This window comes from uncultured Mailhella sp. (genome assembly GCF_944324995.1).
Lineage (GTDB): Bacteria > Desulfobacterota > Desulfovibrionia > Desulfovibrionales > Desulfovibrionaceae > Mailhella.
This window is the reverse complement of sequence record NZ_CALUYL010000024.1, coordinates 1-56787: the sequence shown is the minus strand read 5'-3', so window position 1 is coordinate 56787 and position 56787 is coordinate 1. Positions and strand designations below refer to the sequence as shown.

28 protein-coding genes, 1 pseudogene and 1 CRISPR repeat array are annotated in these 56787 nt (G+C 60.4%); of the genes and pseudogenes, 7 read left to right on the top strand and 22 right to left on the bottom strand.

Annotated elements, in window-relative coordinates; genetic code table 11:
* Positions 1-345: 345 nt before the first annotated feature.
* The 7 genes from Q0K02_RS09970 to Q0K02_RS09940 form a co-directional block, all read right to left on the bottom strand.
* Complete coding sequence (locus tag Q0K02_RS09970) at positions 346-996, bottom strand: biotin attachment protein (RefSeq protein WP_294488215.1); 651 nt, start codon at positions 994-996, stop codon at positions 346-348.
* Between the two features lie 9 nt (positions 997-1005).
* On the bottom strand, positions 1006-3246 hold the full coding sequence (locus tag Q0K02_RS09965; RefSeq protein ID WP_294488220.1) for an acetyl-CoA carboxylase carboxyl transferase subunit alpha/beta: 2241 nt from the start codon (positions 3244-3246) through the stop codon (positions 1006-1008).
* A 36-nt stretch (positions 3247-3282) separates the two neighbouring features.
* On the bottom strand, positions 3283-4704 hold the full coding sequence (locus tag Q0K02_RS09960; protein WP_294488212.1) for a biotin carboxylase N-terminal domain-containing protein: 1422 nt from the start codon (positions 4702-4704) through the stop codon (positions 3283-3285).
* Positions 4705-5492: 788 nt separating this feature from the next.
* Positions 5493-5855, bottom strand: coding sequence for a hypothetical protein (locus tag Q0K02_RS09955; protein ID WP_294488209.1), 363 nt, complete (start codon positions 5853-5855; stop codon positions 5493-5495).
* A gap of 920 nt (positions 5856-6775) precedes the next feature.
* Positions 6776-7201 (bottom strand): hypothetical protein, encoded by a 426-nt coding sequence (locus tag Q0K02_RS09950; protein WP_294488206.1) that lies wholly within the window; start codon positions 7199-7201, stop codon positions 6776-6778.
* Positions 7198-7926 (bottom strand): hypothetical protein, encoded by a 729-nt coding sequence (locus tag Q0K02_RS09945; protein ID WP_294488203.1) that lies wholly within the window; start codon positions 7924-7926, stop codon positions 7198-7200. The genes Q0K02_RS09950 and Q0K02_RS09945 overlap by 4 nt, the downstream gene beginning before the upstream one ends.
* Positions 7927-8295: 369 nt before the next feature.
* The gene (locus tag Q0K02_RS09940) at positions 8296-8754 is read right to left on the bottom strand and encodes a hypothetical protein (RefSeq protein ID WP_294488200.1); all 459 of its coding nucleotides are present in this window, start codon (positions 8752-8754) and stop codon (positions 8296-8298) included.
* 1021 nt (positions 8755-9775) lie between these two features.
* Between Q0K02_RS09940 and Q0K02_RS09935 the strand changes: the two genes are divergently transcribed.
* Positions 9776-10891, top strand: a complete 1116-nt coding sequence (locus Q0K02_RS09935) for a radical SAM protein (protein ID WP_294488198.1) — start codon at positions 9776-9778, stop codon at positions 10889-10891.
* A gap of 333 nt (positions 10892-11224) precedes the next feature.
* On the opposite strand, the gene Q0K02_RS09930 is transcribed toward Q0K02_RS09935, so the two are convergent.
* The 3 genes from Q0K02_RS09930 to hsdR all read right to left on the bottom strand — a co-directional run bounded on the left by Q0K02_RS09930 (position 11225) and on the right by hsdR (position 16719).
* On the bottom strand, positions 11225-12589 hold the full coding sequence (locus tag Q0K02_RS09930) for a restriction endonuclease subunit S (RefSeq protein WP_294488195.1): 1365 nt from the start codon (positions 12587-12589) through the stop codon (positions 11225-11227).
* Positions 12586-14049 (bottom strand): class I SAM-dependent DNA methyltransferase, encoded by a 1464-nt coding sequence (locus tag Q0K02_RS09925; protein WP_294488192.1) that lies wholly within the window; start codon positions 14047-14049, stop codon positions 12586-12588. The genes Q0K02_RS09930 and Q0K02_RS09925 overlap by 4 nt, the downstream gene beginning before the upstream one ends.
* A 291-nt stretch (positions 14050-14340) precedes the next feature.
* On the bottom strand, positions 14341-16719 hold the full coding sequence (hsdR, locus tag Q0K02_RS09920; protein WP_294488190.1) for an EcoAI/FtnUII family type I restriction enzme subunit R: 2379 nt from the start codon (positions 16717-16719) through the stop codon (positions 14341-14343).
* 1174 nt (positions 16720-17893) lie between these two features.
* Between hsdR and typA the strand changes: the two genes are divergently transcribed.
* A complete protein-coding gene (gene typA / locus Q0K02_RS09915) occupies positions 17894-19729 on the top strand; it encodes a translational GTPase TypA (RefSeq protein WP_294488186.1) in 1836 nt (611 codons plus the stop codon).
* Positions 19730-20664: 935 nt separating this feature from the next.
* Here typA and mrdA read toward each other — a convergent pair.
* From mrdA to Q0K02_RS09890, 5 genes are all read right to left on the bottom strand, one after another.
* The gene (gene mrdA / locus Q0K02_RS09910; RefSeq protein WP_294488183.1) at positions 20665-22479 is read right to left on the bottom strand and encodes a penicillin-binding protein 2; all 1815 of its coding nucleotides are present in this window, start codon (positions 22477-22479) and stop codon (positions 20665-20667) included.
* A complete protein-coding gene (locus Q0K02_RS09905; protein ID WP_294488181.1) occupies positions 22454-22930 on the bottom strand; it encodes a hypothetical protein in 477 nt (158 codons plus the stop codon). Before Q0K02_RS09905 ends, mrdA begins: the two co-directional genes overlap by 26 nt.
* On the bottom strand, positions 22927-23850 hold the full coding sequence (mreC, locus tag Q0K02_RS09900) for a rod shape-determining protein MreC (protein ID WP_294488178.1): 924 nt from the start codon (positions 23848-23850) through the stop codon (positions 22927-22929). The genes Q0K02_RS09905 and mreC overlap by 4 nt, the downstream gene beginning before the upstream one ends.
* A 64-nt stretch (positions 23851-23914) precedes the next feature.
* A complete protein-coding gene (locus Q0K02_RS09895) occupies positions 23915-24955 on the bottom strand; it encodes a rod shape-determining protein (protein ID WP_294446731.1) in 1041 nt (346 codons plus the stop codon).
* Between the two features lie 740 nt (positions 24956-25695).
* Positions 25696-26640: a TIGR01212 family radical SAM protein gene (locus tag Q0K02_RS09890; RefSeq protein ID WP_294488176.1), complete on the bottom strand. Its 945-nt coding sequence runs from the start codon at positions 26638-26640 to the stop codon at positions 25696-25698.
* Between the two features lie 1135 nt (positions 26641-27775).
* Between Q0K02_RS09890 and Q0K02_RS09885 the strand changes: the two genes are divergently transcribed.
* Together Q0K02_RS09885 and Q0K02_RS09880 are read left to right on the top strand one after the other, a co-directional pair.
* The gene (locus Q0K02_RS09885) at positions 27776-30037 is read left to right on the top strand and encodes a molybdopterin-dependent oxidoreductase (RefSeq protein ID WP_294488173.1); all 2262 of its coding nucleotides are present in this window, start codon (positions 27776-27778) and stop codon (positions 30035-30037) included.
* On the top strand, positions 30034-30543 hold the full coding sequence (locus Q0K02_RS09880; RefSeq protein ID WP_294488172.1) for a 4Fe-4S dicluster domain-containing protein: 510 nt from the start codon (positions 30034-30036) through the stop codon (positions 30541-30543). Before Q0K02_RS09885 ends, Q0K02_RS09880 begins: the two co-directional genes overlap by 4 nt.
* Before the next feature lie 810 nt (positions 30544-31353).
* Here Q0K02_RS09880 and Q0K02_RS09875 read toward each other — a convergent pair.
* Positions 31354-32511 (bottom strand): HD domain-containing protein, encoded by a 1158-nt coding sequence (locus Q0K02_RS09875; protein ID WP_294488170.1) that lies wholly within the window; start codon positions 32509-32511, stop codon positions 31354-31356.
* A 116-nt stretch (positions 32512-32627) separates the two neighbouring features.
* Between Q0K02_RS09875 and Q0K02_RS09870 the strand changes: the two genes are divergently transcribed.
* From Q0K02_RS09870 to Q0K02_RS09860, 3 genes are all read left to right on the top strand, one after another.
* Positions 32628-34040 carry a hypothetical protein gene (locus Q0K02_RS09870; protein ID WP_294488167.1) on the top strand — a complete coding sequence of 471 codons (1413 nt, stop codon included), beginning with the start codon at positions 32628-32630 and terminating at the stop codon, positions 34038-34040.
* 53 nt (positions 34041-34093) lie between these two features.
* Positions 34094-37816: a pyruvate carboxylase gene (locus Q0K02_RS09865; protein WP_294488165.1), complete on the top strand. Its 3723-nt coding sequence runs from the start codon at positions 34094-34096 to the stop codon at positions 37814-37816.
* Between the two features lie 764 nt (positions 37817-38580).
* Positions 38581-39786 carry a PD-(D/E)XK nuclease family protein gene (locus Q0K02_RS09860; RefSeq protein ID WP_294488162.1) on the top strand — a complete coding sequence of 402 codons (1206 nt, stop codon included), beginning with the start codon at positions 38581-38583 and terminating at the stop codon, positions 39784-39786.
* A gap of 882 nt (positions 39787-40668) precedes the next feature.
* Here the strand turns inward: Q0K02_RS09860 and Q0K02_RS09855 are convergent.
* The 6 genes and pseudogenes from Q0K02_RS09855 to Q0K02_RS09830 form a co-directional block, all read right to left on the bottom strand.
* Positions 40669-41607, bottom strand: a complete 939-nt coding sequence (locus Q0K02_RS09855; RefSeq protein WP_294488159.1) for a bifunctional methionine sulfoxide reductase B/A protein — start codon at positions 41605-41607, stop codon at positions 40669-40671.
* 1661 nt (positions 41608-43268) lie between these two features.
* A CRISPR array of direct repeats spans positions 43269-43537; the repeat unit is 35 nt; unit sequence GTCATAATCCCTTTGAAGATCAGGTCTCTTAGAAC.
* Positions 43538-46084: 2547 nt separating this feature from the next.
* Entirely contained in the window at positions 46085-48616 is a 2532-nt protein-coding gene (locus Q0K02_RS09850; RefSeq protein WP_294488156.1) for a chemotaxis protein CheB, read from the bottom strand.
* 28 nt (positions 48617-48644) lie between these two features.
* Positions 48645-53237, bottom strand: a complete 4593-nt coding sequence (locus Q0K02_RS09845) for an EAL domain-containing protein (RefSeq protein WP_294488153.1) — start codon at positions 53235-53237, stop codon at positions 48645-48647.
* A gap of 1485 nt (positions 53238-54722) precedes the next feature.
* Positions 54723-55412, bottom strand: coding sequence for a hypothetical protein (locus tag Q0K02_RS09840; protein WP_294488151.1), 690 nt, complete (start codon positions 55410-55412; stop codon positions 54723-54725).
* 2 nt (positions 55413-55414) lie between these two features.
* On the bottom strand, positions 55415-55909 hold the full coding sequence (locus Q0K02_RS09835; protein ID WP_294488148.1) for a lipoprotein: 495 nt from the start codon (positions 55907-55909) through the stop codon (positions 55415-55417).
* 429 nt (positions 55910-56338) lie between these two features.
* Positions 56339-56787, bottom strand: a pseudogene (locus Q0K02_RS09830) (hypothetical protein); the annotation flags it as partial.

Genomic DNA, 56787 nt, shown 5'->3' with positions numbered 1-56787 from the left:
CTTGCACGACGGCGGCTGCGTTTAACGCCGGAAGTGAATTCCGGCTACTTGCCTGCCGTCGGCGCGACCGCCTGAAGACAGGTCGCGGGCCCCAGAGCTCTGAAAGACAGCCTTCCGGCTGCACTCCCCCCTTCGCCCTCTGCTCCTCGCATAATTTTCCCGTTCACCCTGTCCTGCCGAACCGGCGAAGCCGGGAGGCAGAAACAGGGGGGCGCGGGGGGAATTATTTCCCCCGCATGCCTTTTCTGCCTTTCCTGCCTTTTCTGCCTTCCCTTTCTTTCCCTAAAAAAACGCCCGGCTGCGGGTGCGGTCGGGCGTTGGTTCATACGTTTTTCGGGTGGGGGGCTATTCGCCTTCGTTCCATTCGCTCTGGACGCGGGCCACCACGTCTTCCACGGCGGTCTGCTGTTCCGGCGGGCAGACCACGATAAGGGGGCTGCCGGCGTCCACGTTTCCGGTCTGGTCGAAGTACACGTCGTAGATGATGCCCGAAGGGCCGCTGTAGCACAGGGGCACTTCACGCTTCATGCGCGACACGATGAACAGTTCCATGCCGTCGTGGATGGACACCGTACGGCAGCCGAGAATCTTCACCTTTTTGTCCACGTCGGGCACGAAGTAGTACTTGGCGCGTTCCGGGGCGCAGAAGGCGTACAGGCTTTCCTTGAGCAGCTTGCTCACCACTTCCTGCCGCGTGAGATAGTGACGGATCACGCCGAGGGGGGTTCCGGCCTCCACGAAGGAGCCGTCGAGATCGCGATAGAGCTTCTGCAGCACGCCGCGTTCGGTGGCGAGCACCTTGCGCGGATTCTTCTCGCGCGTGATGGTGGCGATATGCGTGCCGGGAATTTCCTTCCAGGTTCCGGTAAAGCCGCTCACGCGGTCGCCTTCCTTGACGTCGGCGAACTGGATCACGCCCGTGTGCGGGGCGCAGACCTCCCGTTCCGTGTAGGGCGCGGCCTTGAGTTCTTCCATAACTTCGGCAATGTCTCTCATGCTTTCACCCTAGCGATAGTAAAGGTTGCGGCCGCCCATGGTTTCGAGGGCCTGGCGCAGATTGGCGCGCACGTCGCGGCGATCCCACACGCCCTGGATGTGCCCGCGGGAAAGCGCCTTGTAGCAGTTGTGATGATCCGGCGGAATGTCGAGACCGGTGGTGTTCTTGATGACGCCCGGGCCCGCGAAGCCGATGTCCGAAGAGCGGATGGCGAACTGGTAGAACGCGCAGCCGAGGAAGCTGGCCACCGGGCCGCCGTAGGACTTGGTATCGTAGAGCACGAGGTACAGGCCGCCGGACTCGATGTAGCGACGCACGGCCACGGTGCAGCGCGGCATCTGAATGACGCCGTGCGTGCCTTCCTGAATGCGTATGCCCGCGGTGCCGTGGCAGTACACGATGAACGGATAACGCTTGCGGCGCGCGCGATCGGCGGCAGCCACGAACTTGGAGCCTTCGGCCACGCCCACGGATCCGCCGCGGAACGAGCCCACCAGAATGGCCACCACCACCTGCACGCCGTCGAGACGGGCTTCAAAGGTGATGCAGCCGCTCTTGAGACCGGTCTTTTTCTTGGCCGCGGCGATCTTTTCGTCGAATCCGGGGAAGTTCAGCGGGTTGCCGGCTTCCACCTCGGTATTGAATTCATAGAGCGAATTTTCGTCGAAGCAGTTGTTCATCACCCACTGGTATTCCATGGGGAAGTGATGTCCGCACGACGAGCACACGCCCGCAAATTCGTTGTAGAGATCGGGAGCCCACATGTCCATGCAGCCGCGCTGCGCCGAATACGGACACGACACCGCACGGTCTTCCTTGGCCTTGGGGCTGACCCAGGCCCATCCGGAATGGTTGTCTTCCTCCCATTCGGAAAGCGTAGTCAGCTCTTCGGTATTGCCCGCGGGTTCCTCCACCTTGCCGTGACGCAGCTTGTTCCACGGCTTCATGGCGCGCAGCTTGAGCATTTCCCATTCCGAACCTATTTCCTCAAGCAGGTTCGAGAAGGTGCGGCGGTTGCGATGATAGAAATCATAAATGAGGCGGTTGTAGATTTCCCACCACTGTTCGGACCAGGCGTCGCCGAGGCGTCCCATGACGGAGCGCCGGTTCTGACACTCGCGGTGCGAGGCCTTGATGAACTTGTTCTGACGCATTTCCACGAGACGCTGACGCGCCTTGCGGGAAAGATCCCAGCGCACGGAGAATTCGTCGAGATTGAGTTCCCTGTCGCGGAAGCGGCGCAGCGTGGCGGCGCGCAGCGGCGCGAGACCGCGGGCGGCGAGCACGACTTCGTCGGTGGCGCGGATCACTTCCTGACGGATGGTGCGGAAGAACTCGTAGTGGTACGGACGCGCGCCGAGCACGGGTTCCTGAATGATCTTGTCGATGTAGCCGAACTTGAGGTTGTCTTCGGCGGTGAGATGCAGATCCTTGGCGCAGCGTTCCACGAGATCGGCGGAAGCGCGCGCCCCGCCGCGCAGATGGCCTTCAATGGCGGCCGCGCCTTCGGGCGAGATCACGGAATAGTAGCCGTGCGAGAACATGAGGCGCTTGTCGGCGAGGGAAATGGCTTCGGCGCCGCCGGAACCGCCTTCGGAAAACACCGCGATGAGCGGCACGGTAAGGCCGGCCATTTCGTAGATGTTGCGGGCGATCTGCTGCGCCGCGCCGGGATAGTCTTCCAGCGGATAGCCGCCCGGGGTGAACACGTAGGCGTGAATCGGAATGCCTTCGGTTTCGGCCACGCCCATGTAGTGCTTGGCCTTGGCGTTGCCCCAGGGCTTGGCGGAGCCGCCGTTGCGGAATTCCTCGCCGTGGCCCTTTTCGTGGCCCATCACGAGCACGGGCTGATGATACACCTTGCCGTGACGCTTGCGCGTGATGTAGGCGCGGGCGATGACCATGGCCGGATCGTTGGTGTGCTCGCCCTGTCCGCCGATTTCGGTGTAGTTGTCGTACACGTTTTCGAGGATGTCGCGCAGGCAGATGCGGTGCGGATGACGCACGATGCGCACCTTGTCCATGGGGGTGAGCTTGTCTTCGAGCTTGCACTCCATGAAGAAGAACAGATCTTCGAGCGAGGTCATTTCGGCCTGCGCCTCTTCGGCCGTGCAGGATTCGAGCTTGCGACGGGTCTCGCCGAGACGGGTCTCAAGAAGCGCGATGTCCTCCTCGTGCTTGCCGGGGAAGATATCCTTGAGATAACACAGTCGGTCGGAAAGCTGATGCAGTTGCTTTTCCCATTCCATCATAAAAATATATCCCTTCCTGACCAGAACAGGAAACTAGAAACGCAGCATGCGCTCCGTTTTTTTCTTCAGAAATTCCACGTTGGACTTCAGCGGTTCGCCCTTGCCGTCGTGCCCCTCAAGACGGAGCGTGTCGAGGAAGGCAAGACCGTGGGCGCTCACCTCGGCAAGATCCTTGCCCCAGATGATGGCCAGCGCCAGGTTGGGATCGAACTCGGTGGGAATGGTGTAGGGATGCTCGGGCGAGGCCGGAGGCACATGCGTGTGAACGCGGCACCATTCGTGCTCTTCCCAGCTGAAGCGGTCGATGTCGCCCACCCAGGGCGCGAAGCCGTTGTCGGGATCCTCGGCAATGATGCGGTATTCCACGCCCACGCCGTGGAAGGTGATGTCGTCCTGCGTGTAGCCGAGCGGCTCGCCGAGACCGGTGCGGATCTGTTCGGCAATGAGATCGACTTCCTGTCCCTTCACGCGGCTGATGGCCGCCGACACGCCGTTTTCCACCTGAATGCGGGTGTTCACTTCCATGAGGAAGGGCTGCCCGTCGCGGGTGACGATCCATTCCCAGGTGCCCACGCTGTCGTAGCCCACCTTGCGCGCCATGTTCAGCGAATGCATGACGATCTCGTCGAGCAGGGCCGCGGCGTCGAAATCGTACTTGATGGACGACGGATCAAAGCCCGGAGCCACTTCGAGACGCTTCTGACGCCCCGTGGACTGAATGGAACAGTTGCGCGTGCCGAAATGCACCGGATGACGCCCCGTGCGATCGGAAAGCACCTGAACTTCCAGATGATTGAAATCCTTGATGCGCTGCTCGATGAGCACGCCTTCGTCCTTGAACTGACGCATGGCGTAGTTGCGGATGCGACGGTACACCTGACGGAACATGTCGATGTCATAGACTTCTTCAATGCCCATGCCGCCGCCGCCCGCGGAGGCCTTCACCAGCACCAGCGGACGCGCAATCCCCTGCTGCATCTGAAAGTCGAAAAGCGAACGCGCAATTTTTTCGGCTTCGAGCTCGTCGTAGATGGGACGGTCGGAACCGGGCACCGTGGGCACCCCGAGCGAACGCGCCAGACGCTTGGTGTTGATCTTGTCGCCGAGATCGCGGATCACCCGCCACGACGGCCCCAGAAACACCAGCGGACGCTCGCGCTCCGTAACCCGACGCGCAAAACGAAAGTCCTCGGCAAAAAAGCCGTAGCCCGGATGCACCGCCGTGGCCCCGGATTCGTCGGCCACGCTCAGAAGCTCGTTCGCGTCGTGATACGAAGAAATGCGGTACAAGCTCTTCTCGCCGCCCACTTCGCGGGCCAGCAACACGTGCCCGGAACACGCATCCTCCGCCGTGTAAACGCATACAAAATCAAGTCCGAGCTTTATGCATGCCTGAATAATGCGAACCGCAATCTCGCCGCGGTTGGCTATAAGCACTTTATGCTGTTTATTCACGCCATTTCCTTATTGCAAAGGGGAAAAGGCCATAAGACCATAGAATAGTGAAACAATCTGATAAGGCGATCCTCTCCTCCCGCCTTATCCGCAACATGACGCAACTGGCGCAACGCGCCCGCCCGGCCCCGCTCTTCATGCAGAAGCCGAGCTCAGCGCCGCTCGCGCGGCCGCCTTTTGTGGGGCGATTATACCTTCCAAACAGAAAGAATCAACCCCCCCTTCCTTAATATCCTCTTATTTACGGATAGAACGGGTTGAAAGGCAGAAAAGGCAGGAAAGACAGGAAAGGCATGCGGGGGAAATAATTTCCCCCGCGCCCCCTTGTTTCTGCCTCCCGGCTTCGCCGGTTCGGCAGGACAGGCGGGAAAGCTATGCGCGTTGCCGAAGATGGCGGGAGTTTGGAAAGGCGGAGGCTGCGAGGCGCGGAAAGGCCCGGCAGGCGCTGTTCGGGCTGCGGTCTCAGTGCAGGTGTGCGCTTCCGCGCCCACCTGCGGCGGCCGACTCCTGTCCGACAAAAGTCGGACAGTCGTGTCAAAGGAAAGGATTTCCAGATGTTTTGGGAGGGAACATCGAGGGGGAGGGGCGAATGCAGACCGGAACATGTTCTCTCAACGCTCCGGGGAACACGGGCGGCATCGGTAACTCGGGCCGGACAGCTGTGTCAACCGGAAGAGCTTTCCAGATATGGAAGAAAAATCAGGGAAGCGAATGCTAACCGGAGGGCACTGCCGCAATGATATGGGGAATGCAGGCAGGGGGGATAGGATTTTGTCCGCACCCGGCGTTCAGGCCTTGCCCCGCCAGGCCCACAGAGCCAGAACGCACAGCACCACGACCACGCAGGCCAGCAGAAAATCGGGGACATCAACAAAACGCGGGAGCACCAGTTCCGCCGCCAGCGACGCCACCACCAGCGCAACGGCTGTCAGCTGCCCCCGGCGTCGCCGTCCGGCCTGCGCTTCCCTTTCCCGCTCGAACCGGGCGCGTTTCGCTTCTTCCGCGGGCGTTTCCGACACGCCGCGACGCTTCAACTCTTCCGCCCGCAGCGCTGCCGCTTCCGCCGTAAGCTTCTCCGGATCCAACGCCTTCAATTCCTCATCCGTCATCGACGCATACCGCTCGGCTATCTGTTCATCCGTCACGTTCATTCCGTGTTCTCCATCCTTTCCGCATCGCATTCCGCCGCGTCCGCCCCCACGCGTCGCGCACCGAACGCCAAAAAACACGCGCCTTCAAAATATCCGCTCCCGGGGGGGCAATATCCGCGGTCCCGGCACGTCATCAAAAAATTTCGGTGAAAGTCCTCATCATTTCAATGATAAGAACATCCGCTGCGTGCAGGCGTCAACACGCACTCCGCATTTTCTCATCCATGCGCCTGCGTCTTCCGAACATGCTCCGCCCAAGCAGCAACGACTCTTTTTCCCGAAAAATTCATACTACCTGAACACGTCCGGCAACAAAAGCCCCATTGCAATCATCTGGAAATCCTTCCTTACTCACACGGATTCCGGCGAGACCGGAATCCGTGTCGGCCACCGCAGGTGGGTCCGAAAGGACACACCTGCACTGAAACCGCAGCCCGAACCGCGCCCGCCAAGCCCTCCAAGTCTTGCAACCTGCTCCTGCCGGACGTCGCTTCGGCGACGCGCTTTGCCTGCACTCTCCCGTCCTGCCTAACCGGCGAAGCCGGGAGGCAGAATCAGGGGGGCGCGGGGGGAATTATTTCTGACCTTGCAGACCTCCGAAGAGCGCTTACTCCCGTTTACGCAAGACACACTGTACGGCCTGCGGGACTTGTACGACGGGCATTACGTTTAACGGCGGGAGTGAATCCCGCCTGCTTATGCCCGTCGGCCGGGCTCCTGACGTCGCCCGGGGCCCCAGAGCGTTGAAAGACGGCCTTCCGGTATGCACTCTCCCCCTCGCCCTTGGCTTCGGGCATAATCTTCCCGTTCACCCTGTCCTGCCGATCCGGCGAAGCCGGGAGGCAGAATCAGGGGGGCGCGGGGGGAATTATTTCCCCCGCATGCCTTTCCTGCCTTTTCTGCCTTTCCTCTCTTCCTTTTCAGTTTTCGAGGTGGGCCTGGAGGAAGAGGCTTTTTGAGAGGGCGTTGAAGAAGTCCTGGTAGATGATGGGGTCTTCGATGGGGGTAACGTTATACTGGGCGCTGGCGCGGACGGTCATTTGCGCCTTGCCGCGGGGCATGACGTTGACGGTCATGCGGACGGTATATCCTTTAAGTTTGGTACCGGTGACGCTGCCGAGGTCGAGGGACGCCTTATCGATGACGAATCCGAGGTCCTGGAGGGTGGCGATGACGGCTTCGACGGTTCTCTGTTTATCGGAGGTATCGAAGTAACGGGTCTGGATCTGGCGCAGGCGCAGCTGCGAGGAGCCGCCGGACTCGAACAGGCCTTCGGCGGCGGGCACGGCGCAGCCGGCGGAGAGCAGCACCACAAGGGAGAGAGCAAGAGCCATGAGCTTTTTCATATTTCGTGAGCCTCCAAAAAGACGGACTTGGAAAGTTTATCGTAAAACTCCCGGTAGATGGCGGGATCGTTGATCTGTTCGGCGCGGGTGATCTGTCCGGCGGTGTCGAAGATGATGCGCTGGAACGTCACACGCACAATGGATTCTCCGCCGCTCGACTGCACGCTCAGAATCTTTTTGATATCCGCCTCTATCACCTTGACGGCGTTGTCGGCAGCCTGCCGGGCCGCCTTGTCGCTCACGTCGCGGGAATAATTCTTGCGCAGTCCGGCGGCGATGTTTCTTTCGATGTCGGCCCGCACGGAAGTCAATTCCGCGGCGGAAAGACTCTTCATCGGAGCGCGGGAGCCCGGCGCGCCGGTATTTTCCCGCATCACCATGGACACGCGTATGGTCTGATGCGAATCCACGGGAACCTGACCGCCCCCGAGCGCCGCAATGATGAACGCGCCCGCAAGCTGCGTGGTGCTCGACGCGTCGCGCTTCTTCGAGCCTACCAGCACGCCGAGCGGCACTTCCGCCTCCTCAAGATTGAAGCCCAGATCCTGAAGCACTCCCGTAGCCGCCGCAAGCATGGCGGCCTTGTCGGTGGTGTCGAAGCGCCGGGTCTGCATCTGACGGCTCTGGAGCGAGTCGGGCGTGAGCAGAAGCGCGTCTCGGGGAATCTGCGTGGAACATCCCGCAAGCAGGGTCACGCACAGCATCAACATAAACACTTTCTTCACAATATATCCTCACGACATTAATGGTCCGTTGAAACATCCTTGCGCTTTCGGGGGCCGCAGGTTCGCGCGGCTGCGGACGCAGGGAAGATTGACCGCGCGTTCCCGGGAGGGATCCGCTCCACGGCGAACGCACTGCGGCAGGCCGCAGCAAGCGGCGGAGAGAGTCCAGCACCCCACGGTGATGCGTCCATCCGCAGCGCGTGACGGGCAGGCTTCCGGCAGAGGGAAAAACACCGGCTCCCCGGATGACGCGGAACTTCCGCGCCAAGGCGAACCGCGCCGAAAAGGGCTTTCCCGGCCCGATGACGAACATCTTCGGAAGCGACTCTCCCGCAAGAGGTCTTCTCCCCTGCCCGGCAGGACAAATCATCAGAAGCTGGACTGCCGATAGCTGTAGTCCCGAACCTTGCCGTTCTCGTCGAACTTGATGATGATGGTCAGGGTGCGCTGATTCGTGGCCGACGCTCCACTGCTGCGTTCCACATTGCCGGTCGCACCGCCGAGAAGGCCGGCGGCGCCCAGGCCGAACACCCCGCCGAGCAGTCCGCCCACGCCGCCCTGCGAGGCGGAATAGGCCTGTTCCGTGGCAACCTTGTCGTACACCCAGGTTTCGCGGCGTTCGCTGTCGGTGGTCACCATGTTCGGCGAACCAAGTATGGACACCACTTCGGCACTCGACATGCCTTCACGAATCTCTCTCTGCACCTTGCCGACGGAAATTCTGTCCGCCGTGTCGTCGCGCACCGCTTCCCGATGCTTTCCCGCCGACATGCAGCCGCTGACACCAATGCTGAGCACCATAACGCCCGTCACAAAAATCCTGTTCATTTCTCACCTCTTATCGTTGTTTTTTTTCTTCCCGGAATCAGGGGCGGGAAAAGGAGTTTCACCCTATATCGTTAAATTTCTCACATGGGAAGCGTTTTTTTGCCCTTGCGGCGCAAAGAATTTCGGAGATCGCGTCCAAAAAAGGACAGACGAAAGGAATTGAGGGAAAAAGATTGCGGGGAAAGGGGAAAACCCTTTTGAAAAAGGGCTTTTCCCCTTTCCCCGCCCCCCAATCCCCTTTCCTAAAACTTTTATTATTACAACTGCTTTTCCTGTTCTCAGGGCGTACGAGCAACGTTTTCTTCCACCACGCCGCCCTTTTTTGTGCCTGACAGGCGCGGGGGGGGGGACGGGAATCGGCACCACAGGTGCGGGGCAGACACTCAAGCGCCCTGCGCACTCCGCATCCCGTTTGCGCGAGGCACGCTGTTCGGACACAAGACTTGCACGACGGGCATTGCGTTTAACGGCGGGAGTGAATCCCGCCTACTTATGCCCGTCGGCCGGGCTCCTGACGTCGCCCGGGGCCTCAGCGCGTTAAGAGAACGTTTTCCGGTCTGCATTTGCGCCCCCGACTTCGGTATTCCCTCCCCAAAAATCTGGAAATCCCTTCCTTTGACACGACTGTCCGGCGAAGGCCGGACAGGAGTCGGCCACCGCAGGTGGGCGCAGCAGCGCACACCTGCACTGAGGCAGCAGACCGAACAGCGCCCGCCAAGCACTCCGACATCCGCAGTTCCCGCCTTGCCAATCTCCCGCTCGGATTCGGCAACTCGCCCTGCCTTCCCGCCAGCGCCCGCCGATGGCGCAGCCTTCGGCGGAAACATGGGGGCCCGGGGGAGATTATCTCCCCCGGCGGGGCTCGGGGCAGCGCCCCGCTGCTCCGGCCTGTCCCCCTTCCACTTTCTCTCTCGAATAATGAAACGGCGTGTTTTTCGGCGCGAGCTGGACACGGTGGCGAAAAAAGGTATAGTTTGAGTTTTAGTTTAACTTTTTCCGGGGCTTCCCGGCGGGGGAACATATGGGCGACGAATTGAAGCGGCTGTATATTGAGCCCACGTCGCGGTGCAACTTGCGCTGCGCGATGTGCTTTCGCAACAGCTGGATAGGCGAGAGCACGGGGGACATGGACGAGAAGACGTTCCGCGCGGTGATGGAGCATCTGCCTGCGAGCGTGGAAACCATATTTTTCGGCGGCATGGGCGAGCCGCTGGCGCATCCGCGCATTGTGGAGATGGTGCGCGCGGCGTCGGCATCGGGCCGCCGAACCGAACTTCTGAGCAACGGCTCGCTGCTCGACGAAGCGCACGCCGCCGCCCTGCTCGACGCCGGACTCGACATGCTCTGGCTTTCCGTGGACGGCTTCAAGGAAGAACGCTACGAAAGCATTCGACGCAACGGACATCTCGCCACGCTCAAGCAGCACATCATGACGTTCAATCAGCTGCGCTTCGCCCTGAACCGCGAAGTAAAGCTCGGGCTGGCCTTCGTGGTCATGAAGAGCAACGTGCAGGAACTCGCCGATCTGCCCTACTTCGCCAGCTACTACCGCGTGAACGAAGTGAACATTTCCCACGCCATTCCCACCGACGAGCACACCGAATCCGAACTGCTCTACCGCAACGTGATCGGCAGCGACCTCGGCGGCGACAACGTGCCGCCTTCCGCGCCGCGCATCCACCTGCCCCTCATGGACTGGACTCAGCCCGGCGCAGCCCAGGCCGCCGCCGGACTGCTCAGCGCCGGCATGTGCGAAATATTCCTGTCGGGCCAGCGCCTGCACCGCCCAGCCCGCCGCTGCCGCTTCATCGACGACGGCATAGCCTTTGTGCGGCACGACGGCTTCGTCGCCCCCTGCATGTCGCTGCTGCGCACCTCCCGCCTCTACTGGGGCGGCAAAACCCGCGTCAATCAGCACCACTTCTTCGGCAATGTCCGCGACACCCCCCTCGACATGATCTGGAACTCCCCGGACTACGCCGCCTTCCGAAACAAAGTGCGCAACTTCGAGTTCTCCCCCTGCTGCCGCTGCTCCCAGTGCGACAACTGGGAAAACTCCCTTCCCGACTGCTACGGCAATAATACCCCTACCTGCGGCGCCTGCCTCTGGTCCGAAGGCATCATCTCCTGCCCGTAAAGGCAGGAAAGGCAGAAAGAGAGGAAAGACAGGAAAGGCATGCGGGGGAGATAATCCCCCCCGCACCCCCCTGTTTCTGCCTCCCGGCTTCGCCGGTTCGGCAGGACAGGGTGAACGGGATGATTATGCCCGGAACGAAGGCGAAAGGGGGAAGGCGTGTTCCGGTCTCTTCCGGATTCTCTCTTCTCCCGGACCAGCCTCGACTCCGGTTTCGATTCAGGGCCGCCGCCAACAACGCCCGAAAACGCCCTCTCCCGCGCCGCGTCGCCCTCTGACCACGCAAGACAGCGCAAAAAACGTCCGGCTTTTCACCGGACGCTTTTTTCTTTCGTCTTATTCCTGATACAGCTTGTCCATAGCCTCTACACTCGGCAAAAGCTCGTTCAGACGCTCCACAATGCGCCGCTGTTCCGCAAGCGGGGGGAGGGGAAACAAAGTTTCTCCCATTTTTTTCCCCGATATTTCAAGAAATGTTGTTCCTGATGCTCGACTCTGTATTTCTGGAGTAAGAGCCATAAGCGTATAATAAACGTATTCTGAATCAACAATATCAGTATTAGGTATTACAGACTTGCACCCCTGATTTGTTGTCAATTCATTTTCGGCTATTGCCAAATAACCTATTGGGGCTCGCGACGAATAAACTATTGTACCTTTAGGAAGTATGACGACAGAGCAAGAATCATATCCTTCTTGTGTAATGAATCTTTCTCCGCATGAAATGGTTTTTGATTTATTTTTTCCCAAGTCAGCAGGAGTTATCCATGGAATTCCCTTAGACGACCAATAGCCTGCAACCCCAGTCTTCGGAGTTGCCCCACTTGCTACCTTGCCAATATTATTTATCCTCACCCACTTCCACTTTTCCGGAATGGCAAAAGGCACGTCGTCCGGCGTTTCGGCGTCAATATCGACGGTCGATTCGTCATCGAGCTGAGGAACAAGCCGACCGGAAATCGCTTCCTGCAACAACGAGGCGCGCAGCTTTCCCGGCAACGCCTTTTCCACGGCCTGCAACGCGTCATGCGCCTTGCCGTACTCTTCAATCACTGGAAGAATCTCCTCCAGCTTCTCCACAATGCGTCGCTGTTCCGAAAGTGGGGGAAGGGGAATAGCAAAATTACTAACAGCTTTTGCACTTAAATTAGGCAATACTGCTCCATTCTTTGTGTTAATAATATGTTTTTTAAATAAATTTGTATTTAAAAACAGTCCTATATATTTAAAATACAACTTTTTTATATTTTTTACTCTGAGAATTACAAGAGATGATGCTATTGCACCACCAGTTTTATCAGCAATTCCAAATTTACCCAACGAACCTCTAATGCAAAGAAGTATATCATTATTTAAAATTTTTCCACTTCTCAACTTTAAAAGCTGCTCATCTGACAAGAATAAAAGCTTTTCATCATATAAAATTTTATTTTCTTTTAAATTTATTGCACTGATAAATGGATTTCCAGTATTATTATGCAATAATTTATCTTTAGAAGGATAATTTACACCTCTATCACCATTTATTAACTCGACAATTTCTTTTAGATAACACCACTTCCACTTTTCTGGAATGTCGAAGGGCACGTCGTCCGGCGAGTCGACGTCCATATCGACCGCCGGTTCGTCATCGAGCTGAGGCACGAGTCTGCCCTCTATGGCCATCTGCAAGACGGAAGCCTTGAGCTCATCAGCGGTCATGCCCGGCCTCCGATCATGGAAAGAATGTGGTCGAGCGCGTCATCCATGACTTTCAGATGTCTGGCGCGTTCCGCCTGATAGCGGGCAATGAGTTCCTCGGGCGGCAGAATTTCCTCTTCCTCCTGCGGAAAGCCGCACAGATCAAAATTAAAATTCCGCTCTTCCAGTTCGCCTGCGCTGTAGCAGCGGGCCTTGTCCGCGCCGTTCTCCTCCAGCGGCACACGATGATTCCACCAGGCGTCGAGCGCGGCAAAATGTTCCGGCAGCATGGGCCTGGTTTTGGAAAAATGCTTATAGCCTTCCGGCATGTCCACCCGGTAGAACCATGTTTCCTTCGTGGGCCCCGTACCGTTGAAGAACAGCACGTTGGTCGCTATGGACGTGTACGGCGAAAACACCGACCCCGGCAGGCGCAGCACCGTGTGAAGATTGAAATGATGGAGCAGCTCCTTCTTTATTTCCGCCTTGTTGCCGCCGCCGAACAGAAAGCCGTCGGGAATGACCACCGCCGCCCGACCCGTGGCCCGAAGCCGCGTCATGATGAGAATGATGAACAGATCGGCCGTTTCCGCGCTGCGCATGTTGCCCGGAAAATTCTGCTGTATCACCGGCTGTTCGCTGCCGCCGTAGGGCGGATTCATGAGAATGACGTCGAACTTGTCGTTTTCCGTGTAGTCGCCCGTGTTTTTCGCGAGCGAATTGCCATAGGTTATCAGCGGCTCATCCACGCCGTGCAGCAGCAGATTGGTCACGCACAAAAGATACGGCAGCGGCTTCTTTTCCGTACCGTAAAACGAACGGCTCAGCAGCTCGCGCTGCTCCACCGTTCGGGCAGAATCGCTCAGCACCTCCCGCGCGGAATTCAGAAAACCGCCCGTGCCGCAGGCGAAGTCCGCCACACGGTCGCCGAGCTTCAGCTCAACGTGACGCGCCATGAAATCCGTGAGCGCGCGAGGCGTGTAGAACTCGCCGGAACTGCCCGCGCTCTGCAGCAGTTTGAGTATGCTTTCGTAAATCGAGCCGAAGGCGTGGGCTTCACGCGGATCGTTGAAATCGCATTCGTTGATCTCGCTGATGAGCTGACGCAGCAGCACGCCGTCCTTCATGAAGTTGTGAATGTCGGTGAATACCGTCTTCACAATGCTCTTGCGCAGCGGACAGCCCGCGGGAATGGACAAATCCTTCAGCGTGGGCAGAAGCGTGCCGTCCACAAACGAGATCAGCGCATCCCCCTTGAGCGCCGTGTCGTTCACGGTATCCGCCCAGTTGCGCCAGCGGCACGGCTCGGGAATGATGGATTCATAATCGTCGTCAAAGGCTTCCCAGTCGTATTCCCTGTCGTCGTAAATTTTCAGAAACAGCATCCACGTCAGCTGCTCGATGCGCTGCGCGTCGCCGTTGATGCCCTGATCCAGACGCGTGATGTCGCGCATCCGCTTGATGAAGGTCGAAAGACTCATTGCATTCTCCTGCCGTCATGCGGCAGTTCAGTGTTCCGAGGGCGCGCCGAAACGCAAAAAACGCCCCCTTGCGCACGAACCTCGCCACCTACGGCCGGCCCGCGCCCATCGAGACTACTTGAACTCATCCCTCGCGTGAAGATGAAATGTTTATGCCTTCCGCGCAAACCACGCGACCGCCCCGCCCACAAACTGTCGGACGCCAGGGTTCCCTGCAATGGCCTGCGCAATGGTGTCGTGCGCTGTTTTCCTGAGCAGGCTCCCCGCTCTGCTTCCCCGCACGATGACTTCCTACGCGGGTTCTTCCTCTTCCTCGTACAGCTCATGCTGCATGGCGCGCAGCGCCTCCATGTAGCCCTCTTTGCCGTTGAACTCCGGAAGAAGATGCTTCACCCCGCCCAGATTCGCGCAGGCCCGCAGGGCGTCCACGCCGTCTATTTCCGACACGCCGTTCTCCTCGTAGGCGTCAAGCAGCTTTTCCAGCACCGCCCGCGCCGTGCCCTGATACCGTTCCAGAAAACGGGCGCTCTTCACCCTCGCGGCACGCAGTTTTCGCGTCAGCATGGGCGCGCCGAAGGCAATGTGACGTATCATGTCGAACTCGTCGAGATCCGGATTGCCCAGCTCCTTGCGGAGCTCCTTGAGCATCACCCCGCGCTTCTCCAGTTCTTCCAGAATCACCCGCTTGGACGTCGGTCCGTTCCACGCCGCGCGGAACGCTTCTTCCGTGCCGTAGCAGGAAAGAATGTTCCGCTTCGTGTACTCCTCGAATTTTTCCGTCACGAGCCTGCCGTTTTCATCCAGATAGCTTACGCTCCTGCCCAGTATCGAAACCTCCACGCCGTCCACCACGATCAGACGGCTCGGCTCGCCGTCTTCCGGCGAACTCACGCCTTCCGGCGCGGCCTCGGGCGGTGCGGATTCCCTGCCCCCGTCCGTTCCGACCGGGCGCTCCCTGCACGGCGGATCCCCTTCCCCCGACCAGACGCTCGCATTGTCGGCCGGTCCGTCGAAGTCGGGATCGTGAAACAGCGCGCACGCGTTTCTGAAATCGAGAATCGTGAAGAAGGTCTTGCCAGCGTCCGGACGCAGACGCGTGCCGCGTCCGATGATCTGCTTGAACTCCGTCATGGAACGAATGTTGCTGTCCAGCACGATGAGCTTGACGCAGCGCGTGTTCGCGCCCGTGGTCAGCAGCTTGCTCGTAGTCACCACAACGGGATAGGCGCTGTTCACGCTCGTGAAATCCTGATACAGCCCCCGACCTTCCTCGTCGTCGGCAGTCATGCGCACGGCGTAGCGGTAGTCGCGGGCCACCATGTCGCGGTTGCATTCGCGTATGGCGTCGCGCATGGCCGCCGCGTGCCGCTGCGTCACGCAAAAAATGATCGTCTTGGACATCCGGCCCAGATGATGAAGATAATTCGTCACCACTTCGGCCACCTTGCGCGTGCGATCCCTGATTTCCAGCGTCTTGTCGAAATCGCTCAGCCGGTACAGACGACGCGGCACGGGCCGACCATCCACATCCACGTCGTCCTCGCCGGGCTCCCAGCCGTTGACGTCCTTGTCCAGATGCACGGATATCACCTGATACGGCGCAAGAAATCCGTCTTCTATGCCCTGCTTGAGCGTGTAGGTGAACAGCGGCTCCCCGAAATAATCAATGTTGTTGGCCCCGTCCTTCTCGTTGGGCGTGGCCGTCATGCCTATCTGAATCGCCGACTTGAAATACTCAAGCACGTCGCGCCAGCTGCTCTGCTCGTCCGCGCTGCCCCGGTGACACTCATCCACAATGATGAGATCGAAATAATTTTCCGGAACCTGACGGAAATGATCGGACAACGGCTCGCTTTCGTCCCCCTTGAGCTGCTGATACAGTCCGAAATAAATTTCATAGTTCCTGTCTATGGTTCCCTTCTGAATCTTGTACATCGCGCGGAAGGGAGAAAAATCGTCGATCATGGTCTGATCCACGAGCTGATTGCGATCGGCAAGATAAAGCACATTCTTCACCACGCCGGCCTTCTTGAGACGCCACACTATCTGAAACGCCGTGTAGGTCTTGCCCGTGCCCGTGGCCATCACCAGAAGCGCACGCCGCCGATGCTTCGCCACCACCGCGTCCACCGTGCGGTTGATGGCCTGCATCTGATAATAGCGCGGCGTCATGCCCCCCGCAGACGTGTAATACTGCGCGCTCTCAAGCGTCTTTCTGTCGTCGTCGCTCACATGGTAGAGCGCGCACCAGCGCTTCCACAGATCCTCCGGGGAGGGAAATCCGTGCAGCGGCAATTCCCTCAGCGTGCCCGTGGGTATCTCAAACTCAATAAATCCTTCCCCCGCCGAGGCGTAGGCAAACGGCACATCCAAAAGCCGGGCGTACTCAATGGCCTGATCCAGACCGTCGCGCGCCGTCTTCCCGCGCTTTTTCGCCTCCACCACCGCCAACGGCCGGTTCACATCCCGAAAAAGAATGTAGTCCGGCTTCGTGCGGGATGCCTGCTTCTCACGAATGGTGCAGTTCTGCTCGGGAATGATGCGATACCTGTCCGCCTTGAGCGAATACTCCATCATGATCTGACTGCTCTGCCACCCCGCATGCTGAATGGCCGGAGTAATGTACCGAACCTTCGTGTCCTCTTCCGATTCGTATCCCGCCTTCCGCACAGACAACCCCCTCGCACAAAGTCCCAAACCAACGCCCCATAATACCCCGATTCCCCGCACCCCGCAACAAAATGGAAAGACAGAAAAGGCAGAAAAGGCATGCGGGGGGAAATAATTCCCCGACAAAGTCGGGACAAGCCCCCCGCACCCCCCTGTTTCTGCCTCCCGGCTTCGCCGGTTCGGCAGGACAGGGGGAACGGAAAAATTATGCGCAGTGCGAAGGACAAAGGGGGGAGTGACTGCCGGAAGGCCGTCTCTCAACGCCCGGGGGGCCAGAACGACAAAAAAACTTTCCGGTTTACTTTCTCGCCCCTCGATGTTCTCCCCCCCTCATCTGGAAATCCTTTCCTTTGACACGACTGTCCGGCGAAGGCCGGACAGGAGTCGGCCACCGCAGGTGGGGCCGTGAGGACACACCTGCACTGCGTCCGCAGCCCGAGCAGCGTCAGCCAAGCACGCCAAAACCTCGCAGTCCCTGCCTTTTCAAAATCCCGCCATCTTCGGCAACTCGCCCTGCCTTCCCACCAGCGCCCGCCGAGGGCGCAGCCTTCGGCGGAATCAGGGGGGACCGGGGGAGATTATCTCTGACCTTGCAGACCGCAAAAAGCACACAATCCCGTTTGCGCAAGACACGCTGTACGAGCTGCATCGCTTGCACGACGGCGGCTGCGCTTAACGCCGGAAGTGAATTCCGGCTGCTTGCTGCCGTCGGCCGAGCTCCTGACGTCGCCCGGGGCCCCAGCGCGTTGAAAGACGGCCTTCCGGCCTCCACTCTCCCCCTCGCCCTTTGCCTCGGACATAATCTTCCCGTTCACCCTGTCCTGCTGAAGCAGCTTTAGCTGCGAAGCAGAATCAGGGGGGCGCGGGGGGAATTATTTCCCCCGCATGCCTTTTCTGCCTTTCCCGCCTTTCCGGGGGCGTTGCCGCCCGGCGGGGCAGGGGGGAGGGAGGGTTGCAATCTCTGCTTCCTTTCTTTATACTTCACAGTTTCAAAGAGTCATTCATCCGTCCGGGGCGGCTTCGAGAAGGGAGCGGCTTCGGGCAGGTTTTCCGCCGCCGCCCGGCAGGGTTTCGGCGTCGGGCTGCGCGTGCGCGCGGGTCGGCGTTCGGAGGAGTCGGCGCAGTCCGCGCGAAGGCAACTTTTTTCAAACCAAGTCAAAGAAGGAATGCGAACGTGAGTTCTCTCGCCCGTAACGAATCTCTCCGCAATATCGCCATTATCGCCCACGTCGACCACGGCAAGACCACCCTGGTGGACGGCCTCTTCAAGCAGAGCGGCATGTTCCGCGCCGATCAGGTGGTCGACGACCGCCTCATGGACAGCATGGAACTCGAACGCGAACGCGGCATCACCATTTCCGCCAAAAACTGCGCCGTGGGCTGGAAAGGCGTTCGCATCAACATTCTCGACACCCCCGGCCACGCCGACTTCGGCGGCGAAGTCGAACGCGCCCTCTCCATGGTTGACGGCGTGATCCTCCTCGTGGACGCTTCCGAAGGCCCCCTCCCCCAGACTCGCTTCGTGCTGCGCAAGGCCCTCGGTCTCTCCCTGCCCGTCATCGTGGTGCTCAACAAGATCGACAGAAAAGACGCCCGTCCCGCCGAAGTCCTCAACGAAGTCTATGACCTCTTCATCGACCTCGACGCCAACGAAAGTCAGCTCGAATTCCCCGTGCTCTACGCCATCGGTCGCGACGCCGTCGCCATGAACAACCTCAACGACGAACGTAAGGACCTTTCTCCCCTCTTCGACGCCATCCTCAAGTATATCCCCGCGCCGTCGTACGATCCTGAAATGCCCTTCCACATGCTCGTCGCCGACCTCGATTATTCCGACTACCTCGGCAGACTCGCCGTGGGCCGCATCCGCAACGGCCACGCCCACACCAAGGACGCCCTCGTCTGCATCGGCGAAGACGGCAAGCCCCGTCCGCTGCGCGCCACCCGCTTCCAGGTGTACAAGGGCAAAAACATGGTCGATGTCGATGAAGTCGATGCCGGCGATATCGTGGTCATGGCGGGCATCGAAGACGTGACCATCGGCGACACCATCTGCACCGCCGCCGATCCCTCGCCCCTGCCCCGCATCAAGGTGGACGACCCCACCGTGTCCATGCGCTTCGGCATCAACACCTCCCCCCTCGCCGGTCGCGACGGCAAACTCGTGCAGGCCCGCAAAATCCGCGAACGCCTCGATCGCGAAGCCCTCCGCAACGTGTCCATCAAGGTCGAAGACACCGAAGATCGCGACGCCTTCCTCGTCAAGGGTCGCGGCGAATTCCAGATGGCCATCATCGTGGAAACCATGCGCCGCGAAGGCTTTGAACTCACCGTCGGCCGCCCCGAAGTCATCTTCAAGGAAATCGACGGCCAGAAGTACGAACCCATCGAAGAAGTCTCCATCGACTGCGACGAAATCTATATGGGCGTCGTCACCGAAAAGCTGAACTTCCGCAAGGGCCGCATGACCAACTGCGTGAACAACGGCACCGGTCGTGTGCGCCTCTCCTTCTCCGTGCCCGCCCGCGGCCTCATCGGCTACCGCGACGAATTCCTCACCGATACCAAGGGCACCGGCATCCTCAACTCGAACTTCAGCGGCTACGAACCCTACCGCGGCGACTTCCTTACCCGCATGACCGGTTCCCTCATCGCCGACCGCCCCGGCAACGCCGTGGCCTACGCCCTCTATAACCTCGAACCCCGCGGCCGCCTCTTCGTCGTGCCCGGCGACCCCGTCTATGAAGGCATGATCGTCGGCGAACACAACCGCGACAACGATATCGACGTCAACGCCACCAAAGAAAAGAAACTCACCAACCTCCGCGCCGCCGGCCACGATGAAAACATCATCCTCACCCCCGTGCGCCCCATGTCCCTCGAACAGTGCCTCAACTTCATGCGCGAAGACGAAGTCCTCGAAGTCACCCCCCACTCCCTCAGACTCCGTAAGGCCGTCCTCTCCTGCGCCGAACGCTACCGTATGGGCGGCGGCCGCAAGCGCGTGTAATTGAAGAAAAAGATAGTGATGGCGAGCGGGTGAAGGAGGAAACCCTTTTGAAAAAGGGCTTTCCTCCTTCCCCCGCCCCCCCCATCCTCCTTCCTAAAACTTTTGTTTGTGACAACTATGAACCGCAGGCTTTCCCGATAACGGAATCCTGCGGTTTATTTTACTCTTTTTCGGCCGGACAACGACACAAGACTTTCGGAACTTCATTCTTTACTCACGGTCGTCCGGCAGAGTACCAGGAACATCACCGCAACGGCTTTCCCCGTCAGCGGGCGCGACAGATTCCGGCTTCCCCTCCACTCAGAAGAGAGGACTTTTCCTGCACAGCGTTCGGCAGCTATCCCTCAAAAATCTGGAAATCCTTTCCTTTGACACGACTGTCCGGCGAAGACCGGACAGGAGTCGGCCACCGCAGGTGGGTCCGACAGGACACACCTGCACTGAGTCCGCAGACCGAAGCGCGCACGCCAAGCACACTACCGCTCGCAACCGCGGCCTTTCCGAACGCCCGCGCATCTTCGGCAACACGTTTTGCCTTCCCGCCAGCGCCCGCCGAACGGCGCAGCCTTCGGCAGAATCAGGGGGGGCGCGGGGGGAATTATTTCTAACTTTGCAAAGCTCCGACGAACACGCAGGCCCGTTTGCGCAAGACACGCTGTGCGGACTGCACCACTTGCACGACGGCGGCTGCGTTTAACGCCGGAAATGAATTCCGGCTACTTGCGGCCGTCGGCCGGGCTCCTGACGTCGCCCGGGGCCCCAGAGCGTTGAAAAGCGGCCTTCCGGCCTCCACTCTCCCCCTCGCCCTTGGCTTCGGGCATAATCTTCCCGTTCACCCTGTCCTGCCGAACCGGCGAAGCCGGGAGGCAGAATCAGGGGGGCGCGGGGGGAATTATTTCCCCCGCATGCCTTTCCTGCCTTTTCTGCCTTTCCTGCTATTTGCGTTTAGCGGGTTTGGCGTCGGGTTCCGGGGGGAAGAGGATGTTATAAACGGCCTTGGTGACGGGGCCGGCCACGGCGCCACCGCCGCCGCCGTGTTCGATCATGGTGACGACGACGACGCGTTTGCCGTCCTTTTCGCCCCAGGAGCCTATCCAGGCGTGGTCGCGCTGGCGGAACTCCATTTCGGCGGTCTTCACGCGGCGGTCGCCCTGCATCTTGATCTTGACCACCTGCGCGGTACCTGTTTTGCCGCCTATGGTCATATCCTTTCTTTTCAGCACCTTGGCTGTTGCACCCGGGGCTTCCACGGTCTGCACCATGGCTTTTTTGATCCATTCGCGGTGGGCGTCGGAAATGGGCGTCTTGCCCGTGACCTCTCGGGGAGCGTCGGCAATGAGCTGCGGCTTGAGAAGATAGCCGCCGTTGATGATGGACGAGAGAAACACGGCGGTCTGGAGCGGGGTCACGAGCACATGGCCCTGTCCGATGGAGGCGTTCACCGTGTCGCCCTGCTGCCAGGCTTCGCCGAAGCGGCGCTTCTTCCAGTCGCGCGAAGGCACAAGGCCCGTGGTCTCGTAGGGCAGATCTATGCCGGTTTCGCGACCGTAGCCGCAGGCGCGGGCAAAGGCTTCCATGTTGTTGATGCCCAGCTTCACCGCCATGCTGTAAAAATACACGTCGCAGGAATAGATGAGCGAATGCTCCATGTCCACGGCTCCGTGCCCGCCGCGCCGCCAGCAGCGGAACGTATGATTGCCGAGCGTGAACTGTCCGGGACAGAATACCTTTTCCTGCGGAGACACGCCGTGCTCAAGCAGCATGCCCACCATCATGAGCTTCCACACCGATCCCGCAGGATAGGCGCTCTGGATGGCACGGTTCTGGAGCGGAAAACGCGGATCGCTGCGCAGAGCGTTCCAGTCGCGCGCCGAAAGCCCGCCGATGAAAATATTGTTGTCGTAGGCAGGACGCGTCACCAGCGCGAGCAGCTTGCCGGAATCGGGATCCATGACCACCACGCTGCCCGAATAGTCTCCCATCGCCTCCATGACCGCGTGCTGAAGCCGCGAGTCGATGGACAGCGTCACGTTCTGCCCCATGTGCGGCGACTCGATGAGCGTGCGGCTCAGCGGTCTGCCGAGCACGTCCACTTCCAGCCGGTACAGACCTTTTTGTCCGCGCAGACGCCGTTCCAGCACGCTTTCCAGGCCCTGACGCCCCACCATGTCGCCGAGCGAGAGGTCGGGATCTTCCGCCAGTTCCTTTTCACTGGCTTCGGCCACGTAGCCCAGAATGTGCGAAAACGCCTCCCCTTCCGGATAGTAGCGCCGGGAATGCGTCACCACGCGCAGACCGGGCCACTTGTAGAGTTCGGCCTCGATGGGCGCCACCTGCTCGAAAGGCATGTCGGTGAGCAGCAGGATGGGGTCAAAACTGCGGCCCTTGCTGCGATCCTGCTCATAGCGCGCGTGAAGACGATCGAGCGGCACGCCGGTCCAGGCGCTCACCTGCGCAAGCGCCGCCGAGATGTCCGGACAGTATTCCCGCACCAGCGCGAGTCCGTAGGCCGTGCGGTTTTCCGCCACCAGCTCGCCCGACGCATCATAAATTTCACCACGCGGCGCAAAAATACGTTCGTCGCGCAGGCGGTTTTCCTGCGCCATGCGCACGTAGTCCGCGCCGCGGTGTATCTGCAAATACCAGAAGCGCGCGCAGAACAGCGCAAACAGCAGCACTATGCAGCACTGGAGAAGCAGAAGCCCGCTTTTCGGCGGCTGATATTCATCGTTGCCGGTTTCTATCTTCATGGATCACCTTGCGGCGCAGCGCCGCGGCCACCCACCACACCCACGGCGTGAACAGCGCCTGAAACAGGCATTCGTCCAGAAGCAGCGAGGGATTCCACGGGATGTCCTGAAGCGCGGAAAGCGTGGCGAAAATCAGATAATGCGCGCAGGAAAGCAGTATGCCGAACAGCGTCACAAACAAAAAGCCCGTGCCCTGCAGCAGTCCGCAGCCCACGTGGAACACGATGGCCGCCAGCGCGTACCACAAAAGCGTGCCGCCGAAAGCCATGCTTCCCATGCCTTCCTGTAGCAGCACGAAAAACGCGCCCACGGCCAGCACCTGCGGAAAATTCCTCTCCTGAAGCGCCAGAATGAAGCCCGGCAGCAGGAAATCAAGACCGGGCAGCAGGGCCTGAAGCGCAACGCCTATGAACGCATAGCAGAGCCACCAGCCGGCGCTCGCCCAGCTCATTGAGCGCCTCCCGCTTCGGGAGCCGGTTCCTCGGGCTTTTCCAGCACCGGCGTGCGGCGGGTATAGACGGCGTCGCTCTCGGGCGTGATGGAATCGACAGGCCGCTGAAGCAGAAACACTTCCTCAAGACTGTGGAAATCCACGAGGGGTTCGGCCTGAATTTCGAGCACCGACGCCCCGGAACGCGACGCCCCGCCCGTGGATATGGCCGTCACGCGGGCCACGGGAATGCCCTTGGGATAGCAGGAATCCACGCCGGAGGTGACCAGCAGCTCGCCCACGCGCACGGGAGCGTTCTGACGCACGAAACGAAGTTCGAGGGGCAGCCCGGGGCCGCCGCCCGAAAGTATGCCCTGCACGCGCCCCTCGGACGTGATGACCGCCACGCGCGAGCCGGTATCGGTGAGCAGCAGCGCCACGGAAGTGCTGGGGCCGGCCTTGAGCACGCGGCCCACCACGCCCGCCCAGGACGTGACCGGCGTTCCCGGCGCGGCTCCGCTCATGTAGCCGCTCGAAAGCATGATGGTGGAGAGCGCCGCATTGGGGCCCATGCGCCAGGCCAGCACGCGGCTTGCGCGCGCAGGCCACGACGCCGGATACTCAAGATGCATGAGCCGACGCAGCCTTTCGAGTTCGGCGCGTTCCTCGCGGGTTCCGGCGAGGCGCTGTTCGAGAATGCGGAGCCGTTCGCGCAGCTCGTCGTTCTGACGGCGCACGTCGCGCAGATCGACGTAGCTGTTCCACACGTCGGAGAGGGAATCCTCAATGCTGTCGAGGCCGCGCATGATGCCCCCGGTGAATTCGAGTCCCACGGCGGCGCACAGCCTGTCCCACTGTCCGGTGCGCTGGTTCCAGGTGTAGATGCCCAGAAAAAGCAGCAGCGTGCAGATGATGAGAAGAATGATGCGTCGGGGCAGCAAGGCGGGGCGACTCCTGCGTTGGGCATGAAATCCCTCCCCCGGTCGGCAGGGGAGGGATCAAGAGCTAGTCTATGCACACCTCGCGCATGGTGCGCATGTTGTCGAGCGCGATGCCCGTGCCCATGACCACGGTGGCGAGGGGATCGTCCACGCTGAAGATGGGCAGCGAGGTGTCTTCGCGCAGAAGCTGATCCAGACCGCGCAGCAGCGCGCCGCCGCCGGTGAGCACGATGCCGCGTTCGACGACGTCGGCGGCGAGTTCGGGCGGGGTCTGTTCGAGGGCCTGACGCACGGCCTGCACAATGGCGTCCACCTGCTCGGCGATGGCCTTGCGCACTTCTTCCGAGGTGATGATGATGGTCTGCGGGATGCCCGTGACGAGATCGCGACCCTTGACCTCGATTTCCTTTTCCTCTTCCATGGGATAGGCGGAGGCGATCTGAATCTTGATTTCTTCGGCGGTGGATTCGCCGATGAGCATGTTGTACTTGCGCTTGACGTGGCGGAGGATGGCTTCATCCATCTTGTCGCCGCCCACGCGCACGGAACGGGAATACACGATGCCCGAAAGGGAAATGACCGCAACTTCCGTGGTGCCGCCGCCGATGTCGACCACCATGTTGGCGGTGGGTTCCTGAATGGGGAGATTGGCGCCGATGGCCGCGGCCATGGGCTCCTCAATAAGGAAGACCTCACGGGCGCCGGCGCTGAGCGCGGATTCCTTGACCGCGCGCTTTTCCACCTGGGTGATGCCGGTGGGCACGCAGATCATGATGCGCGGACGCACGAGACGACGCTGATTGTGAACCTTGGAAATAAAATACCGCAGCATGGCTTCCGTCACCTCGAAGTCGGCAATGACGCCGTCCTTCATGGGGCGGATGGCGCGAATGTTGCCGGGAGCGCGACCGAGCATGCGCTTGGCTTCGGAACCGACGGCGAGCACCTGATTGTTGCCGCGGTTGTCTTTCTTGACCGCCACCACCGACGGCTCGCGGAGCACAATGCCCTTGCCCTTGACGTACACGCAGGTATTTGCGGTGCCGAGGTCAATCGCGAGGTCGTTGGAGAAAATACCGAGTATCATATCAAAAATCTTGGCCATGGGGATTTCTCGCAAGGACGTATGGAGTATGGAATGGGAGGTTCTAGGCACAGAAAAGGCGCGCTGTCAATAGTACGCGATCGTCCGGCCCGCCGTCCTCCGAGTGGCGCGGAACGCCTTTCGGAACTAGACAGCTTTCCATCGTATTTGCACTCTTGTCAATATTTTTAATGGGTGCAGGCGACATTTCTCCGTCAAACCTCATTCTGCCGAGGCGGGATAGGGGAAAACGGAGGGACGACGGGGAAAATGAAAACAGGGGGGCGCAGGCGGGACGGCGGGAGAGGAAGCCGGAGCCGCGGGACATCGAGGAAAGACGCGGGGAAAAGAAGGCGGGAAAGGCGAGAGGAAACAAAGGGCGGAGCGGCCCCGCCCCGGGCGATGGAAAAACAGCGACGAGGAAGCGGGAGAAACAGCGACGGAACGACGGAAAGCGCCACCGAGAACGCGGGGAGAGGGAAAATGCAAGAACACAGCCGCGGACGGAGCAGACGGGGCAGATTCGTGATCATGTCTGCCGGAAGGACGTCGCCACGGGACGGGAGGCGCGAGAAAAAAGCGGAAGCGCCGGGGAAAGGAAGCGGGGAAAATCCCGCGCGCGCCCACGGAAAGCGCCGAAAAACCAAGCGCGGGCAGGCACGGGGGACGCAAAAAAACGGCGGGACGACCGGGCGCTCCCCCCCCCATCATCGGGAAGCAGGCCCGTCGTCGGAATGCACTCTCAGTCTCGGGAAAACGCGTCAGTCAAGGAAGGGATTCCGCTCCGGCGCGTCGCAGGCCTTGCCCTGCCACCAGTCGTTATAGGCCAGCACGGCGTCGATCATGTCGAGGGTGCGGCGCTTGTCCGCCGCCCAGGCGGGAGCGACGAGTTCACCGGGTGCGGGATCCGCGCAGAGCCGGTGAATCACGACGTTCGACGGCAGCAGCGTGAGCGCCCGCGCCGCCAAAAGCGCGTATTCCTCCTGCTCGAGCAGGCGCAGCTCTCCGCTTTTCCACGCCCGTTCCACGGCCGCGCCCTTCGGCACGTACAGATTGTGCAGCTTCACCCCGTCCGCGGGCAGGCCCGAAAGCCAGCGCGCCGAGCTCAAAAAGTCCTCGCCGTCCTCGCCCGGAAGACCCGCCATCAGATGCGCACACGTCTTCACGCCAAAACGCGCCGCCAGCCGGAGCGCCCTTTCCGAATCCTGCGCCGTGTGCCCGCGGTTCACGCGCCGAAGAGTGGCGTCGCTGCACGTCTGCACGCCCACGTCCAGCCAGAATTCCCGCCACGGCACCGATGCCAGCAGCCGCATTTTCTCTTCGTCCAGACAGTCGGGGCGCGTGCCGATGCACGCTCCGACCAGCCCGGGCAGCGCTTCCAGCTCCTTCAGCATGGCCGACAGCCGAGCCACCGGCCCGTACGTGTTGGTAAACGACTGCACATACCCCAGAAACAAACGCGTGCCCTTCATTCTGGGCATGGCCGCGTACCGCGACCGCCAGCGCTCCCACTGATCCCGAAAGCTCCCCAGACCCACGCCCGGCCCGGAACCCTCCGCATTGCAGAACGTACACCCGCCCACGCTCAGCGTTCCGTCCCGGTTCGGACACCCCGACCCGGCATCCAGCGTGATCTTCTGCACCTTCTCCCCAAACTCGCCCCGTAAATGCCTGTCCAAACTCCGATACCGCAACTGCCGACTCATCTCGCACCCCCTCCCCCTCTACTGCCGCAAAACCCCTCCCCCCGCAACTGGAAAAGCTGGAAGAGAGGAAAGGCAGAAAAGGCATGCGGGGGAAATAATTCCCCCCGCACCCCCCTGTTTCCGCCGACGGCTTCGCCCTCGGCGGGACGGGTGTGCAGGCAAAGGGCATTGCCGAAAATGGGCGGGAGTTTGGAAAGGCTGGGACTGCGAGGGGTGGTGTGCTTGGCGGACGCTGTTCGGGCTGCGGACTCAGTGCAGGTGTGCGCTGCTGCGCCCACCTGCGGTGGCCGACTCCTGTCCGACAAATGTCGGACAGTCGTGTCAAAGGATGGGATTTCCAGATGACAGGGAAACGTTGAGCGTTCGTGTGTGGAAGTCCCAACGTGGCTTCATTGTTTAGGGTGCGGCCCTGAATCGAGACAGAAATCAGGGCCGTGCAAGGGGAAAAATCAGGGAGAGGTCGTTTTGACTTCGGTCACGCTTTGAATCCGGCCGGTTTTGGGGCTCGACCGTGTTTTGTCCTCTGCCGTCAGAGGAAACGTTTTTTTGTTGCCTGACGTCGCCCGGGGCCCCAAAGCGTTGAGAGAATGCCTTCCGGAGGCACGCCCCCCTTCGCCCTTCGCTTCGGACGTAATCTTCCCATTCACCCTGTCCTGCCGGGCGGTGCAGCCGCACGGCAGAAACAGGGGTGTGCGGGGGGCTTGTCCCGACTTTGTCGGGGAATTATTTCTGACCTTGCAGTCTCCCGACGAACACGCAGGCCCGTTTGCGCAAGACACGTTGTACAGGATGCGGGGCTTGCACGACGGGCATTGCGTTTAACGCCGGAAGTGAATTCCGGCTACGCGCTGCCGTCGGCCGGGCTCCTGACGTCGCCCGGGGCCCCAGAGCGTTGAGAGACGACCTTCCGGCAGGCACTCCCCCCCTTCGCCCTCTGCTTCGGCATAATCTTCCCGTTCACCCTGTCCTGCCGGGCGGCGCAGCCGCACGGCAGAATCAGGGGGGTGCGGGGGGAATTATTTCCCCCGCATGCCTTTCCTGTCTTTTCTGCCTTTCCTGTCTTTTCTACCTTTGTCTTGTTTGACATTCGGGCAATCGGCCGCCTATGTTTGAAGATCACAGCAAGGGAGGGAGCATGCCTCACAAGGTTACCGACGCATGGGACAGGAGCGGAGCGTTCACGCTGGAGGAAGCGGAGGCGCTGGCGGCGCGGCGCGGGGAGCGGGCAGTGCCCACGTGGTGCGGCATGTGCGGGCCGCGGGGAAACTGTGCGGTGTACGCGTTTGAGCGCGGCGGGCGTCTGCTTCGGGTAGCTGGCATGAAGGAAGCGCCGCACAACAGGGGCGGGCTGTGCTGCAAGGCTCATGCGGCGGCGCAGTGGGTCTATTCTCCGGACAGGATCACCACGCCGCTGCGGCGCACGGGCAAAAAGGGCGAAGGCCGCTTCGAGCCCATAGGCTGGGATGACGCGCTCGGCATTGTGGCGGACACGCTGAAGGCGCAGAAAGCGGCGTTCGGGCCGGAATCGCTGGCAGTGCTTTCTCCGGCACGGCGCGACTACAGCGAATATCTGTATCGTCTGCTCGTGGCGCACGGCAGTCCCAACTACGGGCACAGCGGCATTTGCGCCATGCAGCTTCATTTCGGCTTCTGCCACACGATAGGGGCGCGGCCCTCGCCGGACTACAGAAATGCCGACGTGATTCTCATCTGGGGCAGGCAGCCGGTGTATTCCGGGCCGCCGCTGGGCACGGCCGAAGCGCTCGTGGAAGCCCGGCTTCGCGGCGCGCGCATTTACGCCATCAAGCCCTCCATCGAAGCCGACGGCAGTTTCGCCACCGACTGGATTCCCGTTCGCCCCGGCACCGATGCCGCGCTCGCTCTTGCCATGCTCCACGTCGTCACGGGCGAGGGGCTCATCGACAAAAATTTCGTTGATCAGTGGTGCTTCGGCTACGACAGGCTTGCCGAACACGTGCGTCAGTTCAGTCCGGCGTGGGCCGAAGGCATCTGCGGCGTACCGGCTGCAGTCATTGAGGAAATGGCCCGCACCTACGCCACCACGCCCCGGGCCACCATCGATGTGGGCAACGGTCTCGAACACGCCCCTTCCGCCAGCGACGCCATCCGCGCCATAGCCATGCTCATGGCCGTTACCGGGCATCTCGACAGGCCGGGCGGCAATCTGTTTGCCGGGCCGGGCTCCACCATGCCCGCGCCGCGCAGCGTTCAAATGAGGGACAGGTACACCCCGGAATGGCTGGAAAAAATCGTGGGACCGGAATTCCCCCGCGCGTTTCAGCCGTTCCGCGAAGGCACCTCGGCCGCGTATCCGCGCCTTTTTGCCGACGTTGTTTCCGAGCATCCGACCATTCACGCCATCATTGCGCCCGGCTCGCAGCCCACGGTGAGCACCCGCAATCCGCGAGGCGTCATCAGGGCACTGGAAAAGCTGGATTTCTATGTCGTCATCGACACCCACCGCACCGCAGACATGCCCTGGGCCGACATCGTGCTGCCCGCACTCACGCCCTATGAAATCGATCATCCGTTCGAGGTGCGCGGTCCGTTCATCATGGCGCGCAGCCGGGCGGCTGATCCCGTGGGCGAAGGCCGCTCCATGCAGCAGATCATTCTCGACATCGGCACCGCCCTCGGCTACGGCGACGAATTCTGGAACGGCGACATCAACGCCTGCATGAACTGGCAGCTCGAACCGCTCGGCATGACCATGGACGAGCTGCGTTCCCACCGCACGGGCATCGTGTATCCGCCCGCCGGTCGGCGCACCTACGAAAACTACGCAAAAGTCTTCTCCACGCCCAGCTCGCGCCTCGACAAAAGTCCCTTCCTGCCTCAGGGCAAGGTGGCGCTCTACAATACCAGCTTTGAAGAGGCGGGCTTTGCGCCCTTGCCCGGCTGGAGAGAACCCGTGGAAAGCGTGACCGGCACCCCGGAACTCCTCAAGGATTACCCCTTCGTGCTTTCCGACTATCACACCTCGCGGAGCTTTTCCGCAGGCTGGCAGCGCAACGTTCCCCTGCTGCGCGAGGTGGAAAAGGAACCTTGTCTGCACATCCATCCGAACAGGGCCCGGGCCCTCGGCATTGCCGACGGCGATACCGTGCGCGTCACCTCTCCCCACGGCTTTCTTCTTGTGAAGGCCATGTACTATCCCGGCATCCGCGAAGACACGGTCATGCTGCTGCACGGCTGGTGGCAGGGCTGCGCCGAACTCGGCCTGCCCGACCTGCCCCTGCTCGACGGCGGCGCCAACGTGAACCTGCTCTACTCCCCGGACATGGAAAAAAGCGCCGATCCCCTCATCACCGCCATGGGCAGTCAGACCCTCGTAAACGTCGCGCGCGTCTGCCCCGCCGAAAAGGATGCCTCATGAAGGAATACGCCATCACCTTCGACCCGGAACGCTGCATTGCCTGTCACGGCTGCGTGGTTGCCTGCAAAACCTGGCGCGACACTCCGCAGAACGCCTGCCGCCGACGCCTGGATACCCTGTGGACCAAAGAAGAAACCATGCCCCGCCTGCGCCACGCTTCCGTGGCCTGCCTGCACTGCAACACGCCCGCATGCCTCGAAGCCTGCCCCGCAGGAGCCATTCACAAACAGGAAAACGGCCTCGTCACCGTGGACGAACACGCCTGCATCGGCTGCCGCGCCTGCCTCAGAGCCTGTCCCTTCCACGTGCCCTCGTTCGCCGCTCCGCGCAGCCCCATGATCAAATGCGACCTCTGCAACGGCCTCTTCAACCCCGAAACCGAGTCTCCCCCCTGCGTGGCTTCGTGCCCTACCCGCGCCCTCACCTTCACCGCCCTCACGCCCGAACAAAAAAGCTCCTGCGAAGCCCGTATGCTCGCCCTGCTCCGCAGCCGTGAGGAATGGTAGCAAGCCTGAGAAAAAACGTGATGGACGAAAACGCCCCGGCGTCCGCCATCGCCCGTTTGCGCAAGACAGTCTGCACAGGTTGCGGAACTTGCACGACGACGGCTGCGTTTAGCGACAGAGGTAAATCCCGCCTGCTTATGCCCGTCGGCGCGACCGTCTGAGGACAGGTCGCGGGCCCCAGAGCGTTGAGAGGACGTTTTCCGGTTTACCTTTTGCGGCCCTGACCTCGGAGTTTCCCCCCCAAAATCCAGAAATCCCATCCTTTGACACGACTGTCCGGCGCAGGCCGGACAGGAGTCGGCCACCGCAGGTGGGCGCAGCAGCGCACACCTGCACTGAGCTCGCAGCCAGAACAGCACCTGCCAAGCACTCCGGCATCCGCAGTTCCCGCCTGCCTGCTGAAGCAGCGAAGCTGCGAGGCAGAAACAGGGGGGTGCGGGGGGAATTATTTCTGACCTTGCAGGCCTCCGAAGAGCACGCAGTCCCGTCTGTGCAAGACACGCTGTACGGCCTGCTCTGCTTGCACGACGGGCATTGCGTTTAACGCCGGAAGTGAATTCCGGCTACTTATGCCCGTCGGCCGGGCTCCTGACGTCGCCCGGGGCCCCAGAGCGTTGAGAGACGGCCTTCCGGCGGCACTCCCCCCTTCGTCCTTCGCTTCGGACGTAATCTTCCCGTTCACCCTGTCCTGCCGAACCGGCGAAGCCGGGAGGCAGAATCAGGGGGGCGCGGGGGGAATTATTTCCCCCGCATGCCTTTCCTGTCTTTTCTGCCTTTCCTGCCTTTCCTCTCTTCATGCCTTTTCTGCCTTTACTCTTCCGGCAAAGGCGGGGCGTTGAGGGCGCGGGGGGGCTGGGATTTCGGGAGTCGGGAGAGGGCTTCGCACTGGAGCTGGCGCAGGCGTTTTCCGGATTCCGCGCCGCGGTTGCGCCAGGCTTCGGGCAGGCGCACGGCGCGGATGGCGGCGAGGTCGCGGGTGGCCATGGGTTCCCAGTTCCAGCCGCCGTCGGCTCCGGCGAGGATCCAGAAATCATGGAAGATGCGGGCTTCCTGGAGTTTGCAGATCAGGTCTCTGCGCGTGCCTGCGCGCAGGGAGCCGTACACGCCCCCCTTCATGTGCAGCGCCGTGCCCTCCACGCCCGCGCGAATGTGGCGCGAAGGCAGGCGCAGGCGGCGGCCCAGGGCGCGCACGAGTTCCGCGCCCTTGAGCTCATGCCCGTAGTGATGCGGCAGAATGGCGGCGTCCGTGCGGATTTTGCCGAGATCGTGACAAAGGGCCATCCAGGCGGCGAGGGGGTGTCCGGCACAGCGGTCGAGCACCTCAAGGGTGTGATCCAGCACCGAATTGTCGTGCCACGGGAGCGGCCCCGCAGGAATATCCGCCGCGGGGGCGAGTTCCTCAAACCACGGAGAAAGACAGTCCGCGTCGCGCAGCACCGTGAAAAAACGCGACGGCTTCGACGCTTCCAGCGCGCGCAGAAATTCGCGTCCCACGCGCTCGGCAGGAAGCGCGGCTACCGCGGATCGGCACTCCACGGCCGCGCGGCGCATGGCGTCCAGCGTTTCGGGGGGCACGGTCCAGTCCGGCCAGGCCGCGGCAAAGCGCGCCACGCGGAACAGGCGAAGCGGATCGTTTTTCAGCGCGTCGGGCGAGGCAAAGCGCAGACGGCGGGCAGCCATGTCCGCAAGAAAATCCGGATGGCAGAACAAACGCCCCTGCGCGTCGAAGGCGGCGGCGTTCACGGTGACGTCGCGGGTAAGCATGTCGTGCTCGACATCGCCTTCCAGCGGGGTGAACTCGTCCGCGCCCACAAGCCAGATTTCAGGACTGCGACCCGTATTGCGCGCCGCAGGGAAGCGCTGTAGAAAGAATGCTTCGCCACCGCTGAAGGAAACATCCACGTCGTGGGCAGGACGCCCCAGCAGAAGATCGCGCACCGCGCCGCCCACCACATACCATTCACCCATGTTGCCCCCGGCCCGCGGGCCGCCGCGCGCAGGCAAAAACGCCGCGCGCCTCCCTCCCGCAGGAGGGGCTGTGTGTTTCATCGCCGCCGATACGCGACGGCCGCTCTGGAGGATCCATGAACGATAACGCCGCCTTGCGACTGCTCTATCTGGGCCTGCCCCCCATCGGGGAACAGGAGCCCACGGCTCTGCCCTTTTCGCCGGAAGCGCTTGCCGCCTCGCCTCTTGCCCTGACCGCCGCAGATCTGGCGACGATTCCGGCGCTGTTTGCCGCCGCATGGACGGAGCGCGACGACGGCGGAAACCGCGCCGACACGCCGGACGCCAGCGCGACTGCAAACGCCCCGGAACGGAGCGAACGAGGCGCGGGCCCGGCTCCGGGCGAACGCTCCGCCTATGCGGATGCGCGCGTACCGGGCAAGGCCGACGACCCGGAACACGGCGGAACTTCCGCCGCAGCAATCGCCGCTGCAAACGCGGTCACCCGTGCAACTGCAAACGCGGCCACCTGCGCGGACGCCGGTCTCGCCGCAGCCAACGCTTCGGCTCCGCTCTCCGGCTCGCCTTCGCGCCCCGACTCCTCGGCCACGCGTCCCGGTTCCGCAGGCCCCGATGCCCTTGCCTGGACGCCCAAAGAAAAAAACGGCGTGCGCTGGCTCGAAATTCCCGCACCCGGACTGCCCGCCCCAGTGTACATCACAGGCCCTGCCACCTCAACCCTCGACGTCGCCCGCCTGCTCGTGGAGGCCGACCTCTTCCCCGAATGGGCCTCCGTGCTTTCCCTGCGTCAGAGCTCCGGCCGTGGACAGATGCGCCGCGCCTGGGCCTCCCCCGAGGGCAATCTCTACTCCGCCCTGCGCCTTCCCCTCGCCCCGCCCTTCGATTCCGCGGCCGCCGCCCCCGCCTGCGGAGCCCTCTTCGCCGAAGCCCTCTCCCGCGAACGCTGCCCCGTGCTCCTCAAATGGCCCAACGACCTCCTTCAGCCCTCATCCTCGTTCCGCCCCGGCGTCGCCCCGGGCAGAAACGACTGCTTCAAAGTCGGCGGCATGCTCATGGAAGAACGACGCGGCGCGCTCATTGTGGGCACGGGCTTCAACCTCGTCTCCTGCCCGCCGAACTCAATGCTCCGGGATAACTACGCTTTTTCCGCAGGCGTGCTCAGGCGCGCATCCGGCTTTCCCCTCGTCGATCCCGCCTGCGCCCATCCCTCGCAAAAGGACAGCAAATCCAAGGACATCGTGACTATTTTCACGCTCTGGATTCGACTTGCGAGCCGTCTTTTTTCCTGCTATTCACAAAGGCAGACCCTCGAACCGTGGTGGCCCGCGCTCGCGCAAAGGCATCTCGCCTTCCGCGGCTGCCGCGTCACGCTCGCCGACGCCTGCCCCGAAAGGGAAACCATGGTCAGAATCCCCTGTGAGGGCGTGGTGGACGGCGTGACCGAATCCGGCGCGCTTCGCCTCAGTACAGCATTCGGAACGGAAACGTTTCTGGGCGGCTCCATCCTTCCCGCCGGTCAAGTCTCCTGACTTCCCCGTCGGAACCCGGCCCCCCCGAAACCTCCCCCTTCCTCGGAGTAGATATGTCTGCAAAAACCATGGAACAAGTTCAGGCCGAGCTCAAAGGCAAGGCCATACTCGTGGCCAACCGCGGCATTCCCGCCCGCCGCATCTGCCGCGCCATCCGCGAACGCTTCGGCGCCGTGGCCATCATGACCGCCACCGACGTGGACAAGACCTCCCCCGCGGCCTCCGCCGCTCAGGAACTCATGCTCCTCGGTCCCAACCCCTCCGCCTACCTCGACCTCGACCTCATCATCAGCAAGGCCAAGGCCCGCGGCGTGGTCGGCATCCATCCCGGCTGGGGCTTCGCCTCCGAAGACGACAGCTTCCCCCGCAAGTGCGCCGAATCCGGCATCACCTTCATCGGCTCCACCTGCGAATCCATGAACCTGCTCGGAAACAAGGTGCAGGCCAGAAACCTCGCCACCAGAATCGGCGTGCCCGTCGTGCCCGGTTCCGACGGCGCGGTCGACATCAACGGCGCACGCAAGGTCATCAAGAAAATCGGTCTGCCCGTCATGCTCAAGGCTGAAGGCGGCGGCGGCGGTCGCGGCATCTTCGTCATCCGCACCATGCAGGAACTCGAAGACGCCTTCGTCAAGGCTTCCACCATGGCCGAAGCTTCCTTCGGCAATCCCCGCCTCTTCGTCGAACGCTACCTCGAACACGTCCGTCACATCGAAATCCAGGTCATCGCCGATCAGTACGGCAACGTCTTCGCCTTCGATGAACGCGACTGCACCGTGCAGCGCAATCATCAGAAGCTCGTCGAAATCACGCCGTCCCCCTGGCCCGGCATGACCCAGAAACTCCGCGATCAGCTCAAGGAATACGCACGCGCCCTCATCAAGGCCGTCAACTACTATTCCCTCGCCACCGTGGAATTCCTCGTCACCCAGGACGGCACCCCCTACATGATCGAGGTCAACACCCGTCTCCAGGTCGAACACGGCATCACCGAAAGCCGCTACGGCATCGACCTCGTCGGCGCGCAGATCGCCATCGCCTTCGGCGCCGAACTCCCCTTCAACGAGGAAAACACCAAGCCCCAGAACTGGGCCATGCAGGTCCGCATCAACTGCGAAGACCCCCAGAACAACTTTACCCCCAACTGCGGCCGCGTCGTCCGCTACGAATCCCCCGGCGGCCCCGGCATCCGCATCGACTCCAATCTCTGCGCCGGTTACGACTTCCCCTCCAACTACGACTCCGCTGGCGCGCTCCTCATCGCCTTCGGCAGAAGCTGGGAACGCATTCTCAGCATCATGAACCGCGCCCTCGAAGAGTACACCATTTCCGGCATCAAGACCACGCTGCCCTTCTATCGCCACATCCTCCAGAACGAACAGTTCCGCTCCGCCAACTTCGACACCAACTTCGTCGCCAATACGCCGGAACTCTTCGACTATCAGGATCTCGCGCCCGAAGGCGAACGTCTCAGCCACCTCGTGGCCGAAATCACCGCCAAGGGATACAATCCCTTCGTGCAGCTCGGTCAGTACCGCTCCGCAGACACCCCCCGTCTGCCCGCCTTCGAGCCCGTGCTGCCCCACATCTCCGGCGCAGACCGCTACGCTCCGAGCCCCTATCCCCACGAACGCGATCAGCTGCTCGAATTCCTGCGTGATTCCAAGATGGTGCACTTCACCGACACCACCACCCGCGACATGACGCAGTCCAATACCGGCAACCGCTTCCGCCTCGCCGAAGATGCACTCATCGGGCCCTACCTCGATTCCTGCAACTTCTTCTCCCTCGAAAACGGCGGCGGCGCTCACTTCCATGTGGCCATGATGGCCAACATGACCTATCCCTTCACCGAGGCCCAGGCCTGGAATCAGTTCGCGCCCAAAACGCTCAAGCAGCTGCTCGTGCGTTCCACCAACGTGCTCGGCTACACCCCCCAGCCCCGCAACCTCATGAACATCACCGGCGAAATGATCTGCGACAATTACCAGATCATCCGCTGCTTCGACTTCCTCAACGATATGCGCAACATGCGCCCCATCGCCGAAGTCGTGCTCTCCCGCAACGACGTGGTCTTTGAACCCGCCCTCTCCATCTCCGTGGCCAAGGGCTTCGACATCGACCACTACCTCAACGTGACCGCCGCCACCCTCGACATGGTCGGCAGCATCGCGGGCTGCACCCAGAAGGACGCCTCGCGCATGATCATCCTCGGCCTCAAGGACATGGCCGGCATCTGCTCGCCGTCCTTCATCGCCGATCTCACCCTGGCCATCCGCAAGCAGTGGCCCGACCTCGTGCTCCATTACCATCGCCACGCCACCGACGGCCTCTTCGTGCCCGCCGTGGGCGCCGCCGCCAAGGCAGGCGTTCAGATCGTCGATACCGGCCTCGGCGCCAGCGTGCGCACCTACGGTCAGGGCGACGTGCTCGCCACCGTGGCCTACATGGAAAATGAGCTCGGCCTCAAAACCATGGTCAACAAGGATATGATCGCCCAGGCCAACTTCGTGCTCAAGCAGATCATGCCCTTCTACGACCGCTACTGCTCCCCCTACTTCCAGGGCACCGACTACAACGCCGTGTATCACTGCATGCCCGGCGGTGCCACCTCGTCCTCGCAGGAAGGCGCCATGAAGCAGGGCTACATTCAGCTGCTGCCCCACATGCTGCGCTTCCTTGCCGCCATCCGCAAAATAGTGCGCTATCACGACGTCACCCCCGGTTCCCAGATCACCTGGAACACCGCCTTCCTCGCCGTGACCAACGCCTTCAAGCGCAGCGGCGAAAAGGGCGTGCAGGACCTCATCCGCGTGGCTGAACTCGCCGCCGTCACCCCCGAAGATCAGGTGGACGACATCCTTCGCGAACAGCGCCTCGACATCTACCGCGACTGCAACGACGCCTTCCGCAACCTGCTGCTCGGCAAGTTCGGCCGCCTGCCCCTCGGCTTCCCCGAAGACTGGGTCTATGAGAGCGCCTTCGGCAGCTCCGCCTACCGCTCCGCCCTCGCCTCCCGCACCGAGGATTCCCCCCTCGAGCACCTGAAGGACGTCAACGTCGAAGCCGAAGCCAAGGCCTGCGCCGCCATCATCAAGCGCGCCCCCTCCGACGAAGAACTCGTCATGTACCTGAACCACCCCGGCGACGCCGTCAAAACCATGCAGTTCGTCAAAAAGTACGGCGATCCCAACCGCCTGCCCCTGCACGTGTGGTTTGAAGGCCTCAAGCTGGGTCAGGAACTCCAGTTCACCGATTCGAGCGGCAAGCCCCACAAGATGACCATCTTCCGTATCAGTCCCGTCACCGATCACGGAACCGTCACCGTGCGCTACAGCTTCGACTCCATCCTCATCAGCCACGAAGTCAAAGTCTCCGAAGGCCGCATGACCTCCGCCGACACCACCATGGCCGATGAGAACAACATCTACCACGTGGCCGCCCCCTCCAACGGCGACCTCTGGGTGATGTACGTCAAGCCCGGCGATATCGTGAAGGCCGGAGACGAACTGTTCAACATCTCCATCATGAAGCAGGAAAAGGCCGTGCTCGCCCCCACCGACGGCATCGTCAAACGCGTGCTCAAAACCGCCGACTACCAGGCCACGCGTAAAATGATCCCCGTGCGCGAAGGCGAACTCATCGTCGAACTCGGCCCCTGCCCCATCGTCTGCCCCAACCCCGACTGCGGCAAACCCCTCCCCTCCGCCGCCATGCACTACTGCCCGTGGTGCGGCTGCCCCGTGGAAAAGGCCGATAAGGAACCCGGCAGCTAACACAAAAACATAACCCCCAAAAGGGCGTCCCGCAAAACGGACGCCCTTTTTTAGTTAAAGGCAGAAAGAGAGAAAAGGCAGAAAAGACAAGAAAGACAGGAAAGGCATGCGGGGGAAATAATTCCCCCCGCCCCCCCCTGATTCTGCCTCCCGGCTTCGCCGGTTCGGCAGGACAGGGTGAACGGGAAGATTATGCCCGAAGCAGAGGGCGAAGGGGGGAGTGGAAACCGGAAGGACGTTTCTCAACGCTGTGGGGCCCCGGGCGACGTCAGGAGCCCGGCCGACGGGCATAAGTAGCCGGAATTCACTTCCGGCGTAAAACGCAATGCCCGTCGTGCAAGTGATGCAGACCGTACAGCGTGTCTTGCGCAAACGGGACGGTGTTGCTCTTCGGGAGAATTACAAGGTCTCAGTGCAGGTGTGCGCTGCTGCGCCCACCTGCGGTGGCCGACTCCTGTCCGGCCTTCGCCGGACAGTCGTGTCAAAGGATGGGATTTCCAGATGTTTGGAGAGCGAAAGAATGGCAGGACGGTAACGCCTGCATTCGAGACAACAAGGCGCGGATTATGAAAACTGTCTCGTCACTGGTGCCGAACGTGAGAAGCCATCAAAGAAGAGATTGCGCAGTGAATTGTTGCAGTGAATAGGGAAGGCGGAAGGCGTGAGTGTTGCCGTTATGCATAGATATCACTTGAGCAATAAAGAACAATATCATATTATGAAGCATTCAGCAAAAAATTTTCCCTTGAACAAAGGAATATGCCATGACCAGCCCCATCAAAAAGTTTGAATCCGACGCCGTTATTGTCAACTATTCAAAAAAGAACAATATCTTTGATTTTATTTCGCTCAATGAGCTCGGCACGTCACAACTGATCGCCTGGCTTCTTGATCCGGAAGAAAGTCACGGTTTAGGCAATGCCTTTCTCAAGGCTTTTGTGGCGGAGATAAACAACAGCGTCAAACAGCACGAAAAGCTGAACTCAGACCGGCTGACCCTCGGCGAAATCGGTTCCGCGACCATTCTTACCGAGCAGACCATCAAGCATTACGGGAAAAAGGGAAGACTGGACATTCTTCTTGTCAGCGACAAGGTATGCATTGTCATTGAAAACAAATTCGGCTCCAAGGAACACAACAATCAGCTCAGTTTCTATCAAAAATATTTTTCCAACACGCGCAAAAACAAGCTGGATAAAACGTTCTTCGTCTATCTCGACGTCAATATGAACGTTCCTGAAATGGAACACATCGCCCAAAAGGGCTGGATACCGCTCGACTTCTCCTGGATATCCGAATTTATCGTCAATCATAAGAAGGATGTCAAAGAACAGCGGATAAGATACATTCTCGAATCATTCCATACCGCCATTGACGACGAAAGCGCCTTCGACGACTGCATGGATCAGCTCTGTCACACGCATGCAGAACTCATCAACGCCGTGAAGGATCTGCATGAGGACAGCATCACCGATTTTATTGCCGACAAGAAGCACTTCGACATTTCTCTGTATAAAACATACGTCAAACATCAGTGGATATTTGAAAGACTTATCAAGAGAATGAAATATATAAAGGAGATAGACCTTTCCCTTGCCGTAAGCAAAAAGTTTAAAACATCCTATTACATACAAAAAGGCTCGTGCGATTTCACGACTTGGAAAATTGCGGAACGTTCCGAAGAAAATGACACCTACTGGCCGATTTACATTAATATTTCCCTCAATGACGACGACACCTGCTCCATCAAACTGTATCTTTACATAAGCGACATGAGACAGGATGAAAGTATGTTGACCGCCCTTGAAAGCGCCGCAGGAAAAATAAAAAACAAAGCAGCTTTTTCTTTCACGGAAAGAAATACCTACTGCCTCATGTCGTCCACGGATGTTTCACAGAAACAGCTCCTGAACACCTTCGGCGAACAGTGGGATGCCCTCTTGAAAATCCAAAAAATCATCACGCATTGATGCCGCCCGTCCGCGGCGTTGAGCGAAGGATGCAAAGGAAACTCCGTCAAGGGGCTTTTCTGCCCGCAAAACAAAAGGCGCGATCTCAAACTTTTCTCTTGAGGCTGCGCCTTCGTTGCTTTCGGGGTTCCCTTGCCTGATGCTGTCGGGAGAGCTGCCATGCCCGGACTACTGACATCGCCCGGGGCCTCGGAGCGCTGAACAACCACCTTTCGGATTGCATTTGCGCCCTTGAGCTCGGTGTTCCCTTAAAAATATCTGGAAATCCTTCCTTACTCACGACTGTCCGACATTTGTCGGACAGGAGTCGGCCACCGCAGGTGGGTCCGTAAGGACACACCTGCACTGAGCCCGCAGCCCGAACAGTGTCTGCCAGAACTTTCCGCGCGTCGTGCCTACTGACTTTCCAAACGTCCACCCTTCGCCCATAGCTCCGGGCATAATCTTTCCGTTCACCCTGTCCTGCCGGGCGGCGCAGCCGGGAGGCAGAATCAGGGGGGCGCGGGGGGCTTGTCCCGACTTTGTCGGGGAATTATTTCTGACCTTTCAGGACTAGCTCTGCCACAACATCCCGTTTGCGCAAGACACACCGTACAGGATGCGAAGCTTGCACGACGGCGGCTGCGTTTAACGCCGGAAGTAAATTCCGGCTACTTGCCTGCCGTCGGCGCGGGCTCCTGATGTCGCCCGCGGGCCCCAGTGCGTTGAGAGACGGCCTTCCGGCAGACACTCCCCCTTCGCCCATAGCTTCGGGCATAATCTTTCCGTTCACCCTGTCCTGCCGAACCGGCGAAGCCGGGAGGCAGAATCAGGGGGGCGCGGGGGGAATTATTTCCCCCGCATGCCTTTCCTGTCTTTTCTGCCTTTCCTCTCTTCCTGGCTTTACTTTGCGGGGCGGTCGAAGCGGGGGACGGGGAGGTGGCAGCCGCCGCGGCCTGTGCGTTTGGTGAAGTCCTGGTGCCAGGCTTCGGCCTCGTAGAAGGGGCCGGCGGGTTCGAGTTTGGTAACGACGTCGTAGCCGAGGCGGCGCAGTTCATCGATGAGTTTCTGTGCGGTCTGCTTCTGGTTTTCATCCAGCCAGAACACGGCGGAGCGGTACTGACTGCCCACGTCCGGGCCCTGGCGGTTGAGCTGGGTGGGATCGTGAATTTCAAAGAAGCGGCGCACGATGGCTTCATAGCTGATTTTGGCGGGATCGAAGCGCACGAGCACGGCTTCGGCGTGGCCGGTATCGCCGCGGCAGACATCCTCATAGGACGGCCGGTCGGTATGCCCGCCCGTGTAGCCGGAACGCACGTCCACCACGCCCGGCAGCTTGCTCATGGCGTCTTCCACACCCCAGAAGCAGCCGCCCGCAAGCACCGCCACACTGGTTCCGCGAACCTGCGTGTACAGCGCAAGCCCCAGCTTCTCCTTCTCGCTGCCCGCAGGCGCAAAGCTCATCGACACCGAATTCACGCAGTAACGCGTATTCTTTTCCGTCAGACGTTCGCCTTCAAACACGTGCCCCAGATGCGCCCCGCAATGATTGCACACGATCTCCACGCGGCGACCGTCGGCATCGGGCAGACGACGCACGATGTCGGGCAGCGCATCGTCAAAGGCGGGCCAGCCGCAGCCGGAATCAAACTTGTCCGACGAACGATACAGCGCCACGCCGCACTGACGGCACAAATACGTTCCCGCCGCCGTGTTCTTTTCATATTCACCGGACCACGGCGCTTCCGTGGCCTTGCGGAGAATCACATCCGCTTCCCTGGGCGTGAGAGGCGGCACGGCGGCATCGCCGCGCGCCACAATACGAAATCCGCTCTCTGTCATGGCAACCGGCTCCCGTAAGGGGTCAAAAGTTGGACGGGTAAACTTCGCCGCCGCGTCACTCGCAAAAAAAACCAGCAGCACAAGGAAAAAGGCGCGTCGCGCTCTGACCTTGTCGTACATGGCACCCTCCTTATTAAGAATCTTTACTGATAAGTAGTCGCGCTCCGATAAAAAAGCAAGTGCTTCCTTACGACATTCCCAAAAACTCATGCGGCGAAGGAATCAGAACTTTCCACAGTCCTCCTGCATCGGGATCATGATGAAACTGCGCTCCGCATGCGGCGCTGCTCTGTTCTGCGTGCCTGCTTGTCTCCACCACGCCGTAGCAAACGCCACTGCCAGACGTGCAGCGCTCCCCACGCGCTTTGCTGAGGCGGGGTCGCCGGAATTCCCCCCGGGCAAGCCCTGCGCCGCGCTTCACTGAGGGAGAGGCGTCGGGACTTTGCTTGCGCGTACCTCCCGACTGCCCGAAAGTTCGGGAAAATGTCGAGAGCTGCCGCGCCCGCTCTCGCCTCGATTTTCACCCTGCCCTGCCTCGCCCTCGCCGACCTCGCATCAGCATTCCTGACCGGTCCTTGCAAATTCGCGCCTGCCCTCACTGCTGCCTCTCCTGTGCCTCAGTTCTGGCAGTCGCTTTCCGATAAAAAAAGGCAGCTCGTTGCAGAACTGCCTTGGCACTCATTTGTGAGGGAGAAAATAAACAGTAAAGAATACTAAGAGCACAATAACGATAAGTCACAATCCCTTTGGGGCAGGTCTCTTTGAACATATGAGTCTTCTTGCTATTCTTTGTTTTTTATTTTCATCATAATCCCTTTGGAAATCAGGTCTCTTAGAACTCGCTGAACTTAGAAACAAAAAGCTCTGGCGCATGTTTGGTCATAATCCCTTTGTAAATCAGGTCTGTTAGAACGCAAGAACTTATGTAACACTTAACCAATAGGAGATACGACATGGTCATAATCCCTTTGAAGATCAGGTCTGTTAGAACGGTGGACACCGAAGCGTTCCTTCGCTTGCAGTTGCAGCGTCATAATCCCTTTGAAGATCAGGTCTGTTAGAACATCGCTACCACCAACACCACTTCCAAGAAGGCCGCCAAGAAGGTCATAATCCCTTTGAAGATCAGGTCTGTTAGAACAGCGTATCCTGAAATGCCTTGGCGTTCAAGGGGGTGGGAGCGCTGCTGCGCGAACCTCGGGGAGGTTCGACGTCCGGCGGAAAGGATTTGCTCGGCGATTTTGGTAACATATTGAAATTAATACTGATACTTGCTGCGCGAAGTCTGTCGGGCTCGTTTTATTCAATTCCTTGAAATATCAACACATTTTCAAAAATCGCGCTTACCTGTCGCCCTTCGCGCAAACGGCATGCATCAGCTGCGATCACTCCGCGCCCCTCTTTCTCTCTCCCTCAAGCCGCTCTCCCATCCTGCATGGGAAGCAGTCTTCCCCACACTTGCGTCTTCGCTTTCCAGCGGCGTCGCCCTGCGGAACCTCGCCGCGGGCAGGATGCAACATCGCCCCTTCGTAGGCGCTCTTGCCTCCCCTGCCTCCATCGCTTTCCGATAAAAAAGGCAGCTCGTTGCAGAACTGCCTTGGCGCTCATTTGTGAGGAAGAAAATGGCCAGTAAAAAAATACTACGTACCCAATAATGACGGGCTACAATCCCTTTGAAAGTCAGGTCTGTTAGAACATGCTTTCCAAGTCCATCAACATCGGCATCACGGACAACCTCGTGTCATAATCCCTTTGAAGATCAGGTCTCTTAGAACCTTGAGCACATTTCCCGCGAGTTCCGCCCTTGTGCTTCCGGCGTCATAATCCCTTTGAAGATCAGGTCTCTTAGAACAGCAGTATAAATCGGAATATAAGCAGCGGTTGTGTTGGATGTCATAATCCCTTTGAAGATCAGGTCTCTTAGAACAGCGTATCCTGAAATGCCTTGGCGTTCAAGGGGTTGGGAGGACGGATGCGCGAACCTCGGGGAGGTTCGACGTCCGGCGGAAAGGATTTGCTCAGCAGTTTTGACAACATATTGAAATTACTACTGATACTTGCCGCGCGAAGTCTGTCGGACTCGTTTTATTCAATTCATTGAAATATCAACATATTTTCAAGACTAGCGCTTACCTGTCGCCCTTCGCACAAACGGCATTCATCAGTTGCGAACACTCAGCGCCCCTCTTCCTCTCTCCCCAAGCTACTCGCCATCCTGCACGGGAAGCAGTTTCCCCACACATGCATCTTCGCTTTCCAGCGGCGTCGCCCTGCGGCACCTCCCCGCGGGGACTCAACATCACTCCTTCGTCAGCGCTCTTGCCTCCCCTGCATCCGCCACTTGCCGATAAAAAAGGCAGCTCGTTAGAACTGCCTTGTTTCCTCTTCGTGTGGGGAAAGTGCCACTGAAAGAATACTAAGAACCCAATAACGATAAGTCGTATCCCTTTGGATCAGGTCTGTTTGAACATACAATAAAATTGTTGAAGAATTTGGTGAAGACTTTAAGTCATAATCCCTTTGAAAGTCAGGTCTCTTAGAACAGCGTATCCTGAAATGTCTTGGCGTTCAAGGGGGTGGAAGGACGGATGCGCGAACCTCGGGGAGGCTCGACGTCCGGCAGAAAGGATTTGCTCAGTATCTTTGGCAACATATTGAAATTACTACTGATATTTACTGCGCGAAGTCTGTCGGGCTCGTTTTATTCTATTCATTGAAATATCAACACATTTTCAAAACTGCGCTTGACTGTCGCCCTTCGCGCAAACGGCATGCATCAGCTGCGAGCACTCCGCGCCCCTCTTTATCTCTCCCACAATCTACTCGCCCATCCTGCACGGGAATCAGTCTTCCCTACACATGCGTCTTCGCTTTCCAGCGGCGTCGCCATGCGGAACCTCCCCGCAGGCAGGATTCAACATCGCTCCTTCGTCAGCACTCTTGCCTCCCCGACCTCCGCCGCTTTCCGATAAAAAAAGGCAGCTCGTTGCAGAACTGCCTTGGCGCTCACTCATTATGGAAATCCATAGGGGCTATATAATTTTCAAGTCATAATCCCTTTAGATCAGGTCTGTTAGAACCGATAGGAAGGCAGGACCGAAAAGAAGGATGGGAACATTATGGTCATAATCCCTTTGAAGATCAGGTCTGTTAGAACTTCACCTCTTTGGTGAGCGCTCTCAAGCGCGCCAAGGAAAACGCGTCATAATCCCTTTGAAGATCAGGTCTGTTAGAACATAAAAGCTACCGTAGCTTCTTCAAAAGTATTCTTTTCATGTCATAATCCCTTTGTGAGTCAGGTCTGTTAGAACGTATCACTGGAAAAAACGCATTAAAGTGTTCTTTACGCCTTGGTCATAATCCCTTTGTGAGTCAGGTCTGTTAGAACAGCGTATCCTGAAATGTCTTGGCGTTCAAGGGGTTGGGAGGACGGATGCGCGAACCTCGGGGAGGTTCGACGTCCAGCAGAAAGGATTTGCTCAGTAATTTTGGCAACATGTTGAAATTACTACTGATATTTACCGCGCGAAGTCTGTCGGGCTCGTCTTATTCAATCGCTTGAAATATCAACATATTTTCAAAACTGCGCTTGACTGTCGCCCTTCGCGCAAACGGCATGCATCAGCTGCGATCACTCCGCGCCCCTCTTTATCTCTCCCACAATCTACTCGCCCATCCTCCACGGGAATCAGTCTTCCCCACATATGGGCCTCAACTTTCCAGAGTCGTCGCCCTGCGGAACCTCCCGCAGGCAGGATTCAACATCGCCCCTTCGTAGGCGCTCTTGCCTCCCCTGCATTCGCCGTTTTCCGATAAAAAAAGCAGATCGTTGCAGAACGGCTTTGGAGCTCACTCATTATGGAAATCCATACGGCTATATGGTTTTCAAGTCATAATCCCTTTAGATCAGGTCTGTTGAATCCTTATGGGAACACCACAAGATGGAATATACTCAGGAACAAGTGTCATAACCCCTTTATAAATCAGGTCTCTTAGAACTGTTCAGAACAAATACAGAAAGGAGGTACGGGGAAGATGGTCATAATCCCTTTGTAAACCAGGTCTCTTGGAACCGCAGACTGAGCTACTAACCTTCGACAAGCAGGAAGCTGAGGCGTCATAATCCCTTTGGGGATCAGGTCGGTTAGAACGGACAATGCGCATCAGGCGCTTGTGAGCCTCGATCAGGCGAAGTCATAATCCCTTTAGTCAGGTCTGCAACATAGAGTGAAGCGTGACACAATGCAAGGCTGTTTCTCCCCTCCCGTCAATCTTTTCCTTTGCTTTTCTCCTCTCCTATTCACTCCCCCCCTCGCCCCTTGCTCCTCGCATAATCATCCCGTTCACCCTGTCCTGCCGGGCGGCGCAGCCGCACGGCAGAATCAGGGGGGCGCGGGGGGAATTATTTCCCCCGCATGCCTTTTCTGCCTTTTCTGCCTTTTCTGTCTTTTCTGCCTTTCCTCTCTTCCTGCCTTTTCTACTCTTCGGCGGGGGGATCGACTTTTTTCCAGCCCTCGCCGAGGCTGTCGATGACGGTGATGACGAGGCCCTGGATACTGTTTTCGGTGGTACGGTAGGGGGCTATGCGCATGGTATAGAAGCGGCCGTTCATGCCGGTGACTTCTCTGTCGATGGGCGCGAGGTTTTTCAGGACGGCCCTGGCGTCGGCGACGATATCTTCGTCGGGGAAGCTGTGGGCGAATATCTGGAGGGGGCGGTCCACGTCCTGGCTGACGAGCTGGAATTCCCTGCCGATGTACTCCGTGAACTTGCGGATATGGAGATTGCTGTCCACGAACAGGATGCCCGTCATGGTGGACGACAGGAAGTTCGACAAATCGTTGGTCATGGTGGTGAGTTCGTCGAGCTTCTGCTGAAACTCGGAATTCACGGTATAGAGCTCCTCGTTGACCGATTGCAGTTCCTCGTTGGAGCTTTGCAGTTCCTCGTTGGAGCTTTGCAGTTCCTCGTTGGCGGCCTGGAGTTCCTCATTGACGGTTTCAAGTTCGCCGATGGTGGAGCGCAGGTCGTTCTGCGAAACCTGGAGTTCGTGTTCGAGATCAACGATGCGCTGCGCGGCGGTGGTGTCGATGTCGTATTTTTCCGTCACGCCGCCGAGGGGCAGGTCGCGCTGTTCCAGGAACAGGATGGCCAGCAGGCCGGTGTGAACGCCGGCGTCGTCGAAGATGGGCTGCACCGACAAATCGATGATCTTCCGGCCGGAAGCGGTGTCCACGGATATGCCCGTATAGGTGACGGGACAACGTTCCACGCGGCAGCGGCTGATGGCCGTGGAGGACACAAGATTGATGTCCTTATTGACCAGCGAGAAGAAGTTGAAGGTGGCCTTGCCCGGGGCGATATTCAAGTAATCGGCGTAGTTGCCGAAAAAATGAATGATGTTGTTCTGATCGTCGAGCACGACGGCGGCGGGCAGGAACTTTTCCAGAAAACGGGTATAGACGCTTTCGAGGGCGAAGCTGCTCTCTTCCCTGCGGGCCATGCCGGAAGCGCCGGGCAGGCTGGGCTGAATCTTGGGAATGCTGAAGGACGGCGTTATGAAATCGTCCACCTTGCCCTCGTTGTGGTGCACGTAAATCTTTTCGGTGATGCACAGCGGGGTGAACACCTTGTTGTATTCGCTGGCGGTCTCGCTTCTGCCGAGGAAGAGATAGCCGCCGTTCTTGAGCGCCGTGTGGAAAATGGCAAAGAGTCCCTTCTGCAGCACGGGCTGAAAATAAATGAGCACGTTGCGGCAGCTGATGAGCGAGAGGCGGCCGAATGGCGGATCGGAAAGCATGTTGTGCGGCGCAAACACGATCATCTTTCTGATTTCCTTGGTCACCTGATACTGATCGTTGTGCTTGACGAAGTAACGGGCCAGGCGTTCGGGGGAAACGTCGTCGGCAATGCTTTCGGGAAACATGCCCTTGCCCGCCTGTTCGATGGCGTGGGTATCGACGTCGGTGGCGAAGATTTTCACATCGCGGTGCAGATGCTTTTCTTCCATGGCCTCGTGGAAGAGTATGGCCAGGGAATAGGCTTCTTCGCCGGTGGAGCATCCGGCGCTCCACACGCGCACGGGTTCCTTTTCGTCGCAGTGCTCAAGAATGCTGTACATGGCGGTATACTTGAGCTTTTCAAAGAACTCGGCGTCGCGGAAAAAGCGGGTCACCCCGATGAGGATGTCCTTGACGAGCAGGCTTGCCTCCTCTTTGTTTTCCTCAAGCATTTTGGCGAAGGCCGTGGGCGTGGGGCAGTGCGTGACTACCATGCGCCGTTCGATGCGCCGCAGCACGGTGTTGCGCTTGTAGTGCGTGAAATCGATGCCGCTCACCTTGCGCAGCAGCAGATAAATGCGGGTAAGGGTATCCTCGTCGCTGGAAAGAAAGGATTCCTCGGCCTCGCCCTCGCCGAGCGCCGGATAATGCGAAAAATTGAGTATCTCCCGCGCGATGTCGTGCGGGGAAAGCACAAAATCGGCGAGTCCGGTGTTGATGGCGCTGCGGGGCATGCCGTCGAAGCGCGCGGTGGCGGGATCCTGCACAAGCACGAGGCCGCCGTGCTCCTTCACCGCCTTGACGCCGTTCGTGCCGTCGGAACCCGTGCCGGAAAACACCACCGCCATGGAATATTCCTTCTTCTCCTCGGCCAGCGACGTGAAAAAGATGTCGATGGGATGATTGATTCCCACGGGCGGATAGTCAGAGAGCAGAAGTTTGCCGTCCTTGAGGGTCATGTTCTTCTTGGGCGGAATGAGAAACACGATATTGGGTTCCACGGGCATGCCGTTTTCGGCCTGAATCACGGTCATGCCGGTGTACTTGCCCAGAATTTCCGCCATGAGACTTTTGTAATCCGGCGAAAGATGCTGAATCACCACGAACGCCAGACCGCTGTTGTCGGGCATGCTCGCGAAAAACTGCTGAAGCGCCTCCAGACCTCCGGCCGAAGCCCCTATGCCCACGGTGAGCAGCGGAACGTCCCTCCGCCCGCATTCCACGCGCATGGCGTCGGAACCGTTGTCGCTTCTGCCGTCATGGGGTCACGCCTTCCTGCCCCGGCTGGGGACGCAGGTATCTGCGTTCAAAATCCGCCGCCGACATGGGGCGGCCGTAATAAAAGCCCTGTCCGATCACGCAGCCTTCCGCAAGCAGGGCGTCGATCTGCGCCTGCGTCTCCACGCCTTCGGCAACGCAGGTCATGTTGCGCACCGCGCACAGCCGCACGATGTCGCCCACGAGGGCGCGTCCCACGGCGTTGTGCGACAGGCCGCTGATGAGACTTCTGTCGAGCTTCACGGTATCGAAGGCCACATTGGCGAACACCGAAAGATTGGCGTAACGCGTGCCGAAGTCGTCGAGACCGAAGCGCACCCCGAACGGACGAAAACCCGCCATGGCGCGTTCGAGCGTGCGGTTTTCCAGATCGCCGGCGTTTTCGGAAACCTCGATTTCGAGCAGGTTCGGCGAAATATGCGGATACCGGCTGAACAGCGCCAGCACCGAACCCGGCGCCGAGGCGCTCAGCATGGTGGCGCGCGAAAAGTTTACGGAAAGCGGCAGCACCTTCCAGCCGCGCACGCGCCAGTTTTCCATGGTGGAGAGCGCCAGATTGAGCACGTGCAGATCCACCTCGCGGATGACGCCCGTGCGTTCCAGGGATTCCATGAACAGGGCGGGCGCAATGACGCGGCCCGAACCGTCGAGGCCGCGCACCAGAACTTCCGCGCCCACGAGGTCGCCGGTGCGCATGTTCACCTTGGGCTGAAGGTAGATGGTAAAGCTCTCCAGTCCGGCCGTGCCCGCCACGGCGGGGCCCCGCACGCCGCGCGCGGACTGCCCCTTTCCGTCGGTCGTGGGCTCCAGCTGATTGCAGAGCATGATGGTGCGCGCCTCCTTGACCAGTTTGTCGCCGGAAAAAAGACCTTCCGACCATGAATAGCCGAAACGCAGCTGACCCGGATATCGCCGCTGCAGCAGAGACTGCGCTCTCAGCACCCGCGCGAGAAAAACGTTCTGGGTGCTGTTGGCGCACAGGGCCACGAATTCGTCGCTGCGGGTGCGGAACAGCAGTTCGCGACCGAACACGGCGCTCAGCGTTTCGGCAACGTACAGGATGCGCCACGAATTCCGTTGTCCCACGCGCCGCCGCGGCTGGGACGCACCGGGAATATCCAGAATGAACGCCCCCAGAGAACTATAGGCGTCGGACGTGAGCAGACACACCTTGTCCATGTAGGCGCGCAGATTCTGCAATCCGGTGAGCGCGTCGCGCATGCCGGAATCCCGCCCCTGACCGGACACGCGCAGCGACCGTTCCAGATACGGCATGAGCACGGCGAACAGACCGTCGCCTTCCATGCGGGCCCGCGGATTCTCCACGCAGAGCAGACCGTCGGGCGCGCCGTCTTCCGGCGCGAGGGGGAACACGGCATAGCTCCAGCGGTCGCCCCTGCTGCGCATGTGCAGGGGCGCGTTCTCGCGCAGGGCGCGCCAGCACATGGGAAGCTTGTCGAGAGGCACGTCGGAAAACTGCTTCTTCAGACTGCGGCGGCCGTCGTTCACCCATTCGTGGGTGGCGCGAACGCTGCGGCCGTCGTCGACGAGGGCGAGGGTATAGACTCTGTCCGCCTGATAGTATTCGCCCAGATTCCGCAGCACCTCCGCCATGACGACGTCCGGGGACTCGTCGAGCAGCAGGGCTTCCAGACAGGCAATGGCCGTATCCTTGCCATTGTCGGAGAGGCGGCGCGCCGGTTCGGCGTGGCGCGCGCCCTCCTTCGGCAACACGGACTGCGCCGGGCGGGCGGCGACGTTGCTCTCAAGGGCGGAAACCGCATGATCGGCATGATCGGCGTGGTCGGCCGAGGCAGCCGCCGACGCAGCCGCAGCGGAAACCAGGGCCGCCATGCCGGGAACCGGAGCGCCGAGGGCCGCGTTGCCCACGGCCGGAGCGGATGCCGACGCTCCGGGGAACGACGCGCCGAGAGGCGAAGTTCCGGAGGCTCCGGGAACCGAGGTTCCGTGGGCGGCAGAAGCCGCGGGGGTCGAGGTTCCGAAAGCCGAAGGAGACGCGAGAGCCGGTGATCCGAGGGCGCCGTGGGACACGGCGGCAAAAGTTCCGGGAACAGCGTGGGGCGCAGGAGTCGACGTTCCCGCCCCCGCGGGGAGCGTCGCGCCGGACGTTCCGGGGGCCGCCGTGCCTGTCGCCGCGCCCGCGGATGCCGACGCCGCATCCGGCGCAGACGCCGCTGCCGGAGCGGGAGTCGGAACCTCCCCGCCGGACGCCGCATCCGGCACGACCGACGCCGAAACCGCGGATTCCGCGCCCAGCGGCAGCCCGTCCGACCGCTCGGGCTGGAACGGCGACAGATCGTCAATGAACACAATCACGTCCGAAGGCTCGTTTTCCCATTCGCCGCACATCTGCCCGGCTCGCCGCACCAGCGCCTCGTAGTCCGTTCCGCAAAGATCGGCGCAGGCCACCGCCGCCACAAAACGCGGAATCATGGCCATGCCGCAGTCAAACAGCGCCTGACGCACAAAGGCAAACGCTTCGTCCATGCGCTGCCGCGTCACCACCCGCGGCGCGGCGTCGGAACGAAACACCGTAAACGCGTCCTCGCCGTGCTCGCCTATCACGCACTCGGAACCGAGCAGCAGCGAAAACGCCATGAAAATAAATCGACGACGGCGCGCCGCTTCCGGCCCGGACAGACCAAGCACCCGCACAAACGCCAGCAGATGCAGCGGAGAGTCCCCGCTCTCCAGCACGTTTTCCGCCAGCCTGCGGGCCATGTCCCGACCGTAGATGCCGTGCACCGGCAAATCGCGCGAACTGCGCACCAGCTGCGCCTCGCGCTCGTGCCGACGTTCCGTGTCCTGCAGAAAGCAGAACGCCTGCACGTTCCCCGTGAGCGGATTCTGCGCCAGATGCGCCGTGTACGACAGCCAGCGAACCATGCCGCCCTCGTCCACGCGACGATATTCCCGCGTCACCCACTCCGCGCCGCGCGCAAACGCCGCAAGCAGCGCATCCCTGCCGAACACCGACAGAAATTCATCCCTGTCCTCGCGGCGGAACAGACGCTTCTTCTCCCTCTTCAAGAGCTCCATGCAGCTTACCCCGCACAAATGCGGCGTAAACGTCCGCCCCTCCGACCACAGCGCCTCCACACGGTCGCGCGTCAGATCAAGCCGCAAATAGCAGAACAGGTTCGGACGCAACGCCTCCCACAGCCTGTCCCGTCCGGATATCCCCCCGCCAGAAAACAGCCCCCCGAAAAGCGGTTCCGCAATGCCTATCACCTTGAGCGGTCGCCGATCCCCGTCGGGCAGCACCCGGTAGTACACCGAAAACCACCCGTATCGACGACTCATCTTGTGACGAAGAATGAACGCTCCCCCGCCCGCAGGACGGCCGCCGAGCAGATCCCGCGCAAACGCCCGGAATCGGGAAACGGAATCCGGATGCACCCACTTGCGTTCAATCAGCCCCTCCGGAAAATTCTCCACCCGCATGGATGACGCGTTCACCCGACGCCGACTGTTGAACAGCACAAATCGACGCGACGACACGTCCAATTCCCAGAGCACGCGCGAACCGCGATCAAGCGCCAGCTTCAAAAGCTCGCTCTCTTCCTGAAGCGCGTCCTCGCGCTTGCGCGCACCTGAAACATCCCGCACCAGCGCCAGCATCGACACCCTGCCGCCGGACGCCGGCATGCGCGTCACCCGCGCCCGACACCAGCGCCATACCCCGTCGCGCAGAAAACGATGTTCATATTCCACCCCGCGGCCGCTCGCCATGCTCTCGCGCAAAAGCCGCTCGTATTCGGGCACGTCGTCGGGATGAATCCCGGAAAACGACGAAAGATCACACGGCAGCGCCACGCTTCCCGGCTCCGCGCCCAGCATGCGCAGCAGCGCAGGACTCGCATACACCACGCTGATGTCCTCCTGCACTTCCAGCAGCGCCACGCCTTCTTCCATGTGCTCAAGCAACGCCTGAAGCTGAACAGGCGCATACGGCAGCACTTCCGTCTCGTGCTCGCCTTCTTCCGACTCCTCCCCGCTGCTGATGTGATACCTGTTGCGCCCCTCCGCCTTGGCCTCGTACAACGCCGCATCCGCGCGCTCGTACAGCTTCTCAAACGCCCGCGTCTCCCCGGACGCTATGTACACCCCAACGCTCGAACTCACATGCAGCGTCGGATTCACGCCTATCGAAAACTGCAGCGCCTCACATATGCTCCGCGCCTTCTCCCGCGCACTCTCCTCCGTAATCGGACCAGAAATCAGCGCAAAAAACTCGTCCCCGCCAAGACGCCCCACAATGTCCGTCGCCCGAAAACACCCCGACAGCGCCTTCGCCGCCAGACGAATGACCTGATCCCCCGCCTGATGCCCCAGCGTGTCGTTCACCTGCTTGAAGTTGTCCAGATCAACAATGAACAACGCACACATGTCCCCAGGCTGCATGTGCCGCAAACACTGCTCAATGTAGTCCGTCGCCGTCTCACGATTCAAAAGCCCGGACAATACATCCCGCGAGGCGCGCTCCGCCAGTATCTTCAACTCGCGCCAGTATTGAAGATCTGATAAATGAAATCCGCTGCCTATCGTCATATCCGCAACGTCCCTGCCTTAAAAACTCCAAACCTGAGCTTTTCCACTATCCACCCCCCTCCCCCCACTGTCAAGAATCATGCCCAATCTTCACTGAAAAATAACAATAAATAAAGACAGAAAGGAAGGGAAAGACAGAAGAGGAAGGGGACAGGCCGGAGCATCGGGGCTCCGCCCCGGATTGAATGGAAGGGATCAGACGAGAGCAGCGGGGCTCCGCCCCGAACCCCGCCGGGGGAAATAATTCCCCCCGATCCCCCCTGATTCTTCTTCGCAGCTAAAGCTGCTTCAGCAGGTCGGGGCGAATGCCGGTCGGGTTGCTGAAAATGGCGTTCGGAGTTTCGACAGGTGAGCTCCACGCAGGCGGGAAGTTCTGGCAGGCTCTGTTCGGGCTGCGGTCTCAGTGCAGGTGTGCGCTGCTGCGCCCACCTGCGGTGGCCGACTCCTGTCCGGCCTGTGCCGGACAGTCGTGAGCAAAGGAAAAGATGACAAGATGTTTAAAAGGCAACGCCGTGCAACATCATGGGGCGGCAGCAACATTCTGCGCCGATCTTTGTCCGGCAGGCGACACCCCGGCATGAAACGCTGAATCGAAAAAAAGAGAGGAAGACGCCCCACTCTCGGAACGCTTCCTCTCTCTGTATCTGACGAGCGCCCGGCGGCTGCCGTCTCCCGTTTGCGCAAGACACACTGTTCGGCCTGCGGAACTTGTACGACGGCGGCTGCGCTTAACGCCGGAAGTGAATTCCGGCTGCGCGCCTGCCGTCGGCCGGGCTCCTGATGTCGCCCGGGGCCCCAGAGCATTGAGAAACGACTTTCCGGGTGGAAATTTCCCCGCCCCGGCGGCTGAACCGAAATCGGCTCCACCACGCTGGGCCGATTCCTTCTCCAACAAAAATCTGGAAATCTTTTCCTTTGACACGACTGTCCGACCTTTGTCGGACAGGAGTCGGCCACCGCAGGTGGGTCCGAAAGGACACACCTGCACTGAGACCGCAGATCGAACAGCGCCCGCCAAGCACTCCGCCCGCTGCGGACATAACCTTTTTGCTCGACCGCAGCCATAGGCAACGCGCTTTGCCTGCACGCTCCCGCCTGCCGAACCGGCGAAGCCGGGAGGCAGAAACAGGGGGGCGCGAGGGGAATTATTTCTGACCTCGCAGGAATAGTTCTGCCACAACATCCCGTTGACGCAAGACACACTACACGGACTGCGGAACTTGTACGACGGCAGCTGCGCTTAACGCCGGAAGTGAATTCCGGCTACGCGCCTGCCGTCGGCCAGGCTCCAGACGTCGCCCGGGGCCCCAGAGCGTTGAAAAACGCCTTCCGGTCTTCACTCTCCCCCTCGCCCTTTGCTTCGGGCATAATCTTCCCGTTCACCCTGTCCTGCCGAACCGGCGAAGCCGGGAGGCAGAAACAGGGGGGCGCGGGGGGAATTATTTCCCCCGCATGCCTTTCCTGCCTTTCCTGCCTTTTCTGCCTTTAAAAAGCGGTGAGGGCGTAGAGGAAGAGGTCGAGGACGGAGGTATAGCGGGAGAAGCCCTGGGGGATTTGGAACATGGACTGGGCGGCCTGTTCAGCGACGATATTGGTGAGCCAGGCGGCGCCGCCGTGGGTAGCGTCGGTTTCTTCGGCTCTGACGTGCATGGGGAAGGGGGAGAAGGCCTCGTTTTCCCAGACTTCGACGGTGAAGCGTCTGGTGGAGCCCATGAATCCGGCCTCGAAGACGTTGCGTGTTTTTCTGACGGCGTAGCCCTGCCAGTTATCCTTACCTATGGGGGTAACTTCCTTTTCCTGGAGGCTGATCATGCCCATGCTCTGGGGCATGACGGCGGCCGCGGCGCTTTTGACGAGGCTGCGCCAATCGCGGGGATCTCCGGAGACGGGGATTTCGACGTAGGCCTTGAGGCGCTGGGAGAGCACGCGGAGCATGTGATTGCGGCTGTCGATGAGGAGCGTGAAGGCTCCGGCCTTGCCGAGGTCGAGGTCGAGTCTGGAGTTGTGTCCGGAGGACATGGCGGCTCCGCAGGTACGCACGGATTTGCCGTCGATGCGGTACTGGATGTCGGAACGGAAGTCGGCGTAGGCGGCGGCCCAGGCGGAAGGAACGCAGATTCCGAGGCACAGGCACAGGGCGCACAAAAGACGCGCCGCACGTTGAAGAGCAGGCATGATTATTCTCCGAGGGCGGGCATGGACATGTCGATGCCGGAATAGCCGTCCATGAACACCGTCTGCATGGGGCTCACCACGTCGGGCAGGCCCGAGTAAAGATTGTGACCGATGAGACGCCACCGATAAGCGCTGCCGGAAAACACGGGTCGATACACGAAGCTGAACGACGAGCCGCTGTTGCTTTCCCAGGCGTCGCGGGAATCGACGCGGTACTGATCCTGCGGCAGGAAGGGGCAGCCTTCGCACAGTTCGCCGTCCACGGCCTGCATTTCGAGCACCATGTATTCCAGGTTCTGGGCCGCGCCCGACACCGTGCCCTGAAACGTGATGGTGCCGTCCGCCGCGGCCTCGGCGCTGAGCGAGGCAAAGGAAAATTCATCGCGGGAGTAGTCGGGCACAGGATCGCCCTTGCGGCCGCATCCGGCGACGACGAGCGCCGCGCACAGCGCAATCAGCGCAAACCAGGCTCCTGAAAACACGAAACGACGTTTCATAGCAATCCTTGATGACATGCCCGGGGGACATGCCGCTTGTGCCGCATCCTTGCCGGGGAGGCGGTCGTTTTTTCTGTCTGCGCCGAAAAGAGGCGCGGAACTTGTTGTCCTGTCGGCTCCGAACCTTCCAGCGCGGAGCGCTTCTGCTCCGAAACCTCGGAGCGAAGCATGGTTTCGTTCCGGGGCGGCCCCGGCACGGAACAGGTTTTGCGCCTGAAACATCCGGCGCGAAATATGTTTCTGCTCCGGCCTCTTCTGCCCCTCCACCGGAGGCCGAACGCCCTGCCGCATCGGAACTTCGGCGCTGAACCCGTTCTGCTCCGAGCACCGGGCGCGGAACGCTTGCCGCCTCGGGACTCTCCGGAGGGGAACGCTGTCAGGACAGCCCGGACGCGGCGCGCTTCTGCGCCGAATTCCCGGCGATCAGCGTCAGGCCGGAGCGCCGGACGCCTTCTTTCGTCCGCGGCGGCGGGGAGCCTCGGCGGGGCCGGACGCCTTGCCCGTCTGCCCTTCGTCCGCCTGCGCCTCGCCTGTCTGCGGGGCGCTTTTCTCCGCATCGGCCGAAGCTGCGGGGGCAGGCGCGGCAGCCTTGTCCTTTGCGGGCGAGCCCCAGAGCATTTTCCAGTCGGAGAGCAGGCGCAGCGCGTCGAGAGGCGTCATGGCGTCGGGATTCACGCTGCGCAGCGCCTCCAGAAGCGGATGCTCGGGCGCGGGCTGCGCCGGAGCGGGTTCCTGTGCCGGAGATGGTTCCTGCATCGGGGCGGGCTTCACGGTTTTACCCTTTGCCGGAGCAATGTCCAGTCCCGGGAGCACGGCGGCTTCCAGCTTCGCCACCCGCGCCTTGCCCCGCGCGGCCTCAAGCTGCGCCAGAATCTCCC

Coding starts and splice junctions, on each gene's coding strand:
- Q0K02_RS09885 (WP_294488173.1), top strand. CDS start 27,776: ATGCCTCACAAGGTTACCGACGCATGGGACAGGAGCGGAGCGTTCACG.
- Q0K02_RS09860 (WP_294488162.1), top strand. CDS start 38,581: ATGACCAGCCCCATCAAAAAGTTTGAATCCGACGCCGTTATTGTCAAC.
- Q0K02_RS09855 (WP_294488159.1), bottom strand. CDS start 41,607: ATGACAGAGAGCGGATTTCGTATTGTGGCGCGCGGCGATGCCGCCGTG.
- Q0K02_RS09895 (WP_294446731.1), bottom strand. CDS start 24,955: ATGGCCAAGATTTTTGATATGATACTCGGTATTTTCTCCAACGACCTC.
- mrdA (WP_294488183.1), bottom strand. CDS start 22,479: ATGAAGATAGAAACCGGCAACGATGAATATCAGCCGCCGAAAAGCGGG.
- Q0K02_RS09845 (WP_294488153.1), bottom strand. CDS start 53,237: ATGACGATAGGCAGCGGATTTCATTTATCAGATCTTCAATACTGGCGC.
- Q0K02_RS09970 (WP_294488215.1), bottom strand. CDS start 996: ATGAGAGACATTGCCGAAGTTATGGAAGAACTCAAGGCCGCGCCCTAC.
- Q0K02_RS09840 (WP_294488151.1), bottom strand. CDS start 55,412: ATGCCTGCTCTTCAACGTGCGGCGCGTCTTTTGTGCGCCCTGTGCCTG.
- Q0K02_RS09940 (WP_294488200.1), bottom strand. CDS start 8,754: ATGAACAGGATTTTTGTGACGGGCGTTATGGTGCTCAGCATTGGTGTC.
- Q0K02_RS09880 (WP_294488172.1), top strand. CDS start 30,034: ATGAAGGAATACGCCATCACCTTCGACCCGGAACGCTGCATTGCCTGT.
- Q0K02_RS09950 (WP_294488206.1), bottom strand. CDS start 7,201: ATGAAAAAGCTCATGGCTCTTGCTCTCTCCCTTGTGGTGCTGCTCTCC.
- Q0K02_RS09930 (WP_294488195.1), bottom strand. CDS start 12,589: ATGACCGCTGATGAGCTCAAGGCTTCCGTCTTGCAGATGGCCATAGAG.
- Q0K02_RS09865 (WP_294488165.1), top strand. CDS start 34,094: ATGTCTGCAAAAACCATGGAACAAGTTCAGGCCGAGCTCAAAGGCAAG.
- Q0K02_RS09955 (WP_294488209.1), bottom strand. CDS start 5,855: ATGAACGTGACGGATGAACAGATAGCCGAGCGGTATGCGTCGATGACG.
- Q0K02_RS09835 (WP_294488148.1), bottom strand. CDS start 55,909: ATGAAACGTCGTTTCGTGTTTTCAGGAGCCTGGTTTGCGCTGATTGCG.
- Q0K02_RS09965 (WP_294488220.1), bottom strand. CDS start 3,246: ATGGAATGGGAAAAGCAACTGCATCAGCTTTCCGACCGACTGTGTTAT.
- Q0K02_RS09870 (WP_294488167.1), top strand. CDS start 32,628: ATGAACGATAACGCCGCCTTGCGACTGCTCTATCTGGGCCTGCCCCCC.
- Q0K02_RS09890 (WP_294488176.1), bottom strand. CDS start 26,640: ATGAGTCGGCAGTTGCGGTATCGGAGTTTGGACAGGCATTTACGGGGC.
- Q0K02_RS09925 (WP_294488192.1), bottom strand. CDS start 14,049: ATGAGTCTTTCGACCTTCATCAAGCGGATGCGCGACATCACGCGTCTG.
- Q0K02_RS09935 (WP_294488198.1), top strand. CDS start 9,776: ATGGGCGACGAATTGAAGCGGCTGTATATTGAGCCCACGTCGCGGTGC.
- Q0K02_RS09905 (WP_294488181.1), bottom strand. CDS start 22,930: ATGAGCTGGGCGAGCGCCGGCTGGTGGCTCTGCTATGCGTTCATAGGC.
- Q0K02_RS09850 (WP_294488156.1), bottom strand. CDS start 48,616: ATGCGCGTGGAATGCGGGCGGAGGGACGTTCCGCTGCTCACCGTGGGC.
- Q0K02_RS09875 (WP_294488170.1), bottom strand. CDS start 32,511: ATGGGTGAATGGTATGTGGTGGGCGGCGCGGTGCGCGATCTTCTGCTG.